47 protein-coding genes and 2 pseudogenes are annotated in these 52,660 nt (G+C 71.1%); 15 read left to right on the top strand and 34 right to left on the bottom strand.

Annotated elements, in window-relative coordinates; all coding sequences use genetic code 11:
* Nucleotides 1–89: 89 nt before the first annotated feature.
* Entirely contained in the window at nucleotides 90–1,289 is a 1,200-nt protein-coding gene (locus tag ACFVWD_RS10175) for an NAD(P)/FAD-dependent oxidoreductase (RefSeq protein WP_389594915.1), read from the bottom strand.
* A gap of 194 nt (nucleotides 1,290–1,483) precedes the next feature.
* On the opposite strand from ACFVWD_RS10175, the gene ACFVWD_RS10170 reads away from it, so the two are divergent.
* Nucleotides 1,484–2,314 carry a M55 family metallopeptidase gene (locus ACFVWD_RS10170; protein WP_389594913.1) on the top strand — a complete coding sequence of 277 codons (831 nt, stop codon included), beginning with the start codon at nucleotides 1,484–1,486 and terminating at the stop codon, nucleotides 2,312–2,314.
* Between the two features lie 34 nt (nucleotides 2,315–2,348).
* On the opposite strand, the gene ACFVWD_RS10165 is transcribed toward ACFVWD_RS10170, so the two are convergent.
* Complete coding sequence (locus ACFVWD_RS10165; RefSeq protein WP_389594911.1) at nucleotides 2,349–3,308, bottom strand: alpha/beta hydrolase family protein; 960 nt, start codon at nucleotides 3,306–3,308, stop codon at nucleotides 2,349–2,351.
* Nucleotides 3,309–3,753: 445 nt separating this feature from the next.
* Here ACFVWD_RS10165 and ACFVWD_RS10160 point away from each other — a divergent pair, with 445 nt between their 5' ends.
* Nucleotides 3,754–4,725, top strand: a complete 972-nt coding sequence (locus ACFVWD_RS10160; protein WP_389594909.1) for an alpha/beta hydrolase fold domain-containing protein — start codon at nucleotides 3,754–3,756, stop codon at nucleotides 4,723–4,725.
* Between the two features lie 115 nt (nucleotides 4,726–4,840).
* Here ACFVWD_RS10160 and ACFVWD_RS10155 read toward each other — a convergent pair whose 3' ends face one another.
* The 6 genes from ACFVWD_RS10155 to ACFVWD_RS10130 all read right to left on the bottom strand — a co-directional run bounded on the left by ACFVWD_RS10155 (nucleotide 4,841) and on the right by ACFVWD_RS10130 (nucleotide 11,403).
* Nucleotides 4,841–5,920, bottom strand: coding sequence for an Ldh family oxidoreductase (locus ACFVWD_RS10155; protein WP_389594907.1), 1,080 nt, complete (start codon nucleotides 5,918–5,920; stop codon nucleotides 4,841–4,843).
* 20 nt (nucleotides 5,921–5,940) lie between these two features.
* Entirely contained in the window at nucleotides 5,941–6,678 is a 738-nt protein-coding gene (locus ACFVWD_RS10150) for a thiamine pyrophosphate-dependent enzyme (RefSeq protein WP_389594905.1), read from the bottom strand.
* Nucleotides 6,679–6,684: 6 nt separating this feature from the next.
* Complete coding sequence (locus ACFVWD_RS10145; protein WP_389594903.1) at nucleotides 6,685–7,674, bottom strand: thiamine pyrophosphate-binding protein; 990 nt, start codon at nucleotides 7,672–7,674, stop codon at nucleotides 6,685–6,687.
* Between the two features lie 13 nt (nucleotides 7,675–7,687).
* Nucleotides 7,688–8,548: an amidohydrolase family protein gene (locus ACFVWD_RS10140; RefSeq protein ID WP_389594901.1), complete on the bottom strand. Its 861-nt coding sequence runs from the start codon at nucleotides 8,546–8,548 to the stop codon at nucleotides 7,688–7,690.
* A gap of 156 nt (nucleotides 8,549–8,704) precedes the next feature.
* Nucleotides 8,705–9,913: an L-2-hydroxyglutarate oxidase gene (lhgO, locus tag ACFVWD_RS10135; protein WP_389594899.1), complete on the bottom strand. Its 1,209-nt coding sequence runs from the start codon at nucleotides 9,911–9,913 to the stop codon at nucleotides 8,705–8,707.
* Between the two features lie 41 nt (nucleotides 9,914–9,954).
* A complete protein-coding gene (locus ACFVWD_RS10130; protein ID WP_389594897.1) occupies nucleotides 9,955–11,403 on the bottom strand; it encodes an aldehyde dehydrogenase family protein in 1,449 nt (482 codons plus the stop codon).
* Between the two features lie 235 nt (nucleotides 11,404–11,638).
* On the opposite strand from ACFVWD_RS10130, the gene ACFVWD_RS10125 reads away from it, so the two are divergent.
* Complete coding sequence (locus tag ACFVWD_RS10125) at nucleotides 11,639–11,926, top strand: putative quinol monooxygenase (RefSeq protein ID WP_389594895.1); 288 nt, start codon at nucleotides 11,639–11,641, stop codon at nucleotides 11,924–11,926.
* 48 nt (nucleotides 11,927–11,974) lie between these two features.
* Here the strand turns inward: ACFVWD_RS10125 and ACFVWD_RS10120 are convergent, their stop codons facing one another.
* The 12 genes from ACFVWD_RS10120 to ACFVWD_RS10065 form a co-directional block, all read right to left on the bottom strand.
* Nucleotides 11,975–13,015 (bottom strand): methionine synthase II (cobalamin-independent)-like protein, encoded by a 1,041-nt coding sequence (locus tag ACFVWD_RS10120; protein ID WP_389594893.1) that lies wholly within the window; start codon nucleotides 13,013–13,015, stop codon nucleotides 11,975–11,977.
* Between the two features lie 3 nt (nucleotides 13,016–13,018).
* A complete protein-coding gene (locus tag ACFVWD_RS10115) occupies nucleotides 13,019–13,507 on the bottom strand; it encodes a heme-binding protein (protein WP_389594891.1) in 489 nt (162 codons plus the stop codon).
* Nucleotides 13,504–14,307, bottom strand: coding sequence for an alpha/beta fold hydrolase (locus ACFVWD_RS10110; protein ID WP_389594889.1), 804 nt, complete (start codon nucleotides 14,305–14,307; stop codon nucleotides 13,504–13,506). Before ACFVWD_RS10110 ends, ACFVWD_RS10115 begins: the two co-directional genes overlap by 4 nt.
* A 26-nt stretch (nucleotides 14,308–14,333) precedes the next feature.
* Nucleotides 14,334–14,705: a VOC family protein gene (locus ACFVWD_RS10105; protein WP_389594887.1), complete on the bottom strand. Its 372-nt coding sequence runs from the start codon at nucleotides 14,703–14,705 to the stop codon at nucleotides 14,334–14,336.
* Entirely contained in the window at nucleotides 14,702–15,472 is a 771-nt protein-coding gene (locus ACFVWD_RS10100) for a fumarylacetoacetate hydrolase family protein (RefSeq protein WP_389594885.1), read from the bottom strand. The genes ACFVWD_RS10105 and ACFVWD_RS10100 overlap by 4 nt, the downstream gene beginning before the upstream one ends.
* A 5-nt stretch (nucleotides 15,473–15,477) precedes the next feature.
* The gene (locus ACFVWD_RS10095) at nucleotides 15,478–16,926 is read right to left on the bottom strand and encodes an NAD-dependent succinate-semialdehyde dehydrogenase (RefSeq protein WP_389594883.1); all 1,449 of its coding nucleotides are present in this window, start codon (nucleotides 16,924–16,926) and stop codon (nucleotides 15,478–15,480) included.
* A 68-nt stretch (nucleotides 16,927–16,994) separates the two neighbouring features.
* Nucleotides 16,995–17,912, bottom strand: coding sequence for a VOC family protein (locus tag ACFVWD_RS10090; RefSeq protein WP_389594881.1), 918 nt, complete (start codon nucleotides 17,910–17,912; stop codon nucleotides 16,995–16,997).
* A gap of 96 nt (nucleotides 17,913–18,008) precedes the next feature.
* The gene (locus tag ACFVWD_RS10085; protein ID WP_389594879.1) at nucleotides 18,009–18,920 is read right to left on the bottom strand and encodes a LysR family transcriptional regulator; all 912 of its coding nucleotides are present in this window, start codon (nucleotides 18,918–18,920) and stop codon (nucleotides 18,009–18,011) included.
* Between the two features lie 164 nt (nucleotides 18,921–19,084).
* Nucleotides 19,085–20,032: a sugar ABC transporter substrate-binding protein gene (locus ACFVWD_RS10080; protein WP_389594877.1), complete on the bottom strand. Its 948-nt coding sequence runs from the start codon at nucleotides 20,030–20,032 to the stop codon at nucleotides 19,085–19,087.
* 45 nt (nucleotides 20,033–20,077) lie between these two features.
* Nucleotides 20,078–21,091 carry an ABC transporter permease gene (locus tag ACFVWD_RS10075; RefSeq protein ID WP_389594875.1) on the bottom strand — a complete coding sequence of 338 codons (1,014 nt, stop codon included), beginning with the start codon at nucleotides 21,089–21,091 and terminating at the stop codon, nucleotides 20,078–20,080.
* Nucleotides 21,088–22,584, bottom strand: a complete 1,497-nt coding sequence (locus ACFVWD_RS10070; protein WP_389594873.1) for a sugar ABC transporter ATP-binding protein — start codon at nucleotides 22,582–22,584, stop codon at nucleotides 21,088–21,090. The genes ACFVWD_RS10075 and ACFVWD_RS10070 overlap by 4 nt, the downstream gene beginning before the upstream one ends.
* Nucleotides 22,581–23,144: a carboxymuconolactone decarboxylase family protein gene (locus ACFVWD_RS10065; protein ID WP_389594923.1), complete on the bottom strand. Its 564-nt coding sequence runs from the start codon at nucleotides 23,142–23,144 to the stop codon at nucleotides 22,581–22,583. The genes ACFVWD_RS10070 and ACFVWD_RS10065 overlap by 4 nt, the downstream gene beginning before the upstream one ends.
* Before the next feature lie 233 nt (nucleotides 23,145–23,377).
* Here ACFVWD_RS10065 and ACFVWD_RS10060 point away from each other — a divergent pair, with 233 nt between their 5' ends.
* Entirely contained in the window at nucleotides 23,378–23,782 is a 405-nt protein-coding gene (locus ACFVWD_RS10060; RefSeq protein WP_389594871.1) for a cupin domain-containing protein, read from the top strand.
* 90 nt (nucleotides 23,783–23,872) lie between these two features.
* Here the strand turns inward: ACFVWD_RS10060 and ACFVWD_RS10055 are convergent, their stop codons facing one another.
* The 6 genes from ACFVWD_RS10055 to ACFVWD_RS10030 form a co-directional block, all read right to left on the bottom strand.
* Nucleotides 23,873–25,204 (bottom strand): MFS transporter, encoded by a 1,332-nt coding sequence (locus tag ACFVWD_RS10055; RefSeq protein ID WP_389594869.1) that lies wholly within the window; start codon nucleotides 25,202–25,204, stop codon nucleotides 23,873–23,875.
* 255 nt (nucleotides 25,205–25,459) lie between these two features.
* Nucleotides 25,460–26,425: a catechol 2,3-dioxygenase gene (locus ACFVWD_RS10050; RefSeq protein WP_389594867.1), complete on the bottom strand. Its 966-nt coding sequence runs from the start codon at nucleotides 26,423–26,425 to the stop codon at nucleotides 25,460–25,462.
* Between the two features lie 10 nt (nucleotides 26,426–26,435).
* Nucleotides 26,436–27,524 (bottom strand): 4-oxalomesaconate tautomerase, encoded by a 1,089-nt coding sequence (locus ACFVWD_RS10045; RefSeq protein WP_389594865.1) that lies wholly within the window; start codon nucleotides 27,522–27,524, stop codon nucleotides 26,436–26,438.
* Nucleotides 27,521–28,231 (bottom strand): 4-carboxy-4-hydroxy-2-oxoadipate aldolase/oxaloacetate decarboxylase, encoded by a 711-nt coding sequence (locus ACFVWD_RS10040; RefSeq protein ID WP_389594863.1) that lies wholly within the window; start codon nucleotides 28,229–28,231, stop codon nucleotides 27,521–27,523. Before ACFVWD_RS10040 ends, ACFVWD_RS10045 begins: the two co-directional genes overlap by 4 nt.
* Nucleotides 28,228–28,977 carry a PIG-L deacetylase family protein gene (locus tag ACFVWD_RS10035; protein ID WP_389594861.1) on the bottom strand — a complete coding sequence of 250 codons (750 nt, stop codon included), beginning with the start codon at nucleotides 28,975–28,977 and terminating at the stop codon, nucleotides 28,228–28,230. Before ACFVWD_RS10035 ends, ACFVWD_RS10040 begins: the two co-directional genes overlap by 4 nt.
* Before the next feature lie 48 nt (nucleotides 28,978–29,025).
* A complete protein-coding gene (locus ACFVWD_RS10030; protein ID WP_389594859.1) occupies nucleotides 29,026–29,676 on the bottom strand; it encodes a GntR family transcriptional regulator in 651 nt (216 codons plus the stop codon).
* Between the two features lie 1,030 nt (nucleotides 29,677–30,706).
* Between ACFVWD_RS10030 and ACFVWD_RS10025 the strand changes: the two genes are divergently transcribed.
* Nucleotides 30,707–30,910, top strand: a complete 204-nt coding sequence (locus ACFVWD_RS10025) for a hypothetical protein (protein ID WP_389594857.1) — start codon at nucleotides 30,707–30,709, stop codon at nucleotides 30,908–30,910.
* A gap of 257 nt (nucleotides 30,911–31,167) precedes the next feature.
* Nucleotides 31,168–31,476: pseudogene (locus ACFVWD_RS10020) on the top strand (substrate-binding domain-containing protein); the annotation flags it as partial.
* A gap of 174 nt (nucleotides 31,477–31,650) precedes the next feature.
* Here ACFVWD_RS10020 and ACFVWD_RS10015 read toward each other — a convergent pair.
* The gene (locus ACFVWD_RS10015; RefSeq protein ID WP_168516873.1) at nucleotides 31,651–32,508 is read right to left on the bottom strand and encodes a LysR family transcriptional regulator; all 858 of its coding nucleotides are present in this window, start codon (nucleotides 32,506–32,508) and stop codon (nucleotides 31,651–31,653) included.
* 158 nt (nucleotides 32,509–32,666) lie between these two features.
* On the opposite strand from ACFVWD_RS10015, the gene ACFVWD_RS10010 reads away from it, so the two are divergent.
* On the top strand, nucleotides 32,667–33,572 hold the full coding sequence (locus ACFVWD_RS10010) for a DMT family transporter (protein WP_389594855.1): 906 nt from the start codon (nucleotides 32,667–32,669) through the stop codon (nucleotides 33,570–33,572).
* 208 nt (nucleotides 33,573–33,780) lie between these two features.
* On the top strand, nucleotides 33,781–34,248 hold the full coding sequence (locus ACFVWD_RS10005) for a hypothetical protein (RefSeq protein ID WP_389594853.1): 468 nt from the start codon (nucleotides 33,781–33,783) through the stop codon (nucleotides 34,246–34,248).
* A gap of 30 nt (nucleotides 34,249–34,278) precedes the next feature.
* On the opposite strand, the gene ACFVWD_RS10000 is transcribed toward ACFVWD_RS10005, so the two are convergent.
* Together ACFVWD_RS10000 and ACFVWD_RS09995 are read right to left on the bottom strand one after the other, a co-directional pair.
* Nucleotides 34,279–34,626: a hypothetical protein gene (locus ACFVWD_RS10000; protein WP_389594851.1), complete on the bottom strand. Its 348-nt coding sequence runs from the start codon at nucleotides 34,624–34,626 to the stop codon at nucleotides 34,279–34,281.
* Between the two features lie 162 nt (nucleotides 34,627–34,788).
* The gene (locus tag ACFVWD_RS09995; RefSeq protein WP_389594849.1) at nucleotides 34,789–36,243 is read right to left on the bottom strand and encodes an MFS transporter; all 1,455 of its coding nucleotides are present in this window, start codon (nucleotides 36,241–36,243) and stop codon (nucleotides 34,789–34,791) included.
* Between the two features lie 242 nt (nucleotides 36,244–36,485).
* Between ACFVWD_RS09995 and ACFVWD_RS09990 the strand changes: the two genes are divergently transcribed.
* From ACFVWD_RS09990 to ACFVWD_RS09980, 3 genes are all read left to right on the top strand, one after another.
* The gene (locus tag ACFVWD_RS09990) at nucleotides 36,486–37,064 is read left to right on the top strand and encodes a TetR/AcrR family transcriptional regulator (RefSeq protein WP_385376082.1); all 579 of its coding nucleotides are present in this window, start codon (nucleotides 36,486–36,488) and stop codon (nucleotides 37,062–37,064) included.
* Nucleotides 37,065–37,173: 109 nt separating this feature from the next.
* On the top strand, nucleotides 37,174–37,554 hold the full coding sequence (locus tag ACFVWD_RS09985) for a MauE/DoxX family redox-associated membrane protein (protein WP_389594846.1): 381 nt from the start codon (nucleotides 37,174–37,176) through the stop codon (nucleotides 37,552–37,554).
* Entirely contained in the window at nucleotides 37,551–38,018 is a 468-nt protein-coding gene (locus tag ACFVWD_RS09980; RefSeq protein ID WP_389594844.1) for a peroxiredoxin, read from the top strand. Before ACFVWD_RS09985 ends, ACFVWD_RS09980 begins: the two co-directional genes overlap by 4 nt.
* Nucleotides 38,019–38,072: 54 nt before the next feature.
* On the opposite strand, the gene ACFVWD_RS09975 is transcribed toward ACFVWD_RS09980, so the two are convergent.
* From ACFVWD_RS09975 to ACFVWD_RS09965, 3 genes are all read right to left on the bottom strand, one after another.
* Nucleotides 38,073–38,393, bottom strand: coding sequence for a cupin domain-containing protein (locus ACFVWD_RS09975; RefSeq protein WP_389594842.1), 321 nt, complete (start codon nucleotides 38,391–38,393; stop codon nucleotides 38,073–38,075).
* A 130-nt stretch (nucleotides 38,394–38,523) separates the two neighbouring features.
* Entirely contained in the window at nucleotides 38,524–38,907 is a 384-nt protein-coding gene (locus ACFVWD_RS09970; protein WP_389594840.1) for an SH3 domain-containing protein, read from the bottom strand.
* Nucleotides 38,908–38,966: 59 nt separating this feature from the next.
* Nucleotides 38,967–39,320 (bottom strand): SH3 domain-containing protein, encoded by a 354-nt coding sequence (locus ACFVWD_RS09965; RefSeq protein WP_389594838.1) that lies wholly within the window; start codon nucleotides 39,318–39,320, stop codon nucleotides 38,967–38,969.
* A 280-nt stretch (nucleotides 39,321–39,600) separates the two neighbouring features.
* Here ACFVWD_RS09965 and ACFVWD_RS09960 point away from each other — a divergent pair, with 280 nt between their 5' ends.
* Nucleotides 39,601–45,162: a hypothetical protein gene (locus ACFVWD_RS09960; protein WP_389594836.1), complete on the top strand. Its 5,562-nt coding sequence runs from the start codon at nucleotides 39,601–39,603 to the stop codon at nucleotides 45,160–45,162.
* A 13-nt stretch (nucleotides 45,163–45,175) separates the two neighbouring features.
* On the opposite strand, the gene ACFVWD_RS09955 is transcribed toward ACFVWD_RS09960, so the two are convergent.
* Nucleotides 45,176–48,001, bottom strand: coding sequence for an AAA family ATPase (locus tag ACFVWD_RS09955; protein ID WP_389594834.1), 2,826 nt, complete (start codon nucleotides 47,999–48,001; stop codon nucleotides 45,176–45,178).
* Nucleotides 48,002–48,190: 189 nt separating this feature from the next.
* Here ACFVWD_RS09955 and ACFVWD_RS09950 point away from each other — a divergent pair, with 189 nt between their 5' ends.
* The 3 genes from ACFVWD_RS09950 (at nucleotide 48,191) to ACFVWD_RS09940 (ending at nucleotide 51,799) form a co-directional block, all read left to right on the top strand.
* Complete coding sequence (locus ACFVWD_RS09950) at nucleotides 48,191–48,853, top strand: LuxR C-terminal-related transcriptional regulator (RefSeq protein ID WP_389594832.1); 663 nt, start codon at nucleotides 48,191–48,193, stop codon at nucleotides 48,851–48,853.
* Between the two features lie 133 nt (nucleotides 48,854–48,986).
* Nucleotides 48,987–49,706: a DUF4255 domain-containing protein gene (locus ACFVWD_RS09945; RefSeq protein ID WP_389594830.1), complete on the top strand. Its 720-nt coding sequence runs from the start codon at nucleotides 48,987–48,989 to the stop codon at nucleotides 49,704–49,706.
* Entirely contained in the window at nucleotides 49,703–51,799 is a 2,097-nt protein-coding gene (locus ACFVWD_RS09940) for an ATP-binding protein (protein ID WP_389594828.1), read from the top strand. The genes ACFVWD_RS09945 and ACFVWD_RS09940 overlap by 4 nt, the downstream gene beginning before the upstream one ends.
* 67 nt (nucleotides 51,800–51,866) lie before the next feature.
* Here ACFVWD_RS09940 and ACFVWD_RS09935 read toward each other — a convergent pair.
* Nucleotides 51,867–52,660, bottom strand: a pseudogene (locus ACFVWD_RS09935) (hydrolase); the annotation flags it as partial.

Here is a 52,660-nt window from a genome sequence, read left to right as displayed (position 1 = left end):
GAAGGGGGTCCCTCCCTGTTCGAGCGAAGCCGAGAACTTGGGGGCGCGTGCATGGCGTCGCGGGGCAGACGGGAATGTGACGACAGGGCCTAGGCTGCCCGTTCGGCGGTGGTCCGCGCCTCGCCACGCCTGGTCCGCAGCAGTTGCCGGCGCTTGGCGTCCTTGGTCCACCAGGTGCGCGAGCCGGGCTTGCGTGCCTCGTACGCCAGTTGCCAGGGGATGCCCTTGCAAATGAGCTCCTTTATCTTCGCGCCCGGACGGCCGCCGAGGTAAAAGCTCTTCGCGGTGTCGTCCCTGCCGGTGAGCTGAAGGACGCCGGCACGACGGCCCAGACTGATGCACTGGCTGACGAACCCCACGTCGATGGGCGCGGGCTGCTCACCCGCGAGCCGGCTGAGCACTGTCTCGGCGGCCTGTGGGCCCAGCTGAACCGCGGCCTGGCAGCTCATCCGGAACGGCAGGTCCGACGGTGCCGCCGAGTCCCCGGCCGCGACGATGCGCACATCGTCCACGCTCGTCAAGGTCTCGTCCGTGAGCAGGCGGCCCAAGGCGTCGGTGCTCAGTCCGCTGCGCGCGGCCAGGTCCGGGACACCGAATCCGGCGGCCCAGATGGTCACCTCGCTCGGCAGCTCGCGGCCGCCTCCGAGCCGTACGGCATCGCGAGTCACCGCCGTCACCTTCGCGTCGGGGCCTTCGAGCACGGTCACACCGAGTCCGGCCAGCCGCTTTGCGACCGAGCGTCGGCCCCGAGGGTGCAGGGAAGGACCGAGCGCCCCGCCGCAGACCAGGGTCACGGTGTGGCCCTCCTCGGCCAGCTCGGCGGCGGTCTCGATACCGGTCGCACCGGCGCCGACGACGGTCACCGCGGCTGTTGCGGGCGCGTCGTCGACGACCGTCCGCAGCCGCTGCGCCTGCTCCAGGCCGGCGATCGGGTAGGCGAACTCGGCCGCCCCGGGCACCTGTGGGTCGGCGCTGCCACTGCCCACCGCGTAGACCAGGTAGCCGTAGCCGACCGTGGCGCCGGTCGCCAACGTCACGCTGCGCTCGGCCGCGTCGATCCGGGTCACGGTGTCGACCACCAGCCGGACACGCTCGCCCAGAACCTTGCGGTAGTCGACGACCGCGTCGTCGGACCCGCCCACCAGTTGGTGCAGGCGGATCCGCTCGACGAAGGTCCGGCGCGGGTTGATCAGAGTCACTGTCACGTCGTCGCGCTGCGTCAGGCGATTGGCCGCCATGACGCCGGCGTATCCGCCGCCGATCACGACCACATCGGTGTTCTCCATCATGGTGTCTCCTTCGTTTCTGGGGGTTCGGCCTCAAGACACCGCGGGATCGATCGCCGTGACAGCATGTGAGGCAGGTCACTCCACAGGAACGTCCGCGCTTTCCTTCACACGGTGACGCAGGCCATCGCGCCCGGCGGAACCGCAGGAGGAGTGGCCGTCGTCTCCTAAGTGATCAAGCTTGAGGAGTTTGCGCAGTGCGGATCTATATCAGCGTGGACATGGAGGGCGTCACGGGGCTCGTCGACGCCGACGATGTGCAGCCCGGCGGCCGGGACTACGAGCGCGGACGGTTGATGATGGCGGAGGACGTCAACGCCGCGATCCGGGGTGCCCTCGCCGCCGGCGCCACCGACATCACCGTCAACGATGCTCACGGACCGATGCGCAACATCCTTCCCGAGGCCCTGCACCCGGCGGCCCGCCTCATCCGCGGCAAGCCCAAGCACATGCTCATGCTCGAAGGCCTGGCGCCCGAGCACGATGCCATGGTCTGCGTCGGCTATCACTCGAAGGCCGGCGCACTCGGGGTACTGAGCCACAGTTTTATGGGCCACGAGATCGAAGACATGTGGCTGGACGGCCGGCCGGTGGGCGAGATCGGCCTGGCCCATGCCACCGCGGCGGCCATCGGTGTTCCGGTGGCGGTCCTCACCGGTGACGACTGCGCCTGCGCGGAGATGGCCGAATGGGACGCCGCTGTCACTACCGTGGCCGTGAAGAATGCGCGGGACAGATTCGCGGCGGATCTGCGGCCCGCCGAGGAGGCACGTTCGGCGATCGAGGAGGCGGTCGCCGCCAGTCTCTCCGCACAACGACCGGCCACAGTGGTCCCCTCGGGCCCGTCCACTCTCGCCGTCCGCTGGCAGTCGGCTTCAGTGGCCTCCACCCTCCTGGGAATTCCAGGGGTCACCTCGACGGACACCCGGACCGTCCAGGCACAGGGCACTCTGCCCAGCCTCTACCGGCTGTTCGGAGTGTGGATGCGAGTAGCCGCTTCTCTCACCAATCAGCCACCGTACTGCTGACCCTTGGTGGCCGCCCGGGACTGCCTTGCACGCTCTACTTGGATTCGACTCGTCCGAGCGGGTTGAGGTCGGCCCTCAGCGCGTCACGCGCCGCCTGCCAAGCGGAATCCCCGGGGTAGAGCTCGGTGCGGAGGTAGGCCCAGGTGAGCCGCTGGACCACGGACACTCGCTCGGGGTTCTCGTCCGTGGTCTCGGCGACGTCGTATCCGGAAACCCCGCCGAGCCCGTGCTCCGCGTCGAACAGTGTGAGCAGGGACTTGCGGCCCGGGGAGAGGAAGTACGGATCGGCGTGCCAGTCCGGGCCCCGAACCGTCAGGTGGTCGGAGGCATCCTTGTCGCCTGCGACCACGAGCGCGGGCGTCGTCATCGCGGAGAAGTCCGTGGTCAAGAAGAATGAATAGTTCTCGGCCACGAACTCGGTGACGGCATCGCCGCCTCTGCCGGGCGCGGCAAGCAGTACACCCGCCTTGATTCGGGGCTCGGCCAGGTTCACTTCCGTTCCGTCGTCCGGATCGGTGAGTCGGGCGCCGAGCAGCAGGCTCGCGGTGTGCCCGCCCATCGAGTGCCCGGCCACGGCGACCTTGCTGTGGTCCAGGCGCCCGAGGAGCTGCGGGACGGCGGCCTCGATCACGTCGAGTCGGTCGAGGATGCGCTTCATGTCCTCGGCCCGTGATCGCCAGTGCAGAGGCGCCCCGGGCGTACCGGGATCGAGGCTCAGCGTCCTCGAGCTCAGATGGGTGGGCTGGATCACGACGAAGCCGTGCGCCGCCCAGAAGTTGGCGAGGGGGGCGTAGCCGTTCAGCGAGGAGAGGTAGTTCGAGAAGCCCTGGCCGTGCGAGAGGAGGATGACCGGCAGGTCGCTCCCGGTCACGGGCGCGGAGACGCGCACCTCCAGGTCCACGGCTCGGCCGGGAGCCGGCAGCGCCACGGGACTGACCGAGAGGACTGGAGTGGGCGGAGTGAAGGTGTGGGCCGGGTAAGTCGATTCACTCATGATGCGTATTTCCCTTCAATGGCCTCTGCTGCCGGTCTCATTCGGCTGACGGCCGGTGAGGCGGTCAGGCCCGGTCAGCGGCGTCCGGTTTCGGCTCCGCATTAAGCGGAGCGTTGTTCCGATTAACATACGGAGCAATGTTCCGCTTTGTCAACGGCTACCGGTCGGAGATGACCGCGACCCCCGCCGATGCCGACGAGGGACAACGACGCGTTCCCGGCGCCGGAAGGTTCGCGTGGCGAGTGGGGACCAACTGGTCGACGCGGCGCGGGAACGCCGACCTGACGGCCCAGAGCACGAGGAACACATCGGCCGGTGTCGATCCGGACCGGTTCAGCCAACCCCGGCAAGCACCCGAGAAGGCGCGGGTGCCCGTGTTAGCATCGCCCCACCAATTGCCAGGAATCCTGTCGATTGGTCGACACGGCTCGACGATCGGAACCGTATGTCTCTCCTTGCCCGGCCCGGAGTGGCCTCCTTCGCCGCCAAGTCGATACAGCGACTCGCCGTGGCGGCCGACCGGCGCCCGAGCGGCCGCGGTTCGGCGGCCGCCTCACACGGCCGCTTCCCCGAGTTCCCGCGCTCCGTACGCGAGTTGACGGTCCCGACCTCGGTCGCACCAGCCCGGGCCGTGGTGTACCTGCCGACGTCCGAGGGTCCGCCGCCGCCGGTTCACGTCAACTTCCACGGTGGCGGGTACGTGATGCCGCTGACGGAGATCGACGATCCGCTCTGCCGTTTCCTCGCCGCCGAGGCGGGGGTGGCCGTGGTCAACGTCGACTACGTCGTGGCCCCGCAACACCCGTTCCCCGCCCCGCCCCGGCAGGCCTTCGAGGTCGTCCGGTGGATCGCCGAGCAGGGCAGCGAGCACGGCTGGGACGGCAGCCGCCTGTCCGTGGGGGGACAGAGCGCCGGAGGCGGTCTCGCGGCGGCCGTCGCACGCCAGGCACTCGAGGAGGGCGGGCCCGGTATCGCCCTACAGGTCCTGCACTACCCGCCGTTGGACCTCGCGACGAGCGCCCGGGACAAGCGCGCCGCCATCGCCAAGCCGGTGCTGCGCCCCTGGATGGGCGAGATCTTCGACAGCTCGTACGTCCCGGACCCGCGCGAGCGCGCCGACCGGCTGGTGTCCCCCGCGGGCGCGGCCGACACCGCCGACCTCAAGGGCATCGCCCCGGCTCTGGTCGTCACGGCGGAGTACGACCTCCTCAAGGCGGAAGGCGTGCGCTACGCCGAGCGTCTTCGGCGGGCGGGCGCCCTCGTCGAGCACCACGACGTGCTCGGGGTCGATCACGGGTACGACGGCAAGAACGACCAGAAGGCCCTGGAGACCTACGCCGTGATCGCCCGTCATGTGCGGCGGGCCCTCAACCCCGAGGCACCCGAGACCGGTCGAGCCGCGCCGCACACCGGGTGAGCAAGGCGGCTCGGAGGCGGTTGAGCGGGCCGGGCCCAGGGCGGACGAGGCGCCCGCCGCACGCCGGACGCCCCGACCACCCGCTCCTCCATCCCCCTCTCCATGGAGGTGACTGTCAGCCCTGCGAGCGGGCCTCGGGTGGCGTGATGCCCAACTTGTCCGCGTTCTCCGTCAGTTCACGCCACACCTTCGCCGTCACGGGTACCCCCTTCTCGGCACGCCGCACACTGACGGCGGCACTGCGCTCACCGGGGTAGAACACCTCCTCGACACCGTCCGCCGCGGCCAGGCCCTTCAGCGTGCCCAGGGTGGCGTCGACAGCCGCGGTGAAACCGTCCGCGTCGCCGAAGGCCACCGGGTCGATGGCGATGATCAGGGCGTTCTGGCGGTGCCCCCGGCCCTGGGGATCGTCCGAGTGGAAGGCGGCGAAGATCGGCGCTCCTACGAGCACGCTGGTGAGCAGTTCGAACGCCAGCGACATGCCGGACCCCTTGGCGCCGCCCAGCGGCAGCGGCATGACCGCGTTCTCCGGGTCGGTGGTGGGGGTGCCGTCCGCGCTGGCGGCGGCCCCCTCCGGCAGCGGGGTGCCGCTCGCCCTGGCCTGGCGGATCTTCCCCAGGGCGATCGTGGCGGTGGCCATGTCCAGCAGGAGCGGCGCATGGCTCTCGGCGGGTACGGCGATGGCGAGCGGGCTGGTGGCCACGGCCGCGCCCTTGGCCCCGGTGTAGCCCATGTTGGGCATCCCGGCGACGAAGGCGAGCCCGACCAGGCCCTGTTCGGCGATCTTCGACACGTAGTAGCCGATGGCACCGGTGTGGACGGTCCGGCGCACCCCCACGGCCGCGATACCCCCTGCCCTGGCCCGGGTCACCGCCTCCTCGGCGGCCGCGCTGAGAGCCACCGGGCCGGGCGCGCGATCGGCGTCGAGGACGGCGACCGCCGGCGTACTGGACTCGAACGTCATCTCGGGCCTGGCGTTGGCCACCCCCTTGGCGAGCAGCTCCAGATAGGCGGGGACCCGCGCGGTGCCGTGGGATTCGACGCCGCGCAGCGCGGCCCAGACGAACACGTCGGCGGTGGTGCGGGCGTGCTCGGGGCCGAGTCCGGCCTTCTCCAGGAGGGCGGCGGCGAAGGCGCGCAGGTCATCGGCCGGGACAAGGACCTTGCCCGGCTCGGGCGTTGGGGTGTCGGTCATGGTGGCGGGGGCCTCCTGGGTCAGCGGGTGACGAGAACGTCGACGACGGCGGTGGTGCCCTCCGCCACGGCCTTGAGAGCGCGCTCCAGGGCGGGGGCGAGCGCGTCCGGCGCGTCGACGGTCTCGGTGTGCATGCCGAACGGCTCGGCGAACTGCGCCAGTCGGGGCAGCCGGTGCAGGTCGGTGCCCAGCCACTCGCCGGTCTCGGCGGCGGCGCCCTCGGGGTAGAACCTGCGGTGGTTGAGGTTCATCGACTTGTAGACGCGGTTGTTGAACACCACGATCAGCAGCGGCAGGTCGTACGCCTTGGCGGCGTCGTACGACGGGATGACCGGGTTGTACGCGAAGGCCCCGTCGCCGATGGTGAGGACCACGGGCCTTTCCCTGGCGGCGAGTTTGACGCCGAGGGCCACCGCGATGCCCTGGCCGAGTCCGCCCTGCACATAGAAGTACGAGTCGGGGTCGGAGGTCTGCACATGGCGCTTCACGACGCGGCTGTGTGTGATCGTCTCGTCGACGACGATCGCGTCCCGCCCGTCGAGCAGCCCCCGCAGTGTCGCGGCCACGAGCACCGGGTCGATGCCCTCGGCCCCTGCCGCCTTGGCCTCGGCCGCGGCGATCGCGGCCTGTTCATCGGCGTGCCGCTCCTCCTGCGCGCAGCGCCGCGCGGTGACGGCGGCCACCGCTGCCTCGTCGGTCCGAGCTGCCTTCGCCCGCTTGGTGAGCTGGCGCAGGGTGTTGGCGACGTTGCCCTCCAAGTACCGTTAGGCGAAGAGAACTTGGTAGACCATGTGCGGGCGCTGCGGCACCTCGTCGATGACGATGATCCGCGCCTTCGACGGGCGGCGCGAGGGCGGGTAGAAGGGCGCACGGCAGTTGACGAGGAGGATGAGGTCCGCCTCGTCCATCCATGGGCCGATGTCGCTGCCGGCGTGCAGCGGGTGGGTGCGCGGGAAGTTGCCGCACACGGCCGAGTCGGGCTCGACGACCGGGATGTTCCACGCCTCGGCGAAGGCGAGGAGCGCCTCGAAGCCGCCCGCCTCACGGCCCGCCGTCTCGGTGACGATCACAGGGCCGACCGCCTCGCGGATCAGCTGGGCGACGAGGTCGACCTCTTCGGGTGAGCTGTGCGTGGAGCCCGGCGGGACGACAGGCACTGTCTCGCGGCCGTCCCACTCCTCCAACAGGATCTCCAGGGGGATGTTGAGGTAGGCAGGACCCGCCGGGGCCCGCCAGGACAGCTCCGCCGCCCGCGTGATCATCGTGGGCAGGGTGTGGACGCTCGCCGCCTCGGTGGCCCACTTGGTGAAGGGCTGGGCAGCGCCGTGCGGGCCGCCCACGACGGACAGGTTGCGGTACCACTGGCCGCCCGGGTCCTGACCGGGGCCGTCGCCGTACGTGGTCGACTCCGAGGAGGCGACCACCATCGGGACGCCGGCGAGGAGCGCGCCGTGGACGGCCATGGAGCCCTGCAGCAGTCCGGGCGCCGCGTGCAGCAGCACGCCCTGCGGCCGGCGCTCGATCAGTCCGTAGCCGGTGGCCATGCCGACGGCGACGGTCTCGTGGGTCAGGTCGAGGTAGCGCGGGCACGGCAGCCCGTCACGGTGGCGGCGGGCGAGGGACTCCCACACCGGGGCCCATTCGGACCCCGAGGAGCAGAAGAGGTAGTCGGCGCCGACGGCGTTAAAGGCGGCCACGAAGGCATCGCCGCCGTCACCTCCGCGGGCGCCCGGTGTATTCGGGGTGTCCGTCATCTCGTGTGCTTCCTCAGCCCTCGATCGGCCAGTTCAGGACCTCGGAGATACCCCGGCCCATGATCCATTCGAGCTCCTCGGGGGTGAAGTCCCAGTGCTTGGTGAACTGTTCGATGGTGTCGGTGTAGGTGATGCCGTGGCCGAGCAGCCGGGTGATGTCGGTGCCGTAGAAGCAGCGCTGCGGGCCCATCTTGTCGACCATCTCGCGCACGTACTGCTCGATGTTCTTGTTCGGGAAGGGCTGCGTCGAATAGCCCGGCAGCGCCGAGACCTTCACATGGATGTTGGGGTGCTCGGCGAGGTCCGCTGTCTCCTGGACCCAGTAGCCGATCGCGTCGTCCACGCAGCGGGCCATGATGCCCATGTGGTCGATGATGATCTTCAGCCCGGGGTGCTTGGTCGCGATCTGGCCGAGTTCACGCTTCCAGATCGGGGCGTGGACCATGGTGGGGATGGAGAGCTCCTCGGCGATCGGCCAGTACCAGTCGTTGGTCCCGTCGATCATCCAGTTGCGGTCCTGTGGGCGGTGGAAGGTGAGCCGGGTGCCCTTGATGTGCGGGTTCTGCGCGAACTCCTTCAGCAGGGCGGTGCCCTCGACCGGGTCGTCCTGCGGGACGCGGGCCATGATGCCGAAGCGGTCGGGGTGCGCCTCGCAGGCCTCGAGCGCGTAGTCGATGCGGTTGCCCTCCCACGACGGGGGCAGGATCAGCGCCCGGTTGACGCCGGCCTCGTCCATCAGCTCGAGGGCCTCCTCGTAGGAGAAGGGGTCCTCGCGGTGGCCGTTGAGACGGATGCGCTCACGCGCGCCCGGGACCCAGGGGCGGTCCGGGGTCTCTTCCTTCCAGATGTGGATCTGCGTGTCGACAACGAACATGTCCTCAGCTCTTTCTCTCGAAGGGGAAGTGGTTCTCTCGAAGGGAAGGGGGTGGCGGGGTGGTGTGGAAGGAACGCTAGGCGGGTGGTGGGGCCTTGCCGAGTCCCCGGGGCGCAAGCACTACTTGCGCGAAAGTCCCCCGTACGCAGGGCATTTTCAGATTGCGGAAGCGTCGCCGAGTACGGCGTCCACGATGTGCTCGGCGATCGCCATGGAGGCCGTGGCGGCCGGGGAGGGCGCGTTGCGGACGGCGGTGATCCGGCCCACCTGGTGGATGCGGAAGTCGTCCACGAGCGTGCCGTCCGGGTCCAGGGCCTGGGCGCGTACACCGGCTCCGCCGCGGACCACGTCCGAGACGCCGACGCCGGGGACGTACAGCTCGGCGTCCTTCATGAACGCCGCCCTGGACAACGAGCCGCGGTACTCCCTGATGCCGGTCCTCCAGTGCTGGGCGGCCATCCTCCAGGAGCCGGGGTAGGCCGCGAGTCCCGCGAGGTCCTTCGGTGAGATCCTGCCGAGCGTGTAGCCCTCCCTGGCCAGGGCCAGGACGGCGTTCGGGCCGACCTCTACGGAGCCGTCGACGCGGGGGGTGAAGTGCACGCCGAGGAAGGGGTAACGCGGGTCCGGGACGGGGTAGATCAGCCCGCGCACCAGGTCCGTCCGCTCCGGCTTGAGCAGCATGTACTCGCCCCGGAACGGGATGATCCTCGGCTCCTTCTTGTCCTGGGCGAGCCGGGCGACGGAGTCCGAGTGGAGGCCCGCGCAGAGGATCAGCCGGTCGACGCGGACACGTTCCTGCCCGGAGGCCACCTCGATGCCCCCCGGCACGTCGGTGATCGAGGTGACCGGGAATCCGAGCCGTATCTCGCCGCCCGAGGCCTCGATGTCCTTGGCGAACTCCCGGGCGATCGCCGGGTAGTCGGTGATCGCGGTGCGCGGGGAGTGCAGGGCCGCGATGCCCCCGGCACAAGGCTCCAGCTCCTTGATCTCCTCCTTGGAGATCTTCCTCAGCTCGGGCACGTGGTTGTTCCTGGCCCGTTCGTACAGGTTCTCCATCCGGCCCAGCTCGTCCTCGCGCACCGCCATGACGAGCTTGCCGATCTCCGCGTACGGCAGCCCCCGGTCCTGGCAGTACTCGCGCAGGGCGGACACGCCCCGCACGCACAGCTCCGCCTTGAGGCTGCCCGGCGGGTAGTAGATGCCGGCGTGTACCACGCCCGAGTTGTGCCCGGTCTGGTGGACGGCGACCGCCCGCTCCTTCTCCAGCACCACGACCCGGGTGCCTGGGCGGCGCAGGGCGATCTCACGCCCTGTGGCCAGGCCCACGATGCCGGCGCCGACGATGCCGATCGTCTCGTCAGCCATCGGCATCCTCCTTTCCTCGCTGAGGCCTGTTCTCGAACACGTCAGGCACCGAAGTGGACGGCGACCGTCTTGACCCGGGTGTAGAAGCGCAGGGCCTCCTCGCCCTGCTCCTTGAACGACGACCCGGAGTCACGGAAGCCGCCGAAGGGGTGGTGGACGTCCCAGCCGGAGGTGGTGGTGTTCACCGCGATCTGGCCGCACTCGGCCTCGTCGGCGAAGCGGTACGCGGCGCCCAGGTTCTGGGTGAACACGGCGGCGGCGAGGCCGAAGACGGAGTCGTTGACGGCCTCGACCGCCTCCTCGAAGGAGTCCACCGGGAGCAGGGCGACGACGGGCCCGAACACCTCCTCGCGCCAGATGTCCAGCTCCGGGGTCATGTCTCCCAGCACGGTGGGATTGACGTAGCAGCCGTGGCTCAGTGCCTCGTCCCGCGGCTGGTCGCCGCCGACGAGGACCGTCGCGCCCTGTTTGACCGCGCGTTCGATGTCGGACAGGACGCCGTCGCGCTGACGGGCGCTCACCAGCGGGCCCATCGTGGTGCCCTCGGCGAGGCCAGGACCGACGCGCAGCGCGGTCGCCTCGGTGAGCAGCAGCGCCGTGAACTCCTCGTACACGGGCCGCTCGACGATCACCCGGCTGGTGGCGGTGCAGCGCTGCCCGGCCTGGGCGAAGCCCGCGGCGGCGACGGCCTTGGCAGCGGCGGTGAGGTCGGCGTCGGCGAGTACGACGGTGGCGTTCTTGCCGCCGAGTTCGCCCTGGAAGCGGATGTTGCTGTTGGCGAGCCGGGGGCGCAGGGCCTCGCCGACCTCGTTGCTGCCGGTGAAGGTGAGCGCGGCCAGGCGTGGGTCGGAGATCAGCGCCTCGGAGATCTCCGCGCCGCGCCCCGTCACCACGTTGAGGACACCGGCGGGCAGACCCGCGTCGTGGAGGGCGCGGGCGAAGTGCAGAGCCGCCTGCGGGGTGTCGGTGGCCGGTTTGAGGAGGGCCGCGTTGCCCGTCGCGAGGCAGGGCGCCAGCTTGCGGGCCGGGGTGATCAGCGGGTCGTTCCACGGGGTGATCGCGAGGACGATACCGAGCGGCTCGCGCTGGTGGTGGGTACGGGTGTCCGGGCGGACGTCGTGCACGAGGGTGCCGTACCCCTGCCGGGCGACCCCCGCGTAGTACTCCAGGAAGTCCGCGGCCTTGATCGTCTCACCGGTCGCCTCGGCCCGCGTCTTGCCCATCTCGGTCGCCAGGTCCTCGGCGATCTCCGCGAGGCGCTCGCGCAGCAGCCGGGCGGCGTCGGTCATGATCCGGGCGCGCTCGAAGGGGCTGGTGCGCTTCCAGACGGCGAAGCCCTGCTCGGCGTGGTCGTAGGCGCGGGTGACGTCGGCGGCGCGCAGCGCGGGGACGCGGGCGACGGGGGCCCGCAGATCGGAGGGGTCGTGGACGTCGATCCACTCACCGGTCGCCACCCACTCTCCACCGGAGAGGGTTTCCAGGGTTCGCATGAAGATCACTTCCTTCGTCCGCCGCGGTGCGGGATCCGCGGTCTGCACAGGGAGCGGCCACAGGGGGCCGGATACGACAACACACCATGTCGGGGCGGTGCCACCAGCCCCGCGCAGGCAGTCATTGCTTGCGCCGCGCGCGGGTCGGCGGGCGACTGATCCATGCTGGAATCTGCAGGCCGGACGGTGTGTACGACACCGCCTGGAGCCGCAATCCCGCTGAGGAGAAACAGACATGGCCTACGCAGTCGTCGCCCACTACCGCTGCGAACCCGCCGACGAGGACACCGTGCGCGCCGCGCTGCTGAAGGTGCGCGAGCACACCCGTGCCGAGCCGGCGAACCTGGCGTACGAGGTGCACGCCGAGGTGGACCGGCCGGGCGGTTTCGTGCTGTACGAGCAGTACGCCGACCGCGCCGGCTTCGACGCGCACAAGGTCGCCGGCCACTTCACCGAGCTGGTCGTGGAGACGGTGTGGCCGCTGCTGACCGAGCGCACGGTGACCTTCGCCGAGGTTCTCTGAGGTCCTGCCGGGAAGCGCGGGCGCGCTTTCCGGCCCCTGGGCTGCCGGTCAGAACTCGTTGCCCCAGCAGTAGCGGGCGACGGTCTCCACCAGCACCAGTTTGCGGCGCTGGTTCTCGGCGCTCAGCAGCGGGCGGGTCGCCGTGTCGGCGAAGCCGCGGGACGGCGATACGGCCATGTCCTCGAGGTCCTTGACCTCGGCGGCGGCGTCGATGCGGGCCATCACCGTGTCGATGTCCTCGAGTGCGGACACGGTCGCGTCCACCACGCCCAGGCACGCGTCGCGGTCCTCCGGAAGGGACTTGACCAGGTCGAGTTCGGCGTCGGTGCCCTTGTCGTACGGCAGGATCCAGCGGTCGGCCGGGATCCCTCCGTACAGGCGCTCGGCACGGGCCCGGTCCACCGCGGCGGGTGCCTCCCAGCCGGGGCAGACGCCGATCCTGACTCCCTCCGGGCGCCCTTCCAGTCGTACCGCCAGGGCGTCGACGGCCAGCGCGTCCTCGAAGGACAGTGCGCCGGGGGCGGCCGGGTCGGCCCCCACGTGGCCGATCAGGAGCGGGTTGTTGAGCTGGACGAGCCGAACGCCCCGGGAGACCAGCAGCGCGATCTCCGCCTGGATGATCTCGGCGAGGGCTTCGCCGAGTTCGCGGGCCGAGGAGGGTCCGCCCGATGCGGCGAGTTCGGGTGCGAAGGTGGTGGCGGCCAGATAGGCCGGGGAGGGCAGCGAGGCCTTGGGGGCGATCACCGTCAGCCCGGTGAGCCGCCCGGCCCAGTCGGCGAGCAGCGGGCCGTTCGCCTTGGGCAGCGTTTCCGCCACCCAGCGTGGCAGTCCGTCGGGGGTTTCCGTGTCCGTGCGGCGGAAGCCGGAGACGGCGTCGAAGACCGCGCTGCGGAAGTCCTCCCGGGGGAAGTCCCCGTCGGTGACGACCGTGGTACGCAGCTTGCGCTGGAGGGCCACCACCTCCTCGACCGCCTCGCGTTCCGCCTTCAGCACGATCTCGGGGTCGCCCTCGGCGCGCGCGGTCAGGAGGGTGCCGGGGCGGACCAGGCTGCCGTGGTGGTCGATGCGGTAGTTGAACGTGTCCGCCATGGCTCAGGCACCCTTCTCGGTCTTCTCGGCGTCCGTGACCGGCTTGCCCGCGACGCCCCAGGCGGCGAACTCCAGCTCGTAGCCGAGGGATTCGAGGACGTCGTCGGCGACCTGCTGGTCCTCGTCCGCGGTGCCGCCGGCGATGCCGAGGCCGCCTATGATCTCGCCGTCCTTCTTGATGGTGACGCTGCCCTCGGTGGCCATGATCGGCTGGGCGGCGCCGGGCAGCTGGGAGAGCTGGGAGAAGAAGACCGGCTGGCTCTCCTGCCACTTCTTCAGCATCCTGCCGGGCCGCTGCATCACGGCGGCGGTGTACGCCTTGGCGCGGGCGATGTCCGGGGTGAGCGGGCGCGCTCCGTCCGAGCGGCGGACGCTGACGACGAAGCCTCCCGCGTCCACCACGGCGACGCTCACCGCCTTCCCGAGCGACTGGGCGCGCTTCAGGGCGGCGTCGACGATCTCTTCGGCGGCATCGAGGGTGAGACTGCTCATGCGGCTTCCTTCTGTGCGGTGAGAGTGCGGCGCAGCTGGGTGACAGCCGCGTTGTACTGCTCGGGCGCCTCCCAGTACATGGAGTGCGGGGCGTCCTGGACGATCTCCAGATGTGAGCCGGGCAGCAGTTCGTGGGCGCGGGTCACGGTCTTCACGCTGAGTACCCCGTCCTTCTCCGCGGCCAGGAAGGCGACCTTGACGCCCGAGTTCTGGATCTCCTCCAGCGAGGGGCCGTTGGTGTCGAGGTTGCGCAGGTCGGCCATCTTGGCGACGTTGAAGGTGCCCATCTGCTGGAAGAGGAAGGTGAGGTCGGGTCGCTCCTGCTGGAACCGCCGGGTGAGCAGGCGGTCGATGACGGGGAGCTTGACGGCCTCGGCGCGGTCGGCGGCGGCGAGTTCCTTCAGCTCGGGGTGGCTGATGCCACCCAGGGAGTGGCCGAGGGCGACCGAGCAGACGCGCTCGGGACGCAGGAGGGCGGCGCGCAGGGCGGCGACGGAGCCGATGGACTGGCCGACCAGCATGACGTCGGTCAGGTCCTCCTGGTCGAGTACGGCGACGACGTCGCCGGGGAAGTCCTGTCCGTCGAACTCGGGCTTCGAGGAGTGCGGACGGGCCGGGGCCTCGGACTTGCCGAAGCCGCGCAGGTCCATGGTGACGATCGTGAACTCCTCTCGCAGCGCGGCCACTTGCTGCCACCAGGCGGCGTGATGGCCGCCGCTGCCGTGCACGAACAGGATCGCCGGACCGCTGCCGTGGCGCTCGTAGTAGATGGAGGTGCCGTCGGAGTCGGCGATGGGCATGTCAGTGAACTCCTAGCCGAACGCGGTCAGTTGGGACGCTTGCCGTGGAAGACCAGCTCGATCATGGTGTGGTCGGGGTCGTGGATGTAGCAGAACTTGGACTGGTTCTCCGGCCGCTCGACCGGGCGGGTGTGCCGGATGCCCAGCTCCTTCAGGTGGGTGAGGAACTCGTCCCAGTCGTCGACCTCGACGGCGAAGTGATAGGGCGCCATGCGCTCCATCTCCTCGACCGGGGTGAAGTGCAGATCGAAGCTGCCGCGGGTCATCAGCACCACGCGGGTGTTGGACTTGGGCATGATCCGCTTCATTCCGAAGACTTTCGTGTACCACTCGGCGGTGCGGTCGGGGTCGGTGGTGGGGAAGTTGACGTGGTGGATGTAGCGGGGTGCGGTGCTCATGACGGATTCCCTTCGCTGTGTACGGGGTTGGACAGGACACCGATGCCGCTGATCTCGATGTCCACGGTGTCCCCGGGCTCCAGTTGGCAGGTGGACTCGGCGCCCATCCACAGCACGTCTCCCGGTTGCAGGGTGATGTGCCGGGTGATCTCGACGATGAAGTCGAAGGGGTCGAAGACCATGTCGCCGGTCGCGAACGACGCCCGGACCTCCCCGTTGACGCGGAGCGTGGTCGTCTGTGCCAGGGCGTCGACGTCGGTCTCGATCCAGGGGCCCATGGGCTTGAACGTGTCGCTGTTCTTGCTGCGCCAGAACGTGCGGTCCTGGTGCTGCCAGGTGCGGGCGCTGACGTCGTTGCCGATGGTCCAGCCGAAGAGCGACTTCCGGGCCTCCTCATGGGTGGCGTGCCGGAGGGTGCGGCCGATCACCGCGACGAGTTCCGGCTCGGCCTCGAACCGGCCCTCGACCTCGGCCGGTTTGACGATGGGCGAGAGGTGGCCGGTGAGCGCGTTGTTGGCCCGATAGCCCACCTCGGGACGGGTGGGGACCTCGGCGCGGGCGTGCTCGATGTGCCGCGGGTAGTTCATGCCGACCGCGTAGAACACGGGTGGGACGACGACGGGCAGCCAGTGCGCGGTGGCGAGCGGCACGGTGCCGATGACGGCCGGGTCGCCTTCCAGGGGGGACTCGGACAGCAGCTCGACGTCCTCCTTCCCCACCCGGCCCCACACCGCCCGTCCGCCGACCGAGACACGGGTGTATCGCATGACGCTCAGCCCGCCAGCAGATGGGAGACGCGCTTGGTGATCAGGTAGGCGTCGAGGGCCTCGGGGCCGCCCTCCCTGCCGTAGCCGCTCTCCTTCACGCCACCGGAGGGGGCTTCGCTGACGGAGCCGCCGCAGTGGTTGACGGAGAGGATGCCGGCCTCCAGTTCACGCACCAGGTGCTCGGCGGTGGCGGCGGACTCGGTGAAGCCGTAGGCGGCGAGACCGTACGGCAGCGCGTTCGCGGTCGTGAGCGCCTCGTCGAGGTCGCCGAAGGAGATGATCGGGGCGAGGGGTCCGAACGGTTCCTCGTGCATGAGGTCCGCGTCCGCCGGTACGTCGGTCAGGACGGTCGGCGCGAAGAAGTACCCGGCGCGGTCCAGTCGTTCGCCGCCGGTACGGACGGTCGCTCCCCTGCTGACGGCATCGGCGGTCAGACGCTGAACGGCCAGGAGCCGGCGCTCGTTGGCGAGCGGCCCCATGGTGGTGCCCTCGGCCAGGCCGTCGCCGACGACGACCGCTTCGGCGGCCTTCACGAACTCCGCGGTGAAGTCCTCGACGAGGCCCTCGTGGACCAGGAACCGGCTCGGCGAGGTGCACACCTGCCCGGCGTTGGCGAACTTCGCCTGTGCGGCGCGGCGCGCGGCCCTGGCCGGGTCGGCGTCCGCGCACACGATCACCGGGGCGTGGCCGCCCAGCTCCATCAGGGAGGGCTTCATGACCTCGCCGGCCGCGGCGGCGAGCAGCTTGCCCACGGGGACCGAGCCGGTGAAGGCGATCAGACGGGTGAGGGGGGAGGCGATGAGGTGGGCGGAGACCTCGGCGGGTTCGCCGAAGACGAGGTTCAGCGCACCGGCCGGCAGGCCCGCGTCCACGAAGCAGCCGACCAGGGCGGCGGCGGTGGCGGGCGTCTCCTCCGAGGCCTTGATGATGATGGAGCAGCCCGCGGAGAGTGCGGAGGAGATCTTCCGCATCGGGCCGCCCGCCGGGAAGTTCCAGGGGACGAACGCGGCCACGGGACCGATGGGTTCACGTCGTACGGACAGCAGGGTGCCGGGGGCGGAGGGGATGATGCGGCCGTAGGCGCGGCGGGCGTCGTCGGCATGCCAGCGCAGGGTGTCCGCGACGCGGCGGGCCTCCCCGGCGGCCTCGGCGAGGGGCTTGCCCTGCTCCAGGGTCATGATCCGGCCGACTTCGGCGCTGCGCTCGGTGAGCAGGTCGGCGGCGGCGTGCAGGAGGGCGGTGCGCCGCGCGACGGGCGTGTCGCGCCAGGTCCTGAAGCCCTCGGCGGCGCCGGCCAGGGCGCGGTCCAGGTCGTCGGTGGTGGCGAGCGGTACTTCTCCGATCACCTCCTCGGTGGCGGGGTTCACGATCGGGGCGGTCCGTCCGGTGCCGCCCTGGCACCACTCGCCCGCTATGTACATGCGGACGGCGGGGTAGCCGTGGTCGGAGGTCATGAGTGGGTGCCCTCTCAGGCTGGCGAGCGAAGCGAATGGGGGTCCCCTCGGCCGGAGGCGGCGGAGGGTCAGGCGGGGGCGTCCTGCTGGTCGCGGTTGGTGCGCAGCGCCCAGATGTGGTGGGGCGGGGTGGTCTCGTGGACCCGGGTCTCGTAGCGGTCGTCGACGCGGTCCATGTCGGCGGCGTACTCGACCCGTCCGCCGCAGGGTGCGTGCACGAACCGGAAGACGTTGGAACCGACGGTGTGGCGGCCGAGTCTGCGGGCCTCGCGCCAGCCGTGGTCGATCATGTAGTTGCCGCCCTCGATGACGTCGTCGAAGCCGGGCACCTCGTAGGCGATGTGGTTGACGCCGGCCTTGTCGGGGCGGTGGCACAGCAGCATGGTGTGCTGGTCCTGGTCGCCCGGGGCCTGCATGAAGACGCCCATGGGTTTCACTACGTCGGTGGGCCGGAAGCCGAGCAGTTCCACGTAGAACGCGACGGCCTGCTCGCGGCCCTCCTTGAGGATGTTGAGGGCCACATGGCACATCCGCAGGGGGTGGACCCGGGTGATCGGCTCCAGGGCGGTGTTCCAGCGGTCGACGCTGCCCGGCACGTTGGCGGGCCGGGGGGTGCGGGGCGCGGTCTTCAGCCTGGCCAGGGTCAGGCCGACTCCGAATCCGGTCTCGTCCACGGTGTGGAACACTCCGGCGGCGTCCTCCCGGACCGTCCGGTCGCGGCCGACGGCCGCGACCAGCCGCTCCAACTCCTTCGCCGTGTCGACGCCCCACACCACCTCGCGCAGGGTGGGACCCGCTTCCACCGGCGGCGGCAGCAACGGCCAGGGGTCGGTGTCGAGGTGGAGGGTCTGCCCGGTGAGCGTCTCGAACACCGCGCATTCGTCGGTCCGTTCCACCAGGAGCAGTCCGAAGTCGTCGAAGAACCGGGCGCATTCGTCGAGGTCGCCGATGCCGTAGGTGACCGATTCGATTCTCTGGATTCCCATGGTCTCCTCGTTTCACGGGTCGCCTGGTGAGCGTAGATTTCGGGTGGCGGTGTCTCAACGCTCCGGACCGACGGACTGTGCAATCGTTTCTTGCGGTTACGGCCGGATCGCCGGAATGGGATTCTGCGAGAACCAGTCCGTCAGAAAGTCGAGGAAGACACTGATCTTGCGCGGGGTGTCCTGCCCGGGGCCGTAGATCGCGTACAGCGGCCGGTCGGGCACCGCGAGTTCGGGCAGCAGGATCTGCAGAGCGCCGGAGACGAGGTCGTCGTAGGCGGGTCGCTGCGGGAGCAGGGCGAGACCCCGCCCGTGCACGGCCGCCTTCTGCAGGGCGATGTAGGAGTTGGACGAGAACGCGATGTTGCGGATCTTGTGCAGGGTGGACGCGTGTCCGTGGCCGATGCGCCAGACCGGGTCGTTGACGTGCACGAGGCAGTCGTGGTGCGCGAGGCCGTTCGGCTCGGTCAGCGGTCCGTTGCGGTTGAGGTATTCCTTGGCAGCGCACAGCACGAACGGGAGTGAGGCGATCTTCTTGAGGCGGACGCTGGAGTCCCGGAGGTCGCGGGTGTGGAATGCCACGTCGAATCCGCCGTCCAGGAAATCGTAGGTCCGGTCGGACATGCCGCCGAGTTCGAATCGCACCTGGATTTTCGGGTGTGCGGCGGAAAAGGCGGCGATGGCGTCCCCGAGGTCGAGGCTGCCTATCCATTTGGGACAGATGATGCTGAGCGTCCCTTCGGCGCGGTCGTGGAGCTGGGCGATGCCGGCGTCCTCGGCCTCGATCTCGTCCAGGATGCGCGCGGCGAACTCCGCGTAGCGCTGCCCGGGTTCGGTGAGGCTCACCGAACGGGCTGTGCGGTTGACCAGGCGGGCACCGACCTGCCGTTCCAGCTCGGCGACGTGCCGTGACACCAGCGAGCCCGAGGAGCCCAGCTTCTTGGCGGCTCCGCTGAAGCTGCCGGATTGCGCGACGGTGACGAAGCTGTGCATGAGGAGCAAGCGATCCATGTTTCCTCCGGAGGCCCACGACTGCCAGGGGTGGGCCCCGGCGGCGGTGCCGGTCGTACGGGTGTGCGGGCGGGCCGCGCCGGAATGTCCTCATGGCGGTTGTGTCGGACACTCCGGCGACGCGGTCGACGGGCGGCTCGGGACGTCTTGCGGTGCGGGTTCGGTTACTTGGGGCAGTACTGGGGTGCCTTGCTCAGGTTGTCCTTGGTGACCAAGAGAAGAGGAATGTTGGCAATCTTGTCAACCTTCTTCTTGCCCAAGAGTCCGATGACGTTCTTGACCGCGGTCCGGCCGATCGTCATCGCCGAGTTGGACACGGTGGCGGAGAGACGGCCGTCCTTGACGGCGGCCAGACCCTCGTCGGTGCCGTTGACGGTCACGATCTTGACGTCCTTGGCGCCGGCCGCGTCGAACGCCTTGCGTGCCGCGAGGCACATCTCCTCGTTGGCGACGAAGGCGTAGTCGAGGTCCGGGTGGGCCTGGATCATGTTCTCGGCGACGTCCTGCGCCTTGGCCGCGTTGAACATGCCGGGCTGGTTCACGACCACCTTGGCGTTGCCGGGCAGCGCCTTGGTGAAACCGCCCACGAGCAGATCGGAGGCGGCACCGGGCGCACCCGCGATGACACCGACCTGTACGTCCTTGCCGCCCGCGTCCTTGGCGACCCAGCCGGCGTCCAGGGCCCCGACCTTGCCCAGGTCGACGACCGCCGCGCCGAGGATGTCGTTCACGTCGCTGGTGGCCACGGACGTCAGATAGATCGGAATGTTCGAGGCCTTGGCCTTGGCTATGTCGCCCTTGAGCGCGTCGACGTTGACGGTCTGCACGATGAGGGCGCTCACATTGCGGGAGATCATGTCCTCGATATTGGACAGTTCGGTGCCGGAATTCTGGTGGGAGTTGGCCGTGTAGACCTTCGCCCCCTCCGACTTCGCCGTCTGTTCCAGGGCCTTCTGCAAACAGGTGTGGAATTCGGTGTCGGCGCCGTTGACGAACCCGAGGGAAACGGAGCCGGACCCACTGCCGGTGTCCTTGCCGCAGCCGCTCAGCACCAGGGTGGTGCCGGCGAGGGCGGCGAGCATCGCTCGGCGGGAGCGGGCGGAGAGTCTCATGGTCGTACGCCTTTCATGACGGGCGGTGGAGAGAAGACGAGGGGGTCAGTGCCGCGCGGAGCGGGCCTTGTGGAGCTCGTTGGCGATGGCCGCGACGAGGAGCACGCCGCCCACGGAGACCTGCTGGAAGTAGCTGGAGACCTGCACGAGGTTGAGGGCGTTGGCGACCACGCCGAGCAGCAGGACCCCGAGCGCCGTTCCCACGACGGTTCCGTGGCCGCCGGCGAGTGAGGTGCCGCCGATCACCACGGCGGCGACGGCGGTGAGTTGGAGTGTGAGGCCGCCGGTTCCGGGGCTGCTGGCGCCCAGCCGGGACAGCAGCATCACGCCCGCGAGACCGGAGAGGGCGCCGGTGACGGCGTACAACGTGAGCTTGCGCGCGGTGACGTTGATGCCGCTGAGCCGGGCGACGTGCTCGTTGCCGCCGATGGCGAAGGCGTCCCGGCCGAACACGGTGAACCGCATGACCAGAGCGGTCGCCAGCAGCACGAGGAGCGCCACGATCAGCAGGTACGGCACCCCGAGGACCTTGTCGTTGCCAAGGGAGAACATCCTGGTGCCGACGGAGACGCTGAGGCCGCCCTGGACCAGCAGCGCGACGCCGTCCAGCAGGGTGGCCGTCGCCAGGGTCACGACGAACGGGGCCACGTTGGTGAACGTCACCACCAGCCCGTTGACCAGCCCGACGGCCGTGGCCAGCAGCACCGAGGCGACGACGGTGAACGCGGTGGAGTGGCCGTGGGAGAGCAACTGCGCCCCGACGGCGGTGGTGACGGAGACATTGCTGCCCATGGAGAAGTCCATGCCGCCCGCGGTCATCAGCAGAGTGAGGCCGCCGGCGATCACCGCGGTGACGCTCACCTGACGGAGCACGTTGATCAGGTTCGTCGTGGTGGCGAACGCGTCGGTCTGCAGCGCGGTGGCGACCACCACGACGATCAGGACCGCGATCAGGCCCGTGTGCGGCGCACGGCCCAGGGCGCCGAAGGTGAACCGGGGCCGGGGCTCCTCGGGCGGGTCGCTGACGCCCGGGGCGTTGGTAAGTGTCTTGACGCTCACTGCGGTTGACCTCCGAGTGCGGTGGCGACGAGTTCGTCGTGGGTGATGGCGGTGATGTCGTGTTCGGCGACCGCGCGGCCGGCGCTGACGACCACGACGCGGTCGGCCAGCCGCATGACCTCCTCGGCGGAGGAGGAGGCGAGCAGTACGGCCGTGCCCCGCGACGCGAGGTCGTCGACGAGAGTGTGGATGTCGGCCATGGCCGCGATGTCCACGCCGTTGGTGGGGTCCTCCAGGAAGCAGGCGACCGGCTCGGTCTGGAGCCATTTGGCCAGCAGCACCTTCTGCTGATTGCCTCCGGACAGCGCGCTCACCGGCGGGTTCCCGGCAAGGGAGACCACTCCGTAGCTCCTGCGCAGCGGGGCGGCGCGGCGGGTGAGCGCGCCGCGCCGGTGGACGCGGCGGCGTGCGAAGCGGTCGTCGGCCAGCATCAGGTTCTCGTCCAGGGAGAGTTCCGGGACCAGGCCCAGCGCCCTGCGGTCTCCGGTGACGCAACGCAGGCCGCTGGCGAGCGAGGCGCGGACCCGGCCGAGGGGCACGGGGGCGCCGTCGACGAGCACGGTGCCGAGGTCGGGGCGGCGGCGGCCGGACAGCAGGTCGAAGAGGCGTGACTGCGCGTCCCCGGCCGGTCCCAGCACCGCGACGATCTCGCCCTTGCGTACCTCGACGGTGAAGTCCCGGATGGCCCGGCCGTCGCTCAGACCGTGTACGGCGAGGCCGATCTCGTCCTTGGGGGTGGCGCGTTCGACGCGCCGGGAGACCACGTCCCTGCCGACCATGCTGCGCACGAGCCCCGCCGGGTCGAGGTCGCCGGCCTGCGCGCTGCGTACGACGTCGCCGTCCCGCAGGACCGTGAGGCGGTCGGCGACGGCCATGACCTCGTCGATGTAGTGCGAGATGTAGACGACGGCGACGCCCTCGTCGCGCAGGGTGCGCACCAAGTCCCTGATCTGGTGCGCGGCCTCCGCGCTCAGGCAGGCGGTCGGCTCGTCGAGGATCAGGATCCGGCCGCCGCGGCGGACCTCCCGCGCCACCTCGACCATGGTCTGTTCGGCGACGGTGAGCGAAGACGCAGTGCGCTCCACGTCGATGTCGATGCCGAGGCCGGACAGTGCCTTCTTCGCCTCGGAGTCGACGGCTCTCCAGTGGACCGTGCCGCGCCGGGTGGGCAGGTCTCCCAGCATGACGTTCTCGGCCACCGTCAGGCCCATCGCCAGTTCGCGGCGCTGAGGAACGGACGCGATGCCGAGCCGTCGGGCCCTGCGCACGGTCAGTCCGGTATGCGTGGCACCGTTGACCTGGATGGTGCCGCCGTCCGGCTGGTGCACCCCGGAGAGGATCTGCACCAGCGTCGACTTGCCGGCTCCGTTCATGCCCATCAGCGCGTGCACTTCGCCGGGGTACAGGTCGAGGTCCACGCCCTTGAGCGCTGCCGCCCCGCCGAAGCTCTTGGTGACGCCCCGTACGCGCACCACGGCCGGGAGGGCCGTCACGGCCGCGGTCCGTCCCCGCCGGGGACGACACGCTCGTAGCCGCGGATGTCGGGGAAGGGGGGCTCGCGATCGACCTGGAGGTCCACTTGGAAGGTGTTCAGGCACATGCCGAGCATGGTGAAGTTGCCGAGCGCGCCGATGGTGTCGACCAGGCCCTTGGGGCCGAAGTGCTCGAGTGCGCGCGCGAAGGTCTCGTCGGAGACGAAGTGGTTGTCGAGGACCTCGCGGCAGAACTGATAAAGGGCCTGGTCCGCCTCGTCGTCGAAGACCGCCGCGCGCTTCTCGGCGACGGCCTGGACGGCGGCCTGGGGGATGCCGGCCTCGATCGCCTGGTACACATGCGCGTTCCAGGAGTACTGCGCGTCCCAGTTCCGGGCGGCCATCAGCAGCGTGAGCTCGCGCAGATGCTTGGGGAGGTCGCAGTCGAAGCGGGCGAAGGCACCGAGCGATTCGGCGCGTTCACACAACTCCGGGCTGTGCAGCCAGACGCGGAAGGGGCCACGGACGGCGCCGCGCCGGCCGGCGATGCGGGCGGCCAGTTCCTGCTGGCGGGGATTCATTTCCTCATCGGTGAGAACGGGGAGCCTCATGGGGCCGATACCTGCCTTCTCTTTCCGGCGTGTTTCCTGCACGTACGGGGAAGCCGTGCGATGCCAGCCGAAGGTACAGCCGAGTTCGGGAAGCTCACCCCTCCCGGAATGCAAGGTAAAACTGCACGCCGGAGGGCACCCATTCATGGGGACGCGGCCTAACGTCGATCGACGCAACAGCGTTGATGGGAGAGGAACTCCGGATGACCACGATCATCAAAGTCGCGTCCGTGCCGCTGCTCGACCGTGGTGGTGCCGTCGTGACGACGCCGCTGATCACCACACCCTCGGCAGCCGGAGAGAACCGCATCACCAGCGGCATGAGTGTCTATCCGGTCGGCTCCGGGGCTCCGTTGCACTCGCACAACTGCGACGAGCACGTGACGATCCTCGAGGGCGAGGCGGAGGTGGTGGTCGGCGGCGAGGTGACGAGGCTGGAGCAGTTCGACACCACGTACGTGCCGTCGCCCGTCCCCCATCTGTTCCGCAACATCGGCGACCGTCCGCTGCGCATCCTGTGGGTGTACACGTCGGGCACGGTCACGCGTACGTTCACCGAGACCGGGGTGACGGTGGAACACCTGTCGGCACAGGACCAGATGGGCTGAGAAGGGCCATGGATGCCGCTGTTCGTATCTGATCCGGACATGCCTGAGGCCGGGCCCCGCCAGGTCCCGGCCTCAGGCATGTCGTCGCGGTCAGCCGGTGGTGGTCAGCTGCTGGGCGGCATCGGGCCGCGGGGTCCGCTGGGGGCCGCGCAGGCCGGTGAGGGCGACGAAGACCGTGGCGAGCACGGCGGCGACGGCGAAGGCCGTGAAGCCCCAGCTCTCGGACTTGGCCGCGACGAGCTGTCCGCCGAGCCACGGTCCGAACACGGCGCCGAAGCGGCCGATGCCGGACACCCAGCCCACGGCGGTGGCGCGGTTGTCGTCGCTGGAGCGGCCGGCCACCGTCGCGTAGATCATGGCTTGGGCGCTGAAGAGGAACAGGCCGGTCAGGAAGACCACGACGTAGGTGAGCGGCAACGCCATGTGGATGCCGAGCAGATAGACGCCGAGGGCGGTGGCCGCGAACCAGACGGTGGCGACGCGTGCACCGCCGAAGTGGTCGGAGAAGCGGCCGGCGATCAGCATGCCGGCGATGCCGCCGAGGTTGATGACGATGACGAAGGACAGCGAGGAGCCGAGCTCGTAGCCCGCGCCGCGCATCATGGTGGGCAGCCAGTTGCTGACGCCGTAGACGAGCAGCAGGCCGCAGAACGAGGCCAGCCAGAACAGCAGCGTGGTGCGCCACAACCCGCCGCGGAACAGGGCGATGACGGCGCTCCAGCGGTCCCCGGCCGCGGGGCGCTCCGCCGCGGGGGCGGGCAGTTCGACGTCGTAGCGCTCGGCCAGCTCGCGGGCTTCCCGTGTACGTCCCTTGGCGATCAGGAAGTTCAGTGACTCGGGGAGGTACTTGGCGATCAGCGGGACGCCGATGAGCAGCGGGACCACGCAGATCCAGTAGGCGACGCGCCACTGGCCGGCGCCGGTGGTCCACAGGCCCACGAAGCCCGCGAGGATGCCGCCGGCCTGGTGGGCGGTCATCAACGTGCCGACGATCAGGGCGCGGCGGCCGCGCGGGGCGTACTCGGCGACCATCGTGATCGTGGTGGGGAGCAGACCGCCGAGGCCGAGACCCGCGATGAACCGGCCGAGTCCGAAGACACCGAGGCTGGGGGCGACGGCGCAGAGGGCGGAGGCGAGCGAGAAGACCGCCGTGCAGGTGATGATCACCTTCTTGCGGCCGATCCAGTCGGTGACCGTACCCGCGGACAGCGCGCCGATCAGCATGCCGAAGGTGGCGTAGCTGCCGAGGTCGCCGGCCTGGGAGGGCTGGAGCCCCAGGGCGTGCTCGGCGAGCATGTTGGGCAGCACGGAGCCGTAGACGAACATGTCGAGGCCGTCGAAGAGCACGACCAGCCAGCACAGGCCGACGACCAGCGTGGCCAGTGCGGTCCCACGGGCGCGCAGGTCTGGGGAGGGAGACATCTTTGTTTCCTCTCGTCCGGGAGAAGTGTCCCTGGAGGGGATGAGTGAGGCGGGTCGGTGCGGCTCGAGCGGCTGACCCGATGGTGCGCACGACGCTAAGGTTCCGGTTCCCCAAGTGTCAACGCTTTTGTCAACAATCTCAGGAACAATCCAGCCAGGTGTTCGGAGAGGTTACGGCAGGAGTAAAACAGCAGGTGAAACGGCCATGGGCGGCACACAGCCGTGTGCCGCCCTGCCTGTTTCGCCGGCTTGTTCTCAGTGGTCCGCGGCCGGGTCCAGCGGCGGTGTGCCATGAGTGTGGAAGGAATCGATGGTCTTCAGACCCCACGCCTGTCCCTTGGCCCGCTCGGCCTGGGTCCACGTGATCAGGGGCCAGTCGGGGGCCAGTACGAGACGGGTGAGCGGGTTGCACAGCTCGATGCGGTTGCCGCCCGGCTCGTAGACGTAGAGGAAGAACGTCTGCTGGATGGCGTGCTTGTGCGGGCCGGTCTCGATGAACACGCCGGTGTCGAGGGCGAGATCGGCGGCGCGCAGGATGTCCTCGCGGGTGTCGGTCGCGAACGCGATGTGGTGCAGCCGCCCGCGCGAGCCCGTCCAGTCCTCGGTGTAGACGACGTCGTACGACTTGTTCGTGAACGTCAGCCACTTCGCGGCGATCCGGCCGCCGTCGAGCTGGATCTGCTCGGTCGGCCGGGCGCCCAGGAGGTGCTGGTGGAAGTCGGCGTTGGCGGCGACGTCGGCGGCCAGGTAGTTCACGTGGTCCAGGCGGCGTACGCCCACACCGTGACCGGGCTTGGCCTGGGGCTGGTTCTTCAGCCCCGGCTTCAGCTCGTCCGGGGCCTGATACCACTCGGACTCCCAGTACAGGGCCAGTTCGTGGCCGTCGGGGTCGGCGGTGACGTACAGCGGGCCGAGGCCCGGCTCGTCCTCGGTCCAGCGGCCCTGGTGACCGGCGGCCTCCAGTTCCTTGACCCTTCGCTGCAGGGCCTCCTCGCTGGAGGCGCGCAGGGCCGTGCGGCGCAGGCCTGAGGTCTTGTGCGCGGTGAGGACGAGGCTGTGGTGCTCGTAGTCGTCCCAGGTCCGCAGATAGACCGAGTCACCGCTGCGGCCGTTGACCGTCAGGCCGAGGTAGTCGGTGAAGAACCGCAGACTTCCGTCGAGGTCCGGGGTGAGCAGTTCGACGTGCCCGAGGTGGGCGATGTCGCCGAGGGGCGGGGCCATACAGGCCTCCTTAAGGGTGGAGTGCGGCTCCGGCCGGCCGGGGGAAGACCGTACCGTCGAAGATCTTGCGTGCGGTGCGGACGACGGCGGTACGGCGGGCCACGGGGGCGGCCCCCGAGGTGCCGTCGTCGATCTCGCTCTCGATGTCGAGGAATCCGGTGGGATGCTCGATGCGCAGCCGTCCGCCGTTCTCGGGCAGACGGGCGACGTCCTGGCCGACGCCGCCGTGGACGCGCAGCCCGGCGGCGACACTGGCGGCTCCCAGGACGCCGATGGCGGTGTGGCAGCGGACCGGGATGAAGGTGCGGGTCATGACCGCGCCGCCGTTCGTGGGCGGTGCCAGCAGGCTGAGCTTGGGCACGGTCGTCTCGCTGACGTCGCCCAGGCCCATCAGCAGGCCCGCCTCCAGGCGGATCCGCTGGAGCCGGTCGTGCAGGGTCAGGTCCTCCTCCAGGTCCCGCGGCCTTTCGTAGCCGGTGACCTGCAAGGAGGAGGCGGCGATCAGCACGGTCGGCATGCCGTTGTCCACGCAGGTCACCGGCGTGTCCGCGACGATGTCCCGGGCGTGCCCGGTGGGCAGCAGGGGGTTGCTGCCCCGCTCGAACTCGATCACCACGGGTGCGGCGGTGCCCGGCACGCCCGAGATCTCGGCCGGCCCCGCGTAGGAGACGCGCCGGTCCGGCGTGGGGAAGGTGGCGGTGGCACGGTCACCGCTGTTGACCATCCGGATCCGTACCGAGGTGTGCCCGTCCCGGGCGGCGACCAGGCCGCGTTCGACGGCGAACGGGCCGACCCCCGCCAGGAGGTTGCCGCAGTTCTGCCGGTCGGAGACCTCGGCACGGTCCACCCCCACCTGGAGGAAGAGGTAGTCGACCTCCGCGTCGGGGCTCTGGGAGCGGGAGACCACCGCGACCTTGCTGGTGAGCGGGTGCGCTCCGCCGAGTCCGTCGATCTGCCGGGGGTCCGGGCCGCCCATGACCCGCAGCAACAGGGCGTCGCGCGCCCCGGCGTCGGCCGGCAGGTCCGCGGCCAGGAAGTAGGCGCCCTTCGAGGTCCCCCCGCGCATCAGCATGCAGCGCAGCTCCTCGCCGGTGCTCATGACACGGAACCGTTCCGCGCATACTCGTCGTAGGCCTGGTACCGCACCCCGAGCCGTTCGAGGGTCTCGCGCAGGCCGTAGCGGTCCAAGCCCAATTGGCCCTCGGCGAAGGCGGCCCGGGAGGCGTCCTCCTTGGCGGTGCGCGCCTTGGCCACCTTGACGGCCGTACTGGCCTGCTCGCGGGGTACGCACACCACGCCGTCGTCGTCGGCGACGACGACGTCGCCGGGGCGGACGACCTGTCCGCCGAGCACTACGGGTACGTTCACCGAGCCGGCCGTGGCCTTGACCGTGCCCTGGGCGCAGACGGCACTCGACCAGACGGGGAAGCCCATGGCACGCAGGTCGGAGGTGTCGCGCACCCCGGCGTCGATGATCAGGCCGCGCACCCCGCGGTACCGGAGCGCGGTGGCGAAGAGGTCGCCGAACATGCCGTCGGTGGAGGGCGAGGTGGTGGTGACGACGAGGATGTCGCCCTCGCGGCACTGCTCGACGGCCGCGTGGATCATGAGGTTGTCGCCGGGCCAGCACAGGGCGGTGACCGCGGTGCCCGCGATGCGCACGTCCTGCTGGATGGGCCGGAACCCGGGGCCTAGGCTGCCGGTGCGGCCCATGCCCTCGTGGACGGTGGCTACGCCGTAGCCGCCGAGTGTCTCGACGTCCTCGGCGTGGGCGCGCGGCGGGTTGGTGACGATCAGGCCGCTCATGCCAGCTCCTCCGTGACCTGCGGGTAGGGACGCATGTAGGCCTCGCCGTAGGTGGCGTGGGGCAGGCCGAGGTTGGGGCCCGCGTTGCGCTTGAGCTGTACGCCGCGCCGCTTGCCCAGGTCGGTGTAGTAATCCCACAGGTGCTGCTGGGCGGCGAGGCACTCCATGGCCTTGCGCTTGGTCTCCCAGACCGGGGTGATGTCGAGGAGGACCTCGGGCCGGAAGCCGCACATCTCCGGCTGGTGCGGCTCGAAGAAGAACACCGGCGGGGCTCCGATGATCTCGCCCTCGGAGGGGTAGCCGATGGCCTGGGCGAGCACGCGGGCGTCCAGGGCCATGCGGGCGGCCGCCGGATGGTCGCCGTTGTAGGGGTCGTCCAGGGGGTGGGTCAGGACCACGTCGGGCTGGGTGTCGCGGTAGATCCGCACGAGCTGGTCGGTCAGTTCCTGAGTGGCGAACAGGGGGTAGTCGCCGGCGTCGAGGAAGCGCACCCGGGCGCCCAGGGCCGAGGCCGCCGCCTCGGCCTCGGCACGGCGGATCTCCTTGATCTCCTCCAGCGGCTTGCCCTCGCGCCAGGCTTTGGCGGACTCACCGCGCTCCCCGTAGGTGAGGCACGCGATGGTCACCTTCTCTCCACGGGAGGCGGCCAGGGCGATGGCTCCCCCGGCCCGCCAGACGAAGTCCCCGGCATGCGCGGTGATGACAAGTGTCGATCGTGGGGTGGTGGGCGCCTTGCCGTGCGTCATTGCTCACATCTCCTTGGTGGACAGGCCGGATGCCCCACCGCCGCGACGTCATTGGCGCAGCGCGTCGATGACTCCCGCGAGGTGGGTGCGGACGGCCGCTTCGGCCGCCTGCGGGTCCCGGGCCCTGATCGTCTCGATCATGGCCAGGTGCTCACTCAGGGACTGCTGAGGACGCCCCGGTCTCAGCGCGAGCTGGAAACGGTGGCGCACCAGCTGCCCGTTGAGCCGCTCCAGCAGCCCCACGGCGACCTGCTGGCCGGAGAACTCCCTGATCCGGTCGTGCAGTTCGTGGTTGAGCTGGGAGTAGACCAGCGGCTCGCCGCCCGCCACTGCCTTGGACATCGCGGTGCCCAGCTCGGTCAGCTGGTCCAGCTGGTCCTCGCTCGCCTCGACGGCCGCCTTGGCGGCGCAGAGGCCCTCCAGGACCATGCGGCACTCGGTGATGGCCACCGCTTCCTCGACGGTCACCACCCGCACCCGCGAGCCGCGGTTGCGGATCCGCTCGACCAGTCCCTCCGACTCCAGCTCGATCAGCGCCGCCCGGACGCTGGCCCGCGTGACACCGAACTGCTCGGCGAGTTCGTTCTCCACCAGCCGCTGGGCCGGTGCCATGTCGCCGTGCAGGATCGCCTGCCGCAGGTGCGCCAGTGCGTGCTGCTTGGCCTGCTCGCCGGTGCCTGGACGGGCTTCCTTCGGCATCGCGCCCTCCCTGAGTGGGTGCCTGTCGAACCTAAATCCAGCCCGACAAGATTGTCAACAATTTTGTTCCCTATGTTGCCGCCATGCTCCGTCGGCGGTGCGGTCACCCGCCACCACAGGGCGCTGACCGGCCCCAAGCGTCCCACGGCCGCTCGACAGGGGGACGTCACCGCCCCATCTCCCGGACCGGGCAAGGGCGCAGTTCACTCAGCGGACACCAGGGGTGTCGACGGTCCGAGGGCACGACCGTCGAGGGTCCGCCACAGGGAGTGCCAACTCGACGCCGGATCCGTTTCCTTGGGCGGGTCGGACCGGGCGCGCGTCACGTGCCGTTCGGGCCCGGGGTGACGGCCGGTACCGCCCTGACCAGCCCCGATCTGGGCGGGCGTCAGTCGCTCAACGCCAAGAGAAAGTAAAGGGAGTTGCCCACGGTGCCACGGCTCACTTCCCGTACCTCAGGCGCCCACCTGCTGCGCTTGACTTCATTGTCCCGATATGCGTAGGTTGGATATGGGTTGAACAGAAAACATACGTTTTGCCTGGCGAGAGACAAACAATCTCAACATCCCGACCGACTACATCCCGACCGACGACAACCCCGTCGTCGGCTAACAGACGGACGGGCGCCCCGCCGCGAGGTTCGCTGCACTTCAGCGGCCTGGGTGGGCCCGATGCCGCGCGATCAGCGCGCGAGTCGGCGACGGCAACTCCCGTCACTCTCAACGCCGATGTACCGGACCCTTCTCGCGAACGTCTCAGTGCCTCCATGGTGCCGACGTCACCGCGGCCGTGCAGAGCCGGCACCTGTCTACGCTCCCGGGAAGGGAAAGCACCATGCGGATCATCACTTCTAGGACGTTCCGGCTGGTCGCCAGCCTGTTCGCCGCTCTGGCCCTGGCGTTCGGCACGGCCGGCATCGCCAGCGCGGCCAGTTCCCACTCGGATCACTCCTCCGACTACTCCTACAGCAGCAACTGGAACGACGACGGAGGCCACGGAGACCACGGAGACGACGGCGGCTACGGCGGCGGTGGCGGAGACCACGGCGGTGGTGGAGACCACGGCGGTGGTGGAGACCACGGCGGTGGCGGTGGAGACCACGGCGGCGGTGGAGACCACGGCGGTGGCGGTGGAGACCACGGCGGCGGCGGTGGCGGAGACCACGGCGGCGGTGGCGGTGGCGGACACGGCGGCGGTGGCGGTGGCGGACACTGACCCCAGTAGTCGCAACTGACATCTGAAGATTGACAGCCTGTCATCTCGCCGAAGACGGCTGGTCTTCTCCGAACGGTCCCGCGTCGCGCCAGCGACCCGGGACCGTTCGGCGTGCGGCCGTGCGACCTGCACCGGCGGTCGTCCATGGTCCCGGTACCGTCGCGACAGAACCGATCGGGAGCGTGCTGACGGCTGGTGCGCGGCGCGTGACGCTGAGCGACGTCGCCGCGGCCGGTGGAGTCTCGCGGGCGACCGTGAGCTTCGTACTCAATCGCGATGGCATTGCCTGACCACGACTCCCCGCTGGTGGAAGTGCGGCTGCGCCTCGCCCGGCAGACCGTGACCACGCTGGGGCTCGCCCCTCCGGCCTCCTTCGTCGTGCCCCGTCCGAGGACGGCCGGTACCGGCGCCGTCAAGGCCTTCCTCGCCGCGCACGGGACCGTGACGGCGGTCGCGGCCTTCGCCGACGACATCGCCCTTCGCACCCTGACGGCCCCGCACGACCTGGGACTTGCCGCACCCGACGACCTGGCCGTGATCGGTTTCGACGACACCGAATACGGCGCCCTCGTCACGCCCGCGCCCGCGCTCACCACCGTCCACATCGATGCCGAAGCCCAGGGCCGACTCGCCGACCGCACCGCGCTCGGCCTCGGTCTCGGTCTCGCCGGTCTCAGCCCGAGCCCGGGCGGATCATCGCGCGCGACTCGGCGTGACACCGGCGGGCAGCACGGCGCACCCGATGCGCGGCGACGTCGACTACGCGGCTCGGCGATAAAGGCCCGTCAAAAGTTCGATGGCGGCGGGGGCGGCTGGGTGCGGGTCGTCCCGCCACCAGGCGAGCCGCACCGCGATGGGCTCGGCGTCGCGCACCGGCCGGTAGACGACGCCGGGGCGCGGGTACTGGTGTGCGGTGGACTCGGCCGTCATACCCACACACCGGCCCGTGGAGATCGCGGTGAGCCACTCGTCGACATCGTGGGTCTCCCTGGTCACCGGGCGGGAGTCGGGCGGGAACAGCTCCGTCGTGGTGGTGCCGGTCCTGCGGTCGATCAGCAGAACGCGCCCGCCGAGGTCGGCGAGTCGCACCGAGCGGCGCCCGGCCAGCGGATCGTCGGCGGCCAGGGCGCACAGCCGCCGTTCCAGCCCCACGATCGCGGAGTCGAACCGCCGGTCGTCCAGAGGTCTGCGCACCACGGCCGCGTCGCAGGCCCCTTCGGCAAGACCGGCCGTCGCGGAGTTGACACGGACGAGCCGCAGCTCCGTCTCGGGGTGCGCCCGCGCCCAGTCGCGCTGAAAGGCCAGGGTGTGACGGCCGAGCGCGGACCAGGCGTACCCGATCCGCAGCGAGACGCGCCCCGACGTGGCTTCCTGGACCAGGTCGGCCACCTCGCCGAGTACCCGCCGGGCATGCGCCAGCACACGCAGTCCCGTCACCGTCGGAGTGACCTCGCGGGAGGTGCGCCGCAGCAGCCGCACCCCGAGGGCGCGCTCGAGCGAGGCCAAGGTGCGGGACACGGCGGCCTGGGAGACCCCGAGCGCGATGGCGGCGTCGGTGAAGGTGCCCTCGTCGACGATCGCGACGAGACAGCGCAACTGCCGCAGCTCCACATTCATGACGGAGGCACCCACGACGGATGCGTCCTCGGCAGAAGCGTCCCCGACGGAAGCGCCCTTGCCGGAAGCGTCCTCGGCTGAAGGATCCATGACTCAAGCGTATAGATGGACCGGCTGATGCATTTTGCGCAAGAGCCCCGGCCTCCCAGCATCGAGACATGCACGCAGCCTCCGCACGCCGGGCAGAACCCGCGCGTCGCACTCCCCCGGCGAGCACCTCCCCGAAGCCGGGCGGCACGCGCCTGTCCGGCGTGGTCACCATGGTCGGCAGCGGCCTGTCCAATCAGACCGGTGCCGCCATCGGCTCCCTGGCCTTCCCCGTCCTCGGCCCCGTCGGCGTGGTCGCGGTGCGTCAGTACGTCGCCGCGGTCGTCCTGCTGGCGGTGGGCCGCCCCCGGCTGCGGACGTTCACCTGGAGGCAGTGGTGGCCGGTCGTGCTGCTGGCGCTGGTGTTCGGGACCATGAACCTGTCCCTTTATACGGCGATCGACCGCATCGGACTGGGGCTGGCGGTGACCCTCGAGTTCCTCGGCCCCCTCAGCATCGCGCTGGCCGCCTCCCGCCGCCGCGTGGACGCGTGCTGTGCGGTGATCGCCGCGGCGGGTGTCGTCACGCTGATGCGTCCGCGCCCCTCCGCCGACTTCCTCGGAATGGGCCTGGGACTGCTGGCCGCCGGCTGCTGGGCGTCGTACATCCTGCTCAACCGCACCGTCGGCCGCCGTATCCCCGGCGCGGCGGGGTCCGCTGCCGCCGCCGGGCTCTCCGCCGTGCTGTTCCTGCCGGTCGGCGTCGCCGTCGTCGTCCGGCACCCTCCGACGCCGACGGCGGTCGGCTGCGCCGTGGCCGCCGGTGTGCTGTCCTCCGCGGTGCCCTGCCTCGCGGACCTGTTCACCCTGCGCCGCGTCCCGGCCCCGGCCTTCGGCCTCTTCATGAGCGTCAATCCCGTCCTGGCCGGTCTGGTCGGGTGGATCGTCCTCGGTCAGGGCCTGGACTGGACGGAGTGGACGGGCATCGGCGCCGTCGTCGCGGCCAACGCGCTCGGCATCCTCGCCTCACGAAGTTGACGGACACGTCACGGACCTGACGGCACCCGGGCAACGGACTGCCCCAGAAGAACGTTTCGGCGAAAACGCCAGACCGCGCCACCCCTTCCGTCACTTAGAAATATCTACCAGCATGAACACGCCGGGTCGGCGCCCAGGTGCGGGTCGCGCATCCGAGTGCGCCGCTCCACGCCTGGTCAGACGGCCTGCGAATGCCCTGGAGTTGGTCATGCCGGATGTGATGTGGATGCAAGGTGTCGAGTGGCTCGCGGCGGCCGCCTCGGACCCCCGGGCCTGCAAGCGGGAGTGGGATCAGGGGTCGGGGACCGTGCTCATGGAGGCCGGGCGGTTCTGGGACGTGCTCAGCGTTCCCGAGCAACTCGGGCTGCTCGCCCTGGACATCCTGTGGAACGACCCGCTGCGCGCCCCCGGCCCCACCCTGGTGGACACCGCGTCCCGGAGAGTGGGCTTCTTCCTGCCGCCGGACCCGGCCAGCCGCTGGGTCGGCTCCGGCCTCCGGCACGCGGGCAAGGGCTCATGGGTCGCCGTACCACCGCCGTACCGCGCCGCGAGGTTCCTGGAATGGCTCATTCCGCCCGACGGGACCGGAGACCTGCATGCCGCGGTCCCCCTGGAACTGGCGTTGCAGCGGGCCAACGGGACGCTCGCCGTCCTGGTACCCCCGCCTGGAGGGTGACCGTCGTTCCGCGGCAGCACGCGGAGGGGTTCACCAGCCCAGCAGGCCACGGGGTACGGGGACGGCGGGTACGGAGCCGGCGGACGCGGTCTCGGGTTCGGCCGGTACCGGTCCGGCGGTCTTCTCGTCCCGCCTCTCCGCCCAGGAGTCGACCGACCAGGCCGCGCTCTCGAAGGGGCCGGCGGCGGCGAAGGAGGCCCACAGCACCGCGACCACCTCGCGGTGCTCCGGAACCACCCGGCCCTTGGCCCGCCACTCCTCAACCAGTTGGGCGTAGATCGGCGGGTGGCCCAGACGCCCGTCCGTCAGCTCGGCGTAGCGCCGGCCCGCGAAGCCCTGCTCCGGACGGCGCCGCCGGGCCGTGTGAGTGCTGTCCATGTCGGAGCAACGGCGGTGCCTGCGCCGGTGGTACGCGCCCGTGGTACCGCTCACCGAGTCGGGTGAACGCGCCGCCCGTTCGGAGCCATGACCCTGTCCGACAAGCATCTTCACACATCAACGCGATCACGCCGAGCATGGTCCCGCCGGGCGTGGTCCGGGTCAGCTCCGCGCGCCGGGAGCGACGGCGGCCTCCGGTTCCGTAAGCGCGGAGTCGGCGTCCGCGCGGGCCGAGGCGGAGAGCCGGCCGGCCCGCTGGACCGGCACAAGGAGGGCGGCCAGCGCCGCGGCCAGGCAGAGCAGGGCGAGCAGGGTGAATCCGTGGGTGTATCCGGAGCCGTAGGGAAGGCCCGAGGACTGGAGCCGGCCGGTCACCAGAACGCTGGTCACGGCCGCGCCGATGGACCCGCCGATGGTGCGGATGTTCGCGTTCATCCCGGTCGCGGCGCCGGTCTGCTCGGGCGGCACGCTGCCGACGATCAGGTTGGCCATCGAGGCGAAGGCGAGTCCGATACCGAGGCCGAAGATGCCCGCGGCGAAGGCCACTTGCCACTGCTGGTCGTGCCACAGGGCGAGGAAGCCGCAGGCGATCGCACCGAACGCGGCACCGGTCGTGAGCAGCTTCTTCGCGCCGAGGACGGGCTCCAGCCGACCACTGAGCACACCCGAGCAGAACATGGCGAGCAGCATCGGCAGCATGAGCAGTCCGGCCGCGGTGACACTGGCGCCGAAGCCGTATCCGGCGGAGCTCGGGGTTTGTACGAAGCCGGGGAGGAAGGACCAGATCGCGTACATGCCCGCACCGAACAGGAGCGCGGCGGTGTTGGTGGTCCACACCGCGGGCAGCCGCATGACGCGCAGGTCGATCAGCGGGGTACGGGAGCGCGCCTCGGCCAGCAGCCACAGCGCGAAGAGCAGGACGGCGGCGGCGAACAGCCCGATCACCCGGGCCGATCCCCAGCCCCACTGGCCCGCCTGGCTGAGCGGGAGCAGCAGCGCGACCAGCCAGCCCGACAGCAGGACGGCACCGAGCCAGCTGACGCGTCCCTCGGCCCGGCTCGGGGATTCGGGGACGTAACGCAGGGCGATCAGTGTGGTGACCGCGACGACGCCGACGGGCAGCCAGAACAGCCAGCGGTAGTCGAGCGCGGACACGATGGGACCGGCCGCCACCAGTCCGACGCCGCCGCCCGCGGCGATCACGGCGGACAGGTTGCTGATGCTGGGGCCGACCTCGGCCGCGGCGAACTCGTCCCGGATGATGCCGAAGGAGAGCGGGAACAGCGCTCCGCCTATGCCCTGGACGACCCGGGCGACGATCAGCACGCCGATGTTCGGCGCGAGCGCGGCGAGCAGACAGCCGAGCGTCACGGTCACGAGGACGGCGACGAGGGTGCGCTTCTTGCCGATCAGGTCGCCGACCCGGCCGAGGATCGGGGTGAAGACCGAGGCGGACAGCAAGTAGGCCGTCATCACCCAGGTCACGGTGGCCTGCGAGGTGTTCAGGGCGTGCTGGACGGTGGGCAGGGCCGGTGCGATCAGCGACTGGAGCATGGAGAACACGCCCGCACCGGTCGCGAGGACCGCGAAGGTGAGGCGGGTGGACTTCGTGGGCATGAAAAGCCTCTCCGAACGGAGCGGAACGGAACGAAACAGAGCAAGCGGAACGGCCACTCAAGGAGCGGGGGCGGGCTGCGTACGGCCCGTTCGAGGTCACAGGGGGTACAAGCGCGTCGACGGTGCGTGCGGGCGCACGCCACCACGGGAAACGCACCCCCGACTGCTAAAGTGGAGGTATGCCTCCACTGTAGCGGAGGCATACCTCCGCTTCAACCTTCTTCTCGGCCGGGAGGCACCAAGTGACGGCTCAGCCGTTCCCCGTCAGCGGGATCGTGGCGTCCCGGCGCCCGCACCGCAAAGACGCCGCACGCAACTACGACGCTCTGCTGGGCGCCGCGCGCGAGGCCTTCGCGGAGCACGGCGCGGAGGCGTCCCTGGAGGACATCGCCCGGCGCGCGGGCGTGGGCATCGGCACCCTTTACCGGAACTTCCCCACCCGCCGCCACCTCTTCGAGAGCGTGTACGCGGACGAGGTGGACGCCCTGTGTCAGGTGGCCCTGGAAGTCGCCGAGCGGGAGCCCTGGGAGGCGCTGACCTCGTGGCTGCGGCGGTTCGTGGACTACACCGTGACCAAACGGGCCATCCGTGAGGCGCTCGACAACGAGTCGGAGATCTTCCTGACCTGCCGGGACTCGATGTACCAGGCGGGCGGCCCGCTGTTCGAGCGGGCACAGAAGGCCGGCGAGGCGCGCGCGGACATGGACTTCGACGACCTGCTGCGCATGGTCGCCGGGATCACCTCGACGAACTTCCTCGACGACACCCAGCGCGACCGGGTCCTCACGGTCGCGCTGGACGGCGTCCGCGCCGCGCGCTGACATCGGCCCGGGGCAGGCGGGAGGGACCCCCACCCCTTCGTGAGCCCCGTCGCCCACACCACACTTACCCTCCAGTAATATCTCGCGGCAGTCCCCTGGAGGAGGAACCGTGCCACGGTCGGAACGCTCAGCCCTGTTGCTCGCCGGCCTGCTGGCCACCGCGGGTGTCGGTCACTTCCTGTCGCCACGGCAGTTCGACGCGACCATTCCGCGGGCGCTGCCGGGGGCGCCCCGGACCTGGACGTACGCGAGCGGTGTCGCCGAACTGGCGCTGGCCGCCGGGGTGGCGGTGCCCCGTACCCGGCGGGTGGCCGCGCTGGCCACCGCGGCCTTCTTCGTCGGGGTGTTCCCCGCCAACGTCCAGATGGCCGTGGACTGGCGCCGGCGTCCCGCTCCGCAGAAGGCCGCGGCGATCGCGCGACTCCCCTTGCAGGTGCCCCTTGTACTGTGGGCACGCAGCGTTGCCAATGGTGGGAAGGGTCAGTCATGACGCGTGGTGTGGATGTGGGCGACAAGGTCGAGGACTTCGCCCTGCCCGACGAGACCGGTACGGAGCGCAAGCTGACCGAGCTGCTCGGCGAGGGACCGGTCGTGCTGTTCTTCTACCCCGCCGCGCTCTCCCCCGGCTGCACCACCGAGGCATGCCACTTCCGTGATCTGGCAGCCGAGTTCACCGCCGCCGGCGGGCGGCCGGTCGGCATCAGTGGTGACGCGGTCGACAAGCAGCAGGAGTTCGCCGGGCGTCACACGCTCGGGTACCCGCTGCTGTCCGATGTCGACGGCACGGTTCGCGAGCGGTTCGGGGTGAAGCGCGGCTTCTCCCTGGCACCCACGAAGCGGGTCACCTTCGTCATCGCGCAGGACCGCACCATCCTGGAGGTGGTGCGCAGCGAACTGCGGATGAGCGCCCACGCGGACCGGGCCCTCGCCGCGCTGCGGGCCCATCAGGGCTGACCTTCGACTCCCCGCGGCGGCCGGGTCGTCCTGCCTCGGCCCGGCGCGCCCGCGTCACTCGCCCTCGCCCGGTGGGCCGACGACATGAAGGTCGTAGGCGCCCACCAGGCCGGCAGCGGCGTCGAGGCCGAGGGACGGGGGCAGTTCACCGGCAAAGGCCACCGGGGTGCCGTTGCGGGTGAACCATTCCGCGACCCCGGTCGGCACCGAGGTCACGAGCAGACGGGATTCCGGGCTGCGCACGACATGGCGGCGCGGGACGCCGCGGGCGCCGAAAGCGACGTCGCCCGGGCCCAGGTCGTAGCGCTGCTCTCCGACGAAGAAGGTGATCTCACCTTCGAGTACGGCCCAGATCTCGTCGTCATGGGCGTCCACGTGCATGGTGATCCTTCGCTTCGTGAGGCGGTCGGGCGGGACCCCGTCCATTGTGCGAAGCGGTGGCTCGAGGAAGCTTCAGTCATCTGACTGGTCCGTCCGACAGACATTGGACCGGCCGCCGCGCGGGTCAGCACTGCGCCGAGGCCGGAAGATCGGCCCGCTCGTCACCGCGGAGATACAGGGCACTGACCCAGCCGTTGCCGATGCCGGGGCCGCCCGAGAGATAGATCCAGATGTGGCTGGTGGAACCGTGGTCGACGACCGTCTCGCCGGAGAGCCAGCAGAAGGCGGGGTAGCTGTACCCGGCGCGCAGCCTGCCGATCGCAGGATGGCCGTTGCCCGGGCCGGATCGGATGGGCGCGTCGGCGATGGGCACGACGGTGTACGTCTCGTAGGCAGCCTGTCGCGTGAGGCCGGTCGGCGCCGCGGCCGAGGCGGCTCCCGCACTCAGCAGGCCGCACGCGAGCACGGCTCCGGCGAGGACGGCGGCGGCCTTGCGTCGGATGTTCATGGATGAACTCCCTGGCACGGAGGGACGATCGCGGTGAATTCCGGTGAGTTGCGCTGCCTTCAGCACTGGGCGGAGGCCGGCAGATTCGCGTACTGGTTGCCCTTGAAATAGACGGCGCTGCTGAATCCGTCGGCGAATCCGATCCAGATGTCGTTCGTGTAGCCGTGGTCCGTGATGGTCTGCCCGTGGGTCCAGCAGTACGCCGTGTAGGACTGACCGGCGGTCAGAGTGGCCAGGTAGGCGCTGTCCTTCGTCGGCAACTGGCGGACCTTGACGTTCTCGTAGGGCACGACGGTGTACGACTGCTCGGCGGGCGAGGCAGGCGAGGCAGGCGAGGCGGCGGCCAGGCCGGCCGGGACGAGGAAGGCGAGCGTCGCGGCGCACGTGGTGATGACGGCCGGAATACGGCGCATGGGAAATTCCCCCTGTGTGTGGTGTTTCGCTTTCGACCACCGCCACAGTGGGCGCCGAGGGAGCGCGGCGGCAATGCCATTCAACGGTGTTCGAAGTGAGCGCACGGCCGCGGAAGATGGAGCGCGGGTGTACTGCCGTTGTCGCTGCGGTGGTCGGCCGGCGTCTATATGTCCGAGTCCATGATCTTGCTCCCTGTGGGGCCTACGCAGTGGTTACGCTCCCCAGCGGACGGATCCGATGGGGGCGGGACGGCGGTCCTCATGACGGGAATGGCTCACTGTGCGTAGGCAGCGGCAGGCATCGGGCGGGAACGGCAGGGCCGGGGACCACGGCCGGGGAGCCGTCGGCCGGGACACGGCCTCGGTCGCCAGGACCGGCGCGGAGGTCACGGCGCCGCACCCGGCGTCCCCGACGACCGGCCCGGGGATGACTCCGCAGGCACTGCTGGCCCTGCAACGGGACGCGGGCAACGCGGCGACGGCGCGCGCACTGCGTGGACGGCTCCCTGCCGCCGAGGGGGTGGCGGGCGCCACGCGTGCGCCGAGGCCCGCACCGGCCGTACTGCCCACCCTCGAAGAACTGCCCGAGAGCAGTGCCGCCACCCGGCTGCCCGCGGTGCTTCCCCCGATCGAAGAGGCATCGGAGGAGTCCGGGGAAGGCGCGGAGAACGCCCGGCCGCGCGCCGCCATCACGACACGCCCCCGTCGGGCGGGCACGCGTCGGCCGGTCCCCCGGCCGACCGGCAGCGGGACCGGCACCTCCCATCCGCCGCTCGGACTGCCGCCGTACCTGCGGGAGTTACGGGCGGCGGGGCTCTCCACGGCGTACGGGCTCACCGGGCACGAGTTCGTGTCCACCGCACTCGGGACGGTCGTCGGACGGTCCGACGGCACGGTGGCCGAGATACGCGAGGAGCTGGCCGGGCGGCCGGAGACGTTCTACGGCCAGGGCCGCTCCTTCGCCGTCGAGGGCCCGGAGGGCAAGGGGTGGTACGACGTCACCGTCACCATCTCCCGGGACGGCACCGACCTGCCCGAGACCTTCGTCTCCCCGGAGGCCGCGAAGGCTCAGGCCGCGGCGGCGCAACAGGCCAGGGCCATGGCCGCGTTGCTGGCCGAGGCGGAGGCCGCCATGGGCAAGGGGAAGGGGAAGGCGAGAGCCGACGATCACGACGGCGGGGACGGCACCGGCACCGGCACCGGCACCGAGGTCGACCCCCGGCAGGCCGCCCAGGACGCGCGGACGGCCGAGGGCGCCAACATCAAGGTGGACACCCAGCACAACACCTCGGGCGTGGTGAGCCACTCCTCGGGCGGTTCGTCCAGCAAGGGCGTCAACTTCATGGCGTTCGGGCTGGCGCCTGTCGTCCCGGGGGTCTGGCTCGGCGGGGCGGTCATGGCCAACGCGCAGCCGTTCCAGTCCTCCAGCGACTCCCGTGTGCAGAAGACCATGTCCGAACCGCGGGTGCTGCGCAGCGACAAGGGGTCCGTCGAGATGCGGCGCCAGGTGCGCTACGGCGTACGGGTCCAGCCCCAGGACGAGGGACGGGGCGGCCGGGCGCAGACGTTCAGCGGCGCGGGGTCCCTGATGATGCGGGTGCCCACCGAACACCTGGTGCCGGTCACCGCCGAGGCACCCGTGCGGCCACGCCCCCTCGGCACACCGACCGCGCGGCGTGTTCGGCTCGCGGACTCGCTGGCCCCGGTCGCCCTGGACGACGCGGCGGCCCCCCATCCGGGCGGCGGCGGCCTGTTCGACACGGTCCGCTCCGTGCTGCACCCCTCCCTGGCCTCCCGCGGTGCGCCCGGGCGGGCCCGGCTCCACGACGCCACCTCCGCCGCGACCGTCCTGGAGGACCTGCCCCGGCTGCTGAGCGGTTGGGTCATCGGGGAGGATCTCGTCTCCAAGGACGGCAGCGCCACGGGCACCTACCGGATGCGCGCCGACCTCACCGCCCTGTCGCCCACCTGGACGACCGGCAAGACCCAACTGCGTACGCACCAGCAGGCGCAGCACTCCGTGTCGCACACGGCGGCCAAGGGCCGAGGGGGGACCTTCGGCGCGGGCCCGGCGGCGGGTTTCGGCGTGCTGGGCAACGCCGCCGCGGTGCGCGCGACGGTCATGCCCACGGCCGGGGCGCGCAAAGCGCGGTTCACGGTGGCCGAGCAGACGCTGTCGAGCCGTCAGGGCGCCGAGGTCAGGGGCGACAAGGTGCTCTACCTCGGCAAGGTCCGGTTCACCGTTGAGGGCACCGGACCGCTCTCCCCCGCCATGAAGGTGCGCTCCGGGACCCGCACGGCCCAGCACTCGATGGATGTGTGGGTCAGCCTGCGCGCCGACGAGGCCCGGTCGCTGGGCCTCGAACTGCCCGAAGGCGTCGCGGCGGGCCCCATGATCAGGGAGCCGGGAACGGACGCCGACGGGAGGAGGCTCGACCGGCGGCGAGGGGAGGAGTCACCGGGCGAAGCCGGATCGTCGGGCCGCCCGGGCACCGAGCGCCATCTGCCGTTCGGGGCCATGGGGTCGAGCGTGGCGATCAGCCAGCTGGACACCGCTCCCCTGCTCTCCGGCATCGAGCGGCTCTTCGCCACCGACCAGCGCCTCGCGGGCTACCTGCCAGCGTTCGGCGCCGGGGCGGAAACCGAGGTGAGCCGCGAGGAGGGCGAGGTGCAGCGGCGCAACTACCGCGAGCTGATCACCGTACTCTCGGAGACCAACCTGCGGGTCAACAAGGACCAGTTGCTCTCCTCCGGGATCCGGGTCCGGATGCGGCGCAAGAGCCGATGGCACGCGCACGACGTCCAGATCAAGGTCGTCGGTGCCCTGCGCGAGACGGGCCACCAGGGGGAGACGAAGGACTGGCTGGTGCGCAGCCACAGCGGCGTCACCAGCAACTCACAGAGCGGGCGGTCCAGTTCGCGGTCGATCGGCGGGCTGGCGCTCGGCCAGTTCCGGCTGATCCCCGGTGCCCTGTCCGCCACGGTGCGCGGTGAGCGGACCCGGCAGAGCACCCGGCGCAACCAGGCGGGTCCGACGACACGCTCCGACGTGCTCACCAACGGCGGTGAGAACACCAGCGCGTTCGGCGGCGCCCTGCGCCTCGACGTGGACGTCACCATGACGACACGGGAGCGGACCGCCAGACGTGCCCTCACCCCGGGCATGCCGGGGCGGGACACACCCGACGCCGTGCACATCGCCTCGACCGCGGACACCGAGGCGCTCGACCTGGCCGAGCAGGACGTACGGCTGCTCACCCCGACCGCCTTCACCCTGGACACCGCCGGGAAGGACCGGCTGACGGCCAGGACCCGCAGGCGCACCGCCGGACTGGCACCGCCGCAGCGGCAGTTCAACGCGTCGGGCATCGGCGATCTGTCGACCATGGCGCCGCGCTCGATCGCGGGCCGGGCGGTCCGGGACTGGACGCTGGTGGAGACCGTCGGAGGCGGTGGCCCGATCCGGGACCTCGCCTTCGAGCTCCTGTCGCGGGCCGCGAGCCGCAATCGGGAACTGCGGGAGGACCTCGCGCTGCAGACGGAGGGCCTCGCACCGCGGCTGGCGATCGAGGAACGCCTCAGTCCGCAGGCCATCACCTCGGCGCTGCGCCAGGCGGTGTCCTCCGGGTGGGTGGTGAAGAACCTGCGGTACCCGCGCAGGCTCGGCGCGCTCAACGGCGCGATCGGTACCCGGTTCGCCCTCACCCATCCGGAGGTGGTGGCGGAGGGCACCGGGGCGGGTACCGAGACGTTCCTGCTCGGCGGCCACCAGATGACCGGGCAGGAGGGCAGCGGTATCTCCACGACCGTGCAGGGCGGCGCCCTCGGATCGGAGAACGGCGCCGACTGGCGGCTGGGCGAGGGTCTGTCGGCCGCCCGCAACCTCGGCCGGAGCGCGGCGACGGCGACGACGCTGAGCGGCACCGTCGAACGCAACGCCCACACTCCGCGCACCCGGCCCCTCTACCTGGTCCACTGCGACCTGGTGGTCCGGATGGTCAGCGAGGTCAAGGTCACGGGAGGCGGCCCGTACGTCGCGAAGGGCGAGCGGACGCTGCCGGCCGCGGCCGCCGTATGGCTCACCCAGGAGCAGTTGGCGGCGGCGGGCCTGCGTGTTCCCGGGTCCGCCGGACAGACGTCCTCGCAGGGGGAATCCGCACGCCTGGGCGCGCAGTCCAAGGGCCCGGAGTCCAAGGGAAGAGAGTCCAAGGGCAAGGAGAAGGCCACCCAGGAGCAGTCCGAGGCGTCCCGGAGCGGGGAGTCGTCGAGCACGACCGCCCCGGCGCCGCCCGCCCTCGCCCAGGAACTGCCGCTCGGCTTCGGCATGATCGAGGAACTGCCCGACTTCGTTCCCCTGCTGGAACGGCTGCGCGCCGACGTCGGACGGCGTGACCGGTCCCTCGCCGACGAACTGCTGCCGAAGCGGCAACTGGCCGATCCGCACGACAACATGCAGCGGCTGCTGCGCGTCCTGGACCGGGACGGGTCCGCCGGACTGCTCTCCGGGGCCATGGACGGCGGGGTGCCCGTCGAACTGTTCCGCGGCCGCGACACACCGTACTGGGCCGTGTTCCGCGTACGCCGCACCCGGCAGGGCACGCCCGAGGGCGAGGCGAGGGACGGCCGCGACATGGAGTACATCACCTCGGCCGCCACGCAACGGGCGGACACCCGTGAGACGAGCGACACGCGTAACGTCGAGGGGGTCGTGGCCGGTGCGGGCAAGCCGGAGGGCGGCGGTGGTCCGCTCAAGAGCGTCGGCGGCTCCGGTGGGCTCGGTGTCGGCGTCAGCGATGTCACGAAGTCGGCCACCGTGGGGCGGGGTCAGCTCGGCATGAAGACCGTCGCCGAGGCCTCCGCGCGTTCCGTCAGAATGCGGGTGCCGATCGAGGCGACCCTCGAACTGCACTCGTCGCGTGGGCGGGTGGGACTCGCCGCCCTCGGCGGGCAGTCCCTGGTCCACCGCATTCTGGTCAAGGACCTGGAGGCGCTGTCGCGGCTGCGGCCGGTGCCGCGCGCGGAGGCGGGACAGACGTTCCTGCGGCAGGACGACGCCGAAGCGAGTCGGCTGGGGCCCTGGCACGGCCGCGGGGTGAGCCTGCCGATGGAGGCACAGGTCAACGGATTCCGCGGCGCTCCCGAGATCCGCCGGGTGATCGACGACGCGGTACGGGCGGCGCACGGCGGGGAGCGCTACCGCAAGACGGGCGACGCGGCGGCGTACGCGCAGCGCGAGGCGGTGTCCACCGAGTGGCTGATCTCCGCCCTGCCGCTGCTCACCGCGGCGGGAGCCGACCTCCCGGTCGTGCACGCCTCCGGCGCACAGGGGCAGGATCTGCGGACCTCTCTGCACGCGCGGCTGCGCGCCGGCCGCGTGCTGGGTGTCGGCGACAAGATGACCTTCGAGACGGTGGCGCAGAGTGCCCTGGACGCGCCCCGGCCCACGGGCACGGACCATCAGCAGGCGGTGGAGCACAACAAGTCGGTACGGGGGCTGGGCGGCGCCGGTGTGCTCAACGCGGACGAGTTCCGGATGAACCAGCTCCTCGGCAACGCCGACCAGGTCGGCGGCGCCACCGACACCTCGGCCCACGGGTCCGGCTCGATGCCTGTGCACAAGCCCAAGTCCGAGGCGACACTGGTGCAGTTCACCCTGGACGTGCGGGTGGTGGCCCGGGTGCGCGACCGGGGCCGCTCCGGTGCCCCCTCCGTCGCCGTACGGGACTTCACCCTCCCCACTCCGGTGGTCGTGCGGATCCCGGCGCCCGTGGCCCGCCGTATGCTCCAGGACCCGTCCAACCACACCAAGCTCCACGACCCGGACGGCCGCCTCACGTCCTGATGTCGGGGGCGTGTCAGCCGCCCGGCTCCTCCACCGGCTCCGCCGGCCGCTCGCCGATCACCGCGGCGAGCTCCGTCCTGCGGCGGATGCCCAACTTGCGGTAGGCACTGGTCAGATGGGTCTCGACGGTGCGCCGGGCCAGGTGCAGGAGCTCGGCTATCTCGGCGTTCGTCCGCCCGTCGGCCGCGAGGGCGGCGATCCGGCGTTCACTGCCGGTGAGCGCCTCCCATCCGGTCAGCGCGGTCGCCGAGCCACGGGAGCGGCCTTCGGGGAGGACCTCCTCGGCCAGCGCCCGCATCCGTACCGCGCCCAGCCGTTCGGCGTGCTCGGCCGCCTCGCGCAGCGCGTCGCGGGCCCGGCTCCGGTCTCCCGCCGCGACGAGCTGCCGCCCCTGTCCGATCAGGGCGGGGATCAGCTCGGTCTCCGCGGAGGCGTCCCGCAGAATGCGTACGGCGCGGTCGGCGAGTTCCAGACCGCGACGGCCGCCGGTCGCGGTGGCGAGCCCGCGCAGCGCCCGGCCCACCAGCCGGGGGGTGTCCCACACCTGGGCGAGCCGCAGTTCTTCACGGGCCAGCGTGAGGGCCTCCTGCGGCCGGCCGAGCGCGCTGCGGCACTCGGCCGCCGCGGTCCGCCAGGGGGTGACCACGGGGCTCACCACGTCCCGTGCCGTCTGCCGGCGACCGCATTCGAGGAAGTCGTCGAGCGCTCCGGCGTGATCCCCCTGCGCGGACCGCAACACGCCCCGGGCGTAGAGGAATCGGTTGAGTTCCCAGGAGTCGTGCGCGTCGCCCAGGGCGAAGCTGTCCGCGAGGCGGGCCGCCTCTTCGGTACGGCCCGTCTCGACCAGGGCGATCACGGCGTGTCCGTGCGCGTTGGTCGGATCGGGCCGGTGCCGGGTGGCTTCGGTGACCTGCCAGTCCGCCGGTTCGGCGAGCAGATCGGCGTACTGTCCGCGCGTCGCGGCGATGTCCGCCCGTACGTTGAGCAGCGCCAGGTGCATGGGGTGCAGCAGGGACGGGCTCTGCCGGTCCAGTCCCCGGCGTACCAGCCCCTCGGCCTCCACCAGTTCGTCGGCCCATTGCGCGACGGCGGCGGCCGTACCCAGCAGGAAGGGTTCGGCGAGCGCGTCGACCGGTTCGTCCAGCAGGGCGTGGATGCGCTTCATGGCCGTGGCGGCGGGGATCAGGCCCGCCGTCGCGTCGTGGCGGACCAGAAGGGCCTGCCCTGCCGTTCCGACCAGGTCCCCGGACCGCTCGGCGGCGCCGTGCAGCCAGCGATACGCCTCCTGACGGATGCTCTGGTCGTGGTCCGACAACAGCGCCGAGGCGGTCCCCAGCAGCCGTATCAGGTCCGGATGGTCGGTCAGTTGCTCGTCCAGGCCCCGCAGGACGTCCATCGCGGCGCGCGCCTTGCCGCGCCGGGCCAGCACGGTGCCCAGGGCCACGGCCGCCCGTACCCGGTCCTGCGGCATGCCCGGCAGCCGGGTCGCCTCGGTCAGTCGCGGTATCCCGGCCGAGGAACGGGCGGCGGCGAACTCCAGGGAGCCCAGCTCGGTGAGGACCATGGTCCGGCGGGCGGGCGTCAGCGGCTCGTCCAGCGCACGACGCAGATACGACACGCCGTCGTCGGGCCTGTCGTCCCGCACCGCCACGGACGCGGCGTCCAGCAGCGTCACGCTGGCCCAGGCCGCGCCCACGGCCGGGGTCCGCAGCAGCTGCCCGGCCACGGCTTCGGCGCGGTCGCCGCGGCCCAGCATCGCTTCGGCCGCCGTACGGTGGGCCGCCTGCCGCCGGACGGTGGGCCAGCCGCTGAGCACCGCGTCCCGCAGCAGCGGGTGGGCGAAGCGCGGCCGCCCGTCGGGGTCGGGCCGCAGCAGGCCGAGGCGGGTCATGGCGGTCAGCCAGCCGGGCACCCGGGCGGGGTCCGCGCCCGCCGTCTCGGCGAGCAGTTCGGCGAACTCTTCCGCGTGGCCCTCCTCCCACACGTCCGCGTCCAGCGCCGCGAGGGCGCGGGCCACCCCCGCCGTCGCCTCTCCGGCGCTGTCCAGCCACCAGGAGACGGCGGCCGGATAGGCACCCGGGTAGAGGGCGGCACAGGTGTCCGGCACGCTCCTCGGGGGCGCGCCGTCCGGTTCCTGCGCACGGAGGTCGTCGAGCAGGGCGCGCAGCAGCAGGGGGCTGCCCGCGCCGGCCCGGACGCAGTCGTCCACCCAGGCGGGCGTGGCGGCACCGGCGTCCGAACGGACCAGGTGCGCCGCCGCGTTCGCGCTCAGGGGGGCGAGGGTGTGGGTGCGCACCAGGGTGGGCGAGAGCGCGTGCGCCAGACCGGCGGACGGCGGGTCGATGTCGTACTGGCTGCGCTCGGTCGCCACCAGGAGGACGGGCAGTGCGTCGATCCGCCGGGCGGCGTCGACGAGCCAGCGGCGCGAAGGTTCGTCGGCGCAGTGGACGTCGTCCACCGCCAGCAGCAGCGGGGCGTCGGCGGCGTAGGAGCGCAGCCGCCTCCACAGGTGTTCGGCGTATGACCAGTGGTGCGGATTGTCGTCGAAAATGTCCGGAAACAGCTTGGTTCCGGCGTCGAATTCGCCGCCCGATGACAGAAGTTGGAGGACCGCCGCGAACTCCCCGGCCTCGCCGTCCGGCGAGCAGCGGGTCCGCAGCACCCGCATGCCACGGGCCGCCGCCCGCTCGGTGACGGCCTCCAGGAGGGCGGTGCGCCCCGTGCCGGTGGCCCCTTTGAGCAGCACCAGACGGCCGGACCCGGCGCAGGCGCGGTCCGCCTCGGCGGCCACCAGCTCCAGGGCCTCCCGTCGTTCACGCAGCGCCTCGGTCTCGCCCATCGATGTCTCCTGTCGTGGACGTTTCATGATCCATCTCGTGGTCAGTCTCGTGGTCCTCCACGATTGCGCGAGGCACGCCAAGCACAGAAGTCTGGGACAAGCCCTTCGGCCACTGGCGACACAGGGGCGACCCGCACGTGGATTTGGGAGAAGCGGTTGCGCAGTTCATTACGGACCACTGACGCAGGCGTGTCACAGCGGCCCGCCGACACCGGTGCGGCGGATTCCGGAAACCGCATACCGGTGGTGGTCCAGGCACCCGACCCGATCTCCCGGGCCGGGGTGCGCAGCCAGTTGGGGCAGCACCCGGTGATCGACCTCCTCGACAGCGCGGAGGCCGGGCCCGGCACCGTGGCCGTCCTGGTCAACGAGGGGCCGGACGAGACCACGCTGTCCCGGCTGCGCCGACTCGTGCGCAGCGACGGGGCGCGCGCCGTGCTGGTGGTGAACGCGATCCGCGAGGCCGAACTGCTCGACGTCATCGAGTGCGGTGTCGGGGCCATCGTCTGGCGCCACGAGGCCAGTGCGCACCGGTTGGTGCAGGCCGTGCTCGCGGCCGCGCGGGGCGACGGGGATCTGCCCGCGGATCTGCTGGGACGCCTCATCACTCAGGTGGGATCGCTCCAGCGCACCGCTACCGGCCAGACCGGAGCTCCGCTCTCCGGCCTGGTGCCGCGCGAGATCGATGTGCTGAGGCTCGTCGCCGAGGGACTGGACACCGGGGAGATAGCGAGCAAGCTCTCCTACTCCGAACGTACCGTCAAGAACGTGATGCACGGGCTGACCACCCGGCTCCATCTGCGCAATCGCGCCCACGCCGTGGCCTATGCGCTCAGGGAAGGTTACATCTGAGGCGGCCGACCGATCGCACGGGGCCTGTCGAACGGGGTACCGGGCGGATCGCAGCAGACGGGTACAGAGCGGGTACTCAGCCGGCCCACGGCTGGTACGCGGCAGAACGTGACGGCACGGCGGGAGCACGACGGTGATTCACGAGGTGGACGAGGTCCTCAAAGGGCTGCTCAGAAGCGGAGCGCTGGCCGGTTCCGGCATCGAGGTCGCCTTCGACGCGCCGAGCCGCGAGTGGGCCGCCCGCCGCAACGCGCCTGCCATCAACGCCTACTTGTACGACATCCGCGAGGACGTGCGGCGCCGTGAGCGTGGTGCCATGGCTGTGCGGGACGAACGCGGCATCGTGCTGCGCCGCCGCCAGCCGCCCCGCTGGTTCCGGCTGTCGTATCTCGTGACGGCCTGGACCAAGCAGCCGCAGGACGAACACCGGCTGCTGTCCGCCGTGTTGGCGACACTGCTCCCCCACGAGATCCTGCCCCCGCACGCGCTGCCCGGAGCGCTGGCCGCGCTGGGACTGTCCGTACCGCTCTCGGTGGCGAACCTGCACACCGAGTCCCGGTCCCTCGCGGAGATCTGGTCCGCGCTCGGCGGCGAGCTGAAGCCGTCGCTGGACCTGGTGGTGACCGCGCCGTTCCCGTCGTTCCCGGAGTACGACGCCGGACCGCCGGTCACGGAGGGCGCCGGCGTGCGCGTACGCGGGATGGACGGAACCCTGGACGGCTCGCCCGAACGACGGCACCGGGCACGGCACTTGGCGTCCACGACCGCGGCCGACACGGCCCCGGGCACGGATCTCCCGGCCGGGGACCACCCGGTCGCGGAGGATCGAAACGGAGAGAAGCGAGCGAAGTGACCCCGCACGTCCCGGCGTCGGCCGCCACCGACACCTCGTCGTCCACCGACGGCACTTCGCCCGCCACCGCCTTCGAGGGACCGGCCGACGCGCTCCTGGTCCGGCTGTCCCGGCTCCGCGAGCGTGTCGCGTTCCTGGTCGAGCACCGCAGCGCGACCGATCCCACCGCGGCCGATCCGCTGCGCGGCCTGTATCTGTCCGAGGACGCGGTACGGCATCTCCTGGAGCCGGCCGGACAGGACCCCGCCCCCGAGAGCTGGGTCTCCGAGCGGGGCGACCGGCTGGACCTGCTGGCCGGGCGGCTCGGGCTGACCGAGCTGGACGTCCGGATCCTGCTCATCGCGCTGGCCCCGGACCTCGACCGTACCTTCGAGCCGCTGTACGGCTACCTCAACGACGACGTCAGCCGCCGCCGGGCCACCACCGGGCTCGCGCTCGACCTGTGCGGACTTCCGGCACACCGTGCCGAGGCACGGGCCCGGTTCCATCCCTCGGCTCCGCTGGCCGCGCTGGGCCTCGTCGTGGTCGAGGAACCCGAACGCCCGTTTCTGAGCAGGTCGTTGCGCGTACCGGACCGGCTGATCGCTCACCTTCTGGGCGACGAGACCCTGGACGCCGCGCTGACCGGCCATGTCCACCGGCTCCGGGCGCCGGTGCGGGGCGAGCAGTACGACGAGGTCTTCCTGCGCAGGCTCGCCGACCGGCTGGCGACCGCCCCGCTCACCGTCTATCTCCGCGAACACCGGGCGGGAGACGGTCTCGCCTGCGCCGCCGGCGCACTGCGCGACGCCTCGGGGCAGGAGGCGCTCCACTTCGCTCCGGACCAGACCGCCGGGCAGGAGCCGATCGCCGACCTGCTCCGCGAGGCCCGGCTGCGTGACTGCGCGATCGTCGTGTCACCGCTGCCGGAGGATCCCGCCCCGTTGATGCGGGCGTTGGCGGTGGACGATGTGTCCGTGCTGTTCACCGATCCGCGTCCGTACGATCCGCACTGGTGCGACCATCGCGATCCGCTCGTCCTGGACGTGCCCCGGCTGCGGGCCGGATCGGTGGACGCGTGGGCGGTGGCGCTCGGCACCGGGGTCGACACCGGGGCTTCCGCCCGTGTCGCAGTCGTACCGGAGCCCGCCCCCGGCTTCGACCTCGCCCCGGTGGTCGCGCCGTACCGGCTCGGTGGCGACCGGATCCTGCGCGCCGCCCGTGCCGCTCAGCGCCTCGCCGCTTTCGACGGTACCGCGCTGACCCCCGCTCATCTGCGGCTGGCCGCCCGGCAGCAGTCCGCCTCCGGGCTGGAGCGGCACGCCCGCCGGATCCGTCCGGACGTCGGCTGGGAGAATCTCGTCCTGCCCGACAAACCGCTGGTGCAACTGCACGAGCTGGCGTTGCGCGCCCGCCACCGTGACCAGGTGCTCGGCGACTGGCGGCTGAGCGCGGGCGGCGGGCGCGGCCGGGGCGTCCTCGGCCTCTTCGCGGGTGATTCGGGCACCGGCAAGACCCTGTCCGCGGAGGTCGTCGCCGCCGAACTCGGCCTCGATCTCTACGTCGTACAGCTCTCCTCGATCGTCGACAAGTACGTCGGCGAGACGGAGAAGAACCTGGAGCGCATCTTCACGGAGGCGGACCGCACCGACGCCGTGCTCCTCTTCGACGAGGCGGACTCCGTGTTCGGCAAGCGGTCCGAGGTCAAGGACTCGCACGACAGGTACGCCAACATGGAGAGCTCCTATCTGCTCCAGCGACTGGAGTCCTTCGACGGCATCGCGCTGCTCACGACCAATCTGCGCGCCAACATCGACGAGGCGTTCACCCGCCGTCTCGACCTCGTGATCGACTTCCCGTTCCCGGACGCCGGCCAGCGGCTGGCCCTGTGGCAGCACGCCCTGACCCATGTGCCGTGCGCCGAGGACACCGATCCGGGGGCCGTCGCCCGTGACTTCGAGCTGGCCGGTGGTTCGATCCGCAGCGCCGTGGTCACGGCCGCCTACGGCGCCTCCGGCCGCGGTGCGCCGGTCGACACGGCCGACCTCCTGGACGGCGCGCGCCGCGAGTACCGCAAGGCGGGCCGGCTGGTGCCGGGCGAGGGCACCTGGTAACTCCTCGCCCGGCTGTTCGCGCAGACGGCCCTGCCCGTCCGACGCCTGTCGGACGGGCAGGGCCGCTTCACACGGTGAACTTGACGGCCTCGAGCCAGAGCAGGTTGCTCAGGGTCCCGCCGAAGATGTAATTGTCCCCGCCGGGCTCGTCGCAGCCCAGGCCGTGCCAGCCCTCGTCGTGGACGTGCGTGGTCTGGCAGACGACGCTCTTGCTCTGGCCGACGTTCATGGCGAAGCCCAGCATGTAGGGGTCGTCCTTCTTGGTGCTGCCGATGTAGAGGTCGGCGCCGTCGACCACGCCCTTCCACGGCCCGTTGTAGTGCCCCTTGCCGTCGGTCGACTGGGGGTAGTAGACGAAAGCGGTGGCGGCGGTGCCGTCGGTGTCGGACGTGGCGAGGTTGAGCGACTTGATCGGCCGGTTCTGTCCCACCGTGCCGGCCATGGCGCCGTCGCACACCGGTTTGGTCCAGCCCTTGTCCGTCAGATAGGCCCGGTAGCAGATGTGCCGTCCGGGGTCCTGTGCGGCCAGTTGCGTGACGGCTGTCGCCGCCGTGTCCTCCTGAGGCTCGGCCGACTCCTTCGGCTTGGCCTCGGACGATGCGCCGCCGCCTCCGGCACCGCTCGTGTTCTGTGACTCGGTCGCCGCGGGCGCGGCCGGGGCCTCGGCGCTGGGCGAGGGAGGCGTGGGCGGCGCGACGGAGGCCGAGGGGCTGGGCGGCAGCGTGCTGATGCCGGCTTCCTGGAGCTTCTCCGTGGCCGACGTGCGCACTTGGGGCTTGTACGCGATCCACAACATCACGAACGTGATCGCAAGCGCCATGAACACACCCAGGAACGTGGCAAGCCAACGCGGCAGGAACC

The sequence above is a fragment of the Streptomyces sp. NPDC058086 genome, assembly GCF_042885015.1.
Lineage (GTDB): Bacteria > Actinomycetota > Actinomycetes > Streptomycetales > Streptomycetaceae > Streptomyces.
The sequence above is the reverse complement of the archived record's forward strand: the minus strand, read 5'-3'. Positions and strand labels throughout refer to the sequence as shown.

Coding starts and splice junctions, on each gene's coding strand:
- ACFVWD_RS10175 (WP_389594915.1), bottom strand. CDS start 1,289: ATGATGGAGAACACCGATGTGGTCGTGATCGGCGGCGGATACGCCGGC.
- ACFVWD_RS10165 (WP_389594911.1), bottom strand. CDS start 3,308: ATGAGTGAATCGACTTACCCGGCCCACACCTTCACTCCGCCCACTCCA.
- ACFVWD_RS10160 (WP_389594909.1), top strand. CDS start 3,754: ATGTCTCTCCTTGCCCGGCCCGGAGTGGCCTCCTTCGCCGCCAAGTCG.
- ACFVWD_RS10155 (WP_389594907.1), bottom strand. CDS start 5,920: ATGACCGACACCCCAACGCCCGAGCCGGGCAAGGTCCTTGTCCCGGCC.
- ACFVWD_RS10145 (WP_389594903.1), bottom strand. CDS start 7,674: ATGACGGACACCCCGAATACACCGGGCGCCCGCGGAGGTGACGGCGGC.
- ACFVWD_RS10140 (WP_389594901.1), bottom strand. CDS start 8,548: ATGTTCGTTGTCGACACGCAGATCCACATCTGGAAGGAAGAGACCCCG.
- lhgO (WP_389594899.1), bottom strand. CDS start 9,913: ATGGCTGACGAGACGATCGGCATCGTCGGCGCCGGCATCGTGGGCCTG.
- ACFVWD_RS10130 (WP_389594897.1), bottom strand. CDS start 11,403: ATGCGAACCCTGGAAACCCTCTCCGGTGGAGAGTGGGTGGCGACCGGT.
- ACFVWD_RS10125 (WP_389594895.1), top strand. CDS start 11,639: ATGGCCTACGCAGTCGTCGCCCACTACCGCTGCGAACCCGCCGACGAG.
- ACFVWD_RS10120 (WP_389594893.1), bottom strand. CDS start 13,015: ATGGCGGACACGTTCAACTACCGCATCGACCACCACGGCAGCCTGGTC.
- ACFVWD_RS10115 (WP_389594891.1), bottom strand. CDS start 13,507: ATGAGCAGTCTCACCCTCGATGCCGCCGAAGAGATCGTCGACGCCGCC.
- ACFVWD_RS10110 (WP_389594889.1), bottom strand. CDS start 14,307: ATGCCCATCGCCGACTCCGACGGCACCTCCATCTACTACGAGCGCCAC.
- ACFVWD_RS10105 (WP_389594887.1), bottom strand. CDS start 14,705: ATGAGCACCGCACCCCGCTACATCCACCACGTCAACTTCCCCACCACC.
- ACFVWD_RS10100 (WP_389594885.1), bottom strand. CDS start 15,472: ATGCGATACACCCGTGTCTCGGTCGGCGGACGGGCGGTGTGGGGCCGG.
- ACFVWD_RS10095 (WP_389594883.1), bottom strand. CDS start 16,926: ATGACCTCCGACCACGGCTACCCCGCCGTCCGCATGTACATAGCGGGC.
- ACFVWD_RS10090 (WP_389594881.1), bottom strand. CDS start 17,912: ATGGGAATCCAGAGAATCGAATCGGTCACCTACGGCATCGGCGACCTC.
- ACFVWD_RS10085 (WP_389594879.1), bottom strand. CDS start 18,920: ATGGATCGCTTGCTCCTCATGCACAGCTTCGTCACCGTCGCGCAATCC.
- ACFVWD_RS10080 (WP_389594877.1), bottom strand. CDS start 20,032: ATGAGACTCTCCGCCCGCTCCCGCCGAGCGATGCTCGCCGCCCTCGCC.
- ACFVWD_RS10065 (WP_389594923.1), bottom strand. CDS start 23,144: ATGAATCCCCGCCAGCAGGAACTGGCCGCCCGCATCGCCGGCCGGCGC.
- ACFVWD_RS10060 (WP_389594871.1), top strand. CDS start 23,378: ATGACCACGATCATCAAAGTCGCGTCCGTGCCGCTGCTCGACCGTGGT.
- ACFVWD_RS10055 (WP_389594869.1), bottom strand. CDS start 25,204: ATGTCTCCCTCCCCAGACCTGCGCGCCCGTGGGACCGCACTGGCCACG.
- ACFVWD_RS10050 (WP_389594867.1), bottom strand. CDS start 26,425: ATGGCCCCGCCCCTCGGCGACATCGCCCACCTCGGGCACGTCGAACTG.
- ACFVWD_RS10045 (WP_389594865.1), bottom strand. CDS start 27,524: ATGAGCACCGGCGAGGAGCTGCGCTGCATGCTGATGCGCGGGGGGACC.
- ACFVWD_RS10040 (WP_389594863.1), bottom strand. CDS start 28,231: ATGAGCGGCCTGATCGTCACCAACCCGCCGCGCGCCCACGCCGAGGAC.
- ACFVWD_RS10035 (WP_389594861.1), bottom strand. CDS start 28,977: ATGACGCACGGCAAGGCGCCCACCACCCCACGATCGACACTTGTCATC.
- ACFVWD_RS10030 (WP_389594859.1), bottom strand. CDS start 29,676: ATGCCGAAGGAAGCCCGTCCAGGCACCGGCGAGCAGGCCAAGCAGCAC.
- ACFVWD_RS10015 (WP_168516873.1), bottom strand. CDS start 32,508: ATGAATGTGGAGCTGCGGCAGTTGCGCTGTCTCGTCGCGATCGTCGAC.
- ACFVWD_RS10010 (WP_389594855.1), top strand. CDS start 32,667: ATGCACGCAGCCTCCGCACGCCGGGCAGAACCCGCGCGTCGCACTCCC.
- ACFVWD_RS10005 (WP_389594853.1), top strand. CDS start 33,781: ATGCCGGATGTGATGTGGATGCAAGGTGTCGAGTGGCTCGCGGCGGCC.
- ACFVWD_RS10000 (WP_389594851.1), bottom strand. CDS start 34,626: ATGGACAGCACTCACACGGCCCGGCGGCGCCGTCCGGAGCAGGGCTTC.
- ACFVWD_RS09995 (WP_389594849.1), bottom strand. CDS start 36,243: ATGCCCACGAAGTCCACCCGCCTCACCTTCGCGGTCCTCGCGACCGGT.
- ACFVWD_RS09980 (WP_389594844.1), top strand. CDS start 37,551: ATGACGCGTGGTGTGGATGTGGGCGACAAGGTCGAGGACTTCGCCCTG.
- ACFVWD_RS09970 (WP_389594840.1), bottom strand. CDS start 38,907: ATGAACATCCGACGCAAGGCCGCCGCCGTCCTCGCCGGAGCCGTGCTC.
- ACFVWD_RS09965 (WP_389594838.1), bottom strand. CDS start 39,320: ATGCGCCGTATTCCGGCCGTCATCACCACGTGCGCCGCGACGCTCGCC.
- ACFVWD_RS09955 (WP_389594834.1), bottom strand. CDS start 48,001: ATGGGCGAGACCGAGGCGCTGCGTGAACGACGGGAGGCCCTGGAGCTG.